This is a genomic window from Flavobacterium sp. IC2-16 (assembly GCF_055521455.1).
Genome location: NZ_CM145480.1, coordinates 2,571,969 through 2,629,639, shown reverse-complemented (window position 1 = coordinate 2,629,639; position 57,671 = coordinate 2,571,969). Strand labels below are relative to the sequence as shown.

Below are 57,671 nucleotides of genomic sequence, written 5' to 3'. Positions count from 1 at the left end.
AACTAAATACCACAAATGAAAAAGCTGTCAATTAAGACAGCTTTTTCTATTTTTTAACGTAGCTCATTAATTCTGTTGTACCTTCATAAAAATAAAGTTTGTTACTTATTACTTTAAATTTATTGGTTCGATTTAAAAACTTGTTATAATTCTCAAAGTTAGTATTCATGCAAGCCATTTTTGTTCCGGCTAAATTTCCAAAAAGAATTTTATCTGCTTGAATGGTATATGTTCCGGTAAATAAATTACAACCGTCGTTACCGGTAACTTTAGACCCCACCCAAAAACGAACTTCTGGAGTTTTAGTAAAAGTTGTACTGTCTATTTCTTTACCGTCGAATTTAACCAACCGCCAAGCTGTTGAAGTTAACTCATTAGTTGCTGTTTGAGTTCCTGTTGTTCCTGGTAAACTTGAACAAGAAAATCCAATACTTACAAGTGCAATGGAAATACCAATAATAAGATAGTTTTTCATAATCAATACTTTTAATTAGTAAATACTTTCACCATTTAAGTTAGTTCCTAAAACCTCACTCATATAGTCAAAAAAAGGTCGCATAGCTTTAAATGTTTGAACGACATTATCTTTAAAATCGTTACTCATTACTTCTTTATCTGTAAATTTTCTAGAAATAAGATATTGCTTTTTACGAATTAAATCAATAGCAGGGTGTTCCTTATTGAAGCCTTTAGGTGCTGTTTTCAATTCATCGCCTTGTAAGCTGCCAAACATATTTATAAAGTTTTTATCGGCTATAATTGCTCTAATTTCGGTATCATCCATTTCAAATTCTTTTCGAATTCGGTTTAAATCTTCGGCATTAGGTTCCCAAAAACCACCACCAACGAAGCTACCTCCTGGTTCAATATGAAGATAATATCCGCCACGTAACATCGGTTTTGTTCTACCTAAAGCAACTCCAAAATTAGTTTTATAAGGCGATTTGTCTTTTGAAAAACGAACATCACGATAAATTCTAAACTTTTGAACTTTATCGATACTGTCCGATTTAGATAATTCGGTTACAATTTCCTGAACATAGGCATTGAAATCTTTTTCAAGTTTTTGAAACTCTTTCTTATTTTCAGCGAACCACTCTCGATTATTATTCGATTTTAAATTGGTTAGAAAATCTAATGTTGCTTTAGAAATCATAATACAGAATTTATATGATTAATCATTTTCAACTCGTTCATGGTGTTCATCGTTTGTAGAGGTACCATTATTTTCACGAATTTCGGTATGACGGATTTCGCCACCAGAAGTACCTACAAATTTTGCAAGAGCCGCAGAACCTAAAGACAAAAACAACGTTACAAAAACGAACAACTTAGCCTTTGGATGATTTTTGATAGATGTTATTAATCCTAAAAGCGATATTGCTCCGGTTAAATATAAAAGAATCGCAAATTTTTCACCTAATTCTTCATGTTCATGAATTAAATGATGTGAAATACCTAATTCTTCCGCAATCTCCTCTGCTCCTTCTCCAGTTCTCATGGTTAGCATTCCGAAAATTGCTGAAATAATTAATAGTACATAAGCAGTGTGTTGAACCGATTTGTTTTTCAATAACGTTCCAGCCAATAAAATACCAAAGCCGAAAATACTTCCAATAATTGGAAAATGGTTAAACACCATATGTAAATGAGCGTCGTTCATATAAATTGTTTTTTATAAATGTACTATGTTTTTATTTGAATTCTAAAATAAATTTCGTTGAATTATTGTTTTCGCTTTGAATTGAAACAGTAATGTCTAAATATTCACAGAAGCGTTTAACAATAGAAAGTCCTAAACCAAAACCTTTGGTTGTGCTAGTATTTGTAGATGTTATTCGGTAAAATGGAGCAAAAATTTTCTCGAGTTCGTTTTGTGGAATCGTAGAACCCGAGTTTGATACAGAAAGAATAGTTGAACTGTTATGTTTTTCTAATTGAATTGAGATATTACCTTTTTCGTTTACGTATTTCAAGGCATTAGACATTAAATTGGAAAAAATTATACTGACCATGTGATGATCTGATGAAACATAAAAATCTTCGTTAAAATGAGTTTCGATTTTAATTTTTTTAGTTTCAATTTTATCAGAATAACGCGCCAATGTATCCAATACCATGGCATTTAAATAAACCGATTCGTTATGAATTTCCTTTTTATGATTTTCAAAACGAGCTAACATTAATAGTTCGTCAATCAATATATTTAACCGGTCAATTTCTGAAATACATAGTTTTATTTTATCTTCATATTCCTCTTTACTACGGTTTTTACGAACCAATACCTCAAGTGTTCCTTTAACTACAGCTAATGGCGTTCTAAGCTCATGTGAAGCATCTGAAGTAAAGTTTTTTTCACGCTCTATGGTATTTTCAATACGATCTAGGAGTCCGTTTATTGTAGAGGTTAGCTCGTACAATTCATCTTTATTCTTTGGAGAATCTATTCGGTACTTCAAATTATCTTTTGTAATCATATTTGAAGTTTGGATAATGGAATTGATTGGCCTTATACTTCTTCCGGCGATAATTCGGGCTATAAAGAATAATACTAATAGTATAATTGGAAATAAAATATAAAGAATCATTCTTAGATTTTGCAACAATTGCACTTGGTGCTCTATAGACATTGCTACTAACAGATAACCTTTCTTTTCTCCTTTAAATAGTATTGGGGTTTGATATAACTGAATAGTCTGGTTGTTTATTTTGGTTTCTGTAAAAAACGAATTATTACTACCAGTGTTAACCAACAAACCTTGATCTTTTAAGTTTGGTGACTTTTCAATTGTTTTACCAGCAACATCTTTAACTTCAATAAAAACAGGATTTATAGTAAAACCGTTGTGCTCCTGCTCTTCCCACTCGGTTTTATCAATCCAAATAATAGAGTCATTGCTAAAAATCATCTCAGTCATATGGAGATTAATCTCCTGTTTGATGTCGCTTTTAACATCTTTTATTACTGAGTATTTAACCGTAGAGTAAACGGCGAAAAATACAGCAAAAATTAATAATGCTGTAGAAAATATGTAATTGAATGCAATTCTATTTTTAAAGGAAAGTTGCAGCATGGGTTTAAGAATTATCTTCGGCTAAGTATCCAACACCGCGAATGGTTTTAATATAATCTTCGTCTTTATTTAATTGAAGTTTTTTACGAATAGCGTTGATAAATACATCTATTACACCTGTATCGTATTCGAAATGAATACCCCAAACATCTTCAATAATACTCGTGCGAGAGCATACTGTTCCTTTATTTTCAATTAAATATTTAAGTAATTCAAATTCTCTTTGAGTGAAACCAACTTCTTTACCATCAATAGAAACCGAATATTTTTGAAGATTCAACTGTATTCTTCCAAGCGATAACATTAAATCTTTATTGTCGTTTCGAAAATGAATCTTGATTCGTTCTAACAGTTCTTCAAAACTAAAAGGTTTTTTAATATAATCGTTTGCCCCAGACTTTAAACCTTCAATCGTATCTTGTATCGTATCTTTTGCAGTAAGAAATAAAATGGGCGTTTTTTTATCCTTTTCACGAATAGTTTTACAAACTTCGATACCCGATTTTTTAGGCAACATCCAGTCTAAAAGTATTAAACTTGGCTTTAGCTTTTCAAACATAATCAATCCTTCTTCACCAGATTGCGCAACGGTTACCTCATAATTTTCCTCTTCTAATCCTTGTTTTAAAAAGTTAGAAATACCTAATTCGTCTTCAATGATTAAAATATGCATTTGATCTTCGGTTATTATACAAAATAACAACTTTATGTAGTATAATAAAAAGTGCTTAAGCAAAACTTAAGGAAAATTCCAATAATTATTAATACGTTTGTTTTACCTATTATATCCAAAAATGAAAATATCAAAAAGTCTTTATCCGTTTTTATATTTAAGCGCCTTTTACTTGATTGTAAATATTGTTTTAAGAATAGTTCTTCTGTTTCATCCTATTACACAGTCTAGTTTTAGCTTTACAGAAATATTTAAGATATTTACTTTCGGACTTGCTTCAGATGTTTTTATTTTTCTTTCAGCCAGTATAATTCTATGGTTGTATTTGCTTTTTCTTTCCAATTCCAAATTTGAAAAACCTTGGGGTTATATAATTTTTGGACTATTAGCAGGTCTTTTACTTTACGTTTCCTTTTTCAATACAATATTAAATGAATATGGTGGTGTTGTTCCAACTATAGGAATGATTTTCATCGGACTCAAAACCTTGCTTTTCGGATTATTACTGTTTCTTCCGAATTACAGAAAACAGATTCGTTTTGCTTTGTTTTCAATTGCGATATTCATTTTTGTATTAGTAATTATTCAAAATGCTATTAGTGAATTTTTCTTTTGGAATGAATTTGGTGTTCGATACAATTTTATTGCTGTCGATTATTTAGTCTATACCAACACAGTAATTGGCAATATCATGGAATCTTATCCAGTAGTTCCTTTGTTTACTATTGTAGGTTTGGTTGCATTTTTCTCTACGAGATATATTGTTAAGAAGTCAAAAGTTTATTTAGACAATATTCCATCCTTTTTTGAAAAATTAAAACTAACTCTTGTTTTTGGAGGTTTAATCTGGTTATCGTTTGTTATGATACCATTTATGGCAAAATTTGAAAACGATAGAAATGTTTTTAGCAATGAACTACAGGCTAATGGAGTTTATAAGTTTTACCAAGCATTTAAAAGTAGTGAATTAGACTACTTTAAGTTTTTTGAAACGCTTCCGAATGAACAAGTTGCTTCAAATCTTACTAATATATTTCCGGCGTCAAAATCAAGCTCAACTATCAGAGAGATAAAATCGGATAGTACAGAAATCCATAAAAATGTAGTTTTAATAACTATTGAAAGTATGAGTGCTGATTTTATGAAAGCTTATGGTAATACCCAAAATATTACACCTTTCTTAGATTCTCTGACAAATCAAAGTTTATTTTTCACTAATTTATACGCTACAGGTGGACGAACCGTTAGAGGTTTAGAAGCAGTAACACTTTGCATTCCGCCCACTGCGGGCGAGAGTATTGTAAAAAGAGCCGATAATAAAGATAAATTTTCTACAGGACATGTGTTTGCTCAAAAAGGGTATGATGTAAAATACCTATATGGTGGTGATGCCTTCTTCGATAATATGAAAGATTTTTTTGGAGGTAACGGTTATGATATTGTAGACAAATCAAGCTTTAAACCCAATGAAATAACGTTTTCAAATATTTGGGGTGTTTGCGACGAAGATATGGGTGCAAAAGCCATTCAAGTTATGAATGAAGAAGCAAAATCTGGAAAGCCATTTTTTAACCACTGGATGACTGTAAGTAACCACAGGCCATACACCTATCCTGACCATAAAATTGACATTCCTCCTACTTCAAAATCAAGAGAAGGCGGTGTAAAATATACAGACTACGCGCTTCGTGAATTTTTTAAAACTGCCGAAAAACAACCTTGGTTTAAAAATACAGTTTTTGTAATTGTTGCAGATCATTGTGCTTCAAGTTCGGGGAAAACCGAATTGCCAATGGATAAATATCATATTCCTGCTATGGTATATTCTCCAGGATTTATTAAACCACAACGTAACGATATACTAATGTCGCAAATCGATTTGATGCCTACTGTTTTTGGTATCCTTAATTTTTCATATCAAAGTAAGTTTTTTGGGCAAGATGTTTTAAAAGCAAACTACCAACCCAGAGCGTTCATTGCAACGTATCAGGATTTAGGTTTTGTGAAAAACAACACCTTGACTATTCTGTCGCCAGTGAAACGTGTAAAACAATTTGAATTAATAAAACAAGCACCTGAAAATGCTTCTGTAATTCCGATTAAGTTTGAAGAAAAACCTAAAAAAGCTGTTGATAAAAACCTAAAAAACGAAACTATTAGTTATTATCAATTTGCTTCAGAAGTGCTTAAAAATAAGAGTTATAATGCTAATTAAAGTAAGCCGTTATATTTTCGAGTAAACCATTCGGCAGCAACAGCTAATACAAAAAACGCTAAGAGCCAACCCCAATCAATTAAAGGAGTTTGTTTTATAATTGCTTTTTCGACTGGTTTGTAGTTGTCGTTTTGTACTAGTTTTTCAATAAGTGAATCTACTTGATTAGGGAAATAAACATTGCCAGAAGTATTATCGGCAACTTGACGAAGACGGTTAACATCTGGGTTAACAAACTGTTTTTCAATTTCAAAATCTAATACTTCAAAACTACCAAAATATTTCGACTTGGAATTATTTTCCTGAACAGTAATATTGTATTTCCCTGGAGCTAATCCGTCTAAATCAACGGAATAATTGTTATCCCCTTTTAAAAAATCAAACGTTTTTACTTTGGTATTCTGATTGTTTTTAAGGCTTATAGATAAGCGAGCATTGTCATCAAATTCGTAGTTTTTATTGAAATATTGCGCTTCTATTTTAATGCTTTCTCCAGAATTGTAAAAGCTTTCGTGATTTACTATTAAGGATTTTTTAGTGCTGTTTGAAGCTAAGTACTGAATGGTTTTATCAATAAACACATCAAAAGAATCAAACGATTTATGGTTTAAATAGCTTTCCATTCGCCATTTCCAAATGTTTTCTCCAAATAGAAAGGCATTCCGATGCATGCCATTTTCGGTATACGTCAGTAACGGATTATCTGTACTTAAATTTCGCACTTTAGCTTTTAACAATGTGTTGTAATTTCCTTTTATCGAAATTGTTCCAAACGCGTTATCTAACGGAGGCAATTTTTCGAAACCAATATTATCAATAGCAAATGTGTTAAAATCCGAATTGAATTCAGCAGTATAATCTTCTTTGATTCCTGACATTTTGAACTGAATCAAATTCTGAAACTGATTTAAAAAATTATAATCGGTTGCAGTACCCGTAATCAACCATGCATTTGATTTTAGATTTGCATTTTGTTCGAAAACCGATTTGAATTCAATGTTTGGCTGATAAAAAATTAAAACATTATAATCTTCTAAACTTTTGATTTCATTAGGTTTAAGAATATTTACTTTACGCATTTGATTAGCTTCTATTGCGCGTTTTAAAACCCCTAAATCCGGATGATTAATTGATGAAATCAATGCAATTTCGGTACGCTGATCTATAACTTCAACAGCAAAATTCTTTGAATTATTATAACTGTTTTTCTCTTTCTCAGGTGAAGAAATTTCGGCTTTAAATTTTTGAACACCTACTCTATCAGCATTCAATAAAACCGATAGAACCTGAGCTTTTTGATGTGACGTAAAAGTAACAGTCTGTTTGTGAACAATGGAATTTTCCTGTTTAATATTGAACGAAGCTGTAATTGGCTTGTTTCCATTGTATTGAACAAAAACTTCCACTGGAAATTTATTTTTAAGGAAAGCGTACTTGTTTACATTTAACTGATTAATTTTTAAATCGAAAACAGCTGTAGTATCACCTAAAACCAAAGGGTAAACTGTAGTGTTTTCTTGAAAACTATAAACATAATCATTCCCAATTGTTTGATTTCCATCTGTTAGCAAAACAACCGGATAACTTTGATTTCTATAAAATTGCTTCAAATTTTGAGCTACTAAATCAATGTGTGTTTGCTTGCCTTTAAAATTAAAAGTGTCTGTCGCTTTAAAATCTTCATCAAAACCATATACCTGAACTTCAAACTTATCTTTCAGTTTGCTGTTTTCAGACAATTTCTGGCTCAATTGGGCTGCAACATTGTCTTGATTCAATTCGTGAATGGATAGCGAATTATCAACAACAATTGGTAAAGGTGTTTTTACAATTTCGAAAGTTTTTCTCGAAATAATTGGATTTATAAGTAAAACCAAAAGCGAAAACAAGGCTATAAAACGCAAAAAAGCCAAAAACAAATTCAGTTTTGAATTGATTTTGGCTTTATATAAATATTGGTAAAACGACAAGCCAGCAGCAAAAAATACAGATAAAACAAGAAGTAAAATTGTGCTTAGTGTCATTTTATTATTTTGATTTTTTAGTTATTCAGTATTTTTTAAAAAAGCTGATAACAAATCGTTTTAAACTTAATTAAGTCAACATTCCTCCATCTACGTTAAGAACCTGACCTGTTACATAGGCAGATAAATCGCATGATAAGAAAACACAAGCGTTGGCTACATCTTCTGGAGTACCACCTCTTTTCAAAGGAATATTTTCTCTCCATCCTTTAACTACATCTTCGTTTAATTTTGCAGTCATTTCTGTTTCAATAAAGCCAGGAGCAATTACATTACAACGAATATTTCTCGATCCTAACTCTAAAGCAACCGATTTCGAAAATCCAATAACACCAGCTTTAGATGCAGCATAATTGGTTTGGCCCGCATTCCCTTTAACACCAACTACAGAACTCATATTAATGATAGAACCCGCTCTGTTTTTCAACATGATTTTTTGAACGGCTTTAGTCATATTGAAAACCGACTTCAAATTCACATCGATTACGGTATCAAAATCTTCTTCAGAAATTCGCATTAACAAATTATCTTTTGTAATTCCTGCGTTATTGATAAGAATATCTACAGTTCCGAATTCTGCAATTACATCGTCAACCAATTTTTGAGCTTCGTTAAAATCGGCAGCATTTGATTGATATCCTTTAGCTTTTACACCTAAAGCAATTAATTCATTTTCTAATTCTTGAGCAGCTGCAGCTGAAGAACTATAAGTAAAAGCAACATTAGCTCCGTTTTTAGCAAAAACTTCAGCAATTCCTTTACCAATTCCTCTACTCGCTCCAGTTATGATAGCTGTTTTTCCTTCAAGTAATTTCATGTTTCTTTTTGTATGGTTTGTTAGTTTGTTTTTTTTTTACGAGTTACAAATATAGGAATTGTTTGCAGTTTGAAGAATAACCTTTTTTGTTTTTCATTCAACAGATTAAACCTTTTGTTTATTTTACTGTCCTATTGGAAACCAAACCCAAAACCTATGAAAAAACATATTGTATTTTTACCAGGTATTTTGTTGTTTCTTGTTTCCTGTAACAATGAAGACAACTACACCGCTATTGAGCCAAGCTATCCCAATGTTGAAGCTGCTTTTGGAGAATCTATCGATTTAAACAATTTAAGTAATTATGCCAATCAAACGATTCCTAATTACATTACCAAAGACAATTCGGTTCTCAATCCAATTACAGACAAAGGAGCTACTTTAGGAAGAGTTTTATTTTACGACAAAAATCTCTCATCAAACAACACCATTTCATGTGCAAGCTGTCATCAACAAGCTAATGCATTTAGTGACACTAATGTTGCTAGCACTGGAGTAAACGGAACAACAGGCAGACATGCAATGCGTTTAATTAATACACGATTTGCTTTAGAAACCAAATTCTTTTGGGATGAACGTGCATCTAGTCTTGAAGTACAAAGCACAATGCCTATTAAAAATCATGGAGAAATGGGCTTTAGCGGTGCCGATGGAGACGAAAGTTTTGATGCCTTAATTTCAAAATTAAACGGTATAGCCTATTATAAAGAACTTTTTAAGTTTGTTTACGGAAGTGAAGAAATTACCGAAGGAAAAATACAAACCGCTTTGGCTCAATTCATTAGAAGCATACAATCATTCGATTCTAAATACGATGCAGGTAGAGCTTTAGCAGCAAATGACGGACAGCCTTTTTCTAATTTCACAGCTCAAGAAAACAATGGTAAAAACTTGTTTTTAGCTCCACCGGTTTTTGATGCTAACGGTTCTCGAACTGGAGGTGGTATTGGTTGTGCTGGATGTCATGCTGCACCCGAATTTGATATTGCTCCTAATTCTGGAAATAACGGTATAATTGGTACCTTGGCAGGGACAGGTATAGATATTACGAATACTAGAGCTCCTTCGTTACGTGATTTAATGAAAACCAATGGTGTTCTAAACGGACCAATGATGCATACAGGAGTGTTTACCGATTTACAAACAGCTGTTTCTCATTACGGAACTATTACTATTGCGCCTGGAAATACTAATTTAGACCCTAAATTAACGCCAGGTGGAAATGGACAACAGTTAAATTTAACGCAACAGGAAGTCGCAGCAGTCATAGCTTTCTTGAAAACATTATCTGGAACGAATGTGTATACCGACCCAAAATGGTCTAATCCTTTTTAAAAAAAAACGCCCTGCAGTTAGCGGGGCTTTTTTTTACCAATAAACGATAATTACCTCATATACAACGATTAAAGCATAAATAAATACTTATAGAATTGTTCAATTTTTAGAATTGTAGTATTTTTGACCTATATAAAAGAATACGATATTTCTTAAATAAATACCACTGTGATTCATCACAAACTTCTTTAACCCAACAAACAGTTTCGGTACACTTTACCAGTTTGCATTCGACTTATTATTCATTTTACAAATGAAGATATTTTGGTTTAATTTAAAATTCATCACAATGAAAAGGTATTTATATGCTCTCATTTTAGCTATTGCATTCCTATTATCCTCCTGTAGCAAAGAAGAAGGTTATGGCGGATTAGCTTCTATTAGCGGAAAAGTTTATGCTAAGGACTATAATTCCAGCGGTACATTAGTTAGCGAAGGTTATCTGGCCGGAATTAAAGTTTATATCAGTTCACATGGTGATAATTCATTTTATGATCATGTTGACACCTATTATGATGGTTCGTTTAAGTTTGATTTTCTCCAAAAAGGAACTTATGATATATGGGTAATTGGCGACTGCGACTATTGTCCGTGGGATCAAACTTATGTACTAAGAACAGTTACTGTTGGTTCAAAAAAAGAAGATGTTAAAATGGAAGATTTTGTTATTTCAATCTAAAGCTATGCAATCAAATTTTACTACTACTATATCAACTTTAAAGCCTATCACCATTGATGAAATGGAAAGTGTTGCTTTATTGAATCGAATAGATAGTAAGTTTGTATTGAGCGAAAGTCAACTAGACAAAATAATGCCTTGTTTGCTAAGTAATTATGCAGTTTTAGAAATTAATGACAATCGCATTTTTTCCTATGAAAATAATTATTTCGACACTCCCGATTTGCAGTTTTTTAAAGACCATCACAACGGTTATGTAAATCGAATTAAAGTTAGAACTCGCAAATATCTTGAAACCGATTTATGTTTTTTTGAAATAAAGAAGAAAGAAAAAATCGAACGAACAAACAAATACCGAGAACTTGTTCCCGAAATGATTTCTGAAATTGACGAGGAACGAATGACTATGATTGAATATTTTGCCAAACGCAATATTGATGAAGTTAATTTAATTCTTAAAAATAATTTTCATCGGGTAACCCTTGTAAATCATACGCTTTCTGAAAGAGTTACCATAGACATGGACCTTCATTTTATTGATGAAAATAAAGATGTTGATTTCGGAAAAATTGTAATCTTGGAAGTCAAGCAAAATAGAAATAATCCTTCCTCTCCTATTATTAAGTTGTTACGTGAACATATTATTCGAAAACAAAGTATAAGCAAATATATATGTGGTGTAATTTGTTTAAATGAAAACGTCAAAAAAAATAATTTTAAACCACTACTACGAAAAATTAATCAATTACAAAAAGAATGGAAATAGATGATACTTTGCTAATAGCAACCATTAATTCGGCCGATTTAATCACTAGAGCCATTATCGATTTTTTATCGGTTATGCTTTTGGTTTGCATCTATTATCCTAAACATAAAAACAAAGATTTTATATTCACATTTATAGTTTTCAATGTTGTTAATTTTATGATTTGTAGTTTGTTAGCCGCTGCACAAATCAAAATTGGATTTGCCTTTGGACTTTTCGCCATGTTTTCGATTATTCGCTACAGAACCATTGCAATTTCCATAAAAGATATGGGCTATTTTTTCGTGTGTGTGGCTTTGGCAATGCTTAATTCTTTAGCTGCAATCGATAAAAGCTATAAAATTTTAATAGGCTGCAATATATTAGTTTTGTTTCTTACCTATTTTCTCGAACGCCTAGACTTCTTGAAAAATGAAAATGCCAAAGAGATTATCTACGACAGAATTGACTACATAAAACCAGATACTCGAGATCAATTACTTGAAGATTTAAGCGAAAGAACCGGACTGAAAATACACCGAGTTGAAATTATCTCGATAGACTATTTAAAAGACACTGCACATATTAAAGCTTTTTATTATGCAAAAGACAGTGAAAACAATGTTCCAAAACAATCGGATCATGATTAAGAAGTATTTTTCAATAGGGACATTGTTAGCGCCGGCACTTGTGTTTTGTCAGTCGAATACCGATTTACAATCGCGATTAATTTCGTCTATTGATTATCGCTTAAACAAACATTGGAAATTCGATACCGAATACCGTTACGCATTACAAAATGATTTACAGGAGTTTAGAAACAGTTATGTACAAGGAACAATTCAATACGATATAAATAAAAAGTTTAGCTTAGAAACGGGCTATCGATTCACTACATCTTACACAAAAGACAATCATAGAATATTTGGCGCTTTTCGATACAATCAAAAATTTTTAAATGATTTCACCTGGTCGTTTACAACAAAATATCAGTTTAATACCGGAAGTTTCGATAAAGACTATATGGCAGTATTTAATCCGCCCAACCATATTTTACGAGAAGAAATAAAACTAGATTATAATGTCCCAAATTCTAAAGCTTCATTTTTTATTGAGAGCGAAGTATTTCTGAAACTCAGAAACAGAGATTACGCCTTACGTTTTAACCGCTTGCGAACAACAGTTGGCGGAGCTTATAAATTTAAATATGGAAATACCATTAGCTTAGGAGCCTTTTATGACGAGCGCCTAAATACTCAAAAAGACAATCGTTTGGTGCTGGTAGCAAAGTATAATCTTTCGATAGATGATTTATTAAAAAAAATACGAAAAAATAAAACTAAGAAATCTAAAGCAGCAATTTAACTTCATTAAAAAAGCCCTGCTGTATGCAGGGCTTTTGTATTGTATGATAATCGAAAATTATCCGATAACTTCTTTAACTTTTTTACCAATTTCAGCAGGAGAATCTACAACGTGAATTCCGTTTTCTCTCATAATGCGTTTTTTAGCTTCAGCTGTATCATCAGCACCACCAACAATAGCACCAGCATGACCCATTGTACGTCCTTTTGGAGCTGTTTCACCAGCGATGAAACCTACAACTGGTTTTCTGTTACCGTCAGCTTTAACCCAACGTGCAGCATCTGCTTCTAATTGACCACCGATTTCACCAATCATAATGATTAGTTCTGTTTCTGGGTCATTCATTAATAATTCAACAGCTTCTTTTGTGGTTGTTCCGATGATTGGATCTCCACCAATTCCGATAGCTGTAGTAATACCAAAACCTTGACGAACTACTTGATCAGCAGCTTCGTATGTTAAAGTTCCTGATTTAGAAACGATACCTACTTTTCCTTTTTTGAAAACGAAACCTGGCATAATACCAACTTTTGCTTCTTCTGGAGTAATAACTCCTGGACAGTTTGGACCTACTAAACGACAATCTCTTGTTTTGATGTAATCGTATGCTTTTATCATGTCTGCAACAGGAATTCCTTCAGTAATACAGATAATTACTTTGATACCCGCGTCTGCAGCTTCCATAATAGCATCTGCAGCAAAAGCTGGTGGTACGAAAATAATTGAAGTGTCTGCTCCTGCTTTATCAACAGCATCTTTAACAGTATTAAACACAGGACGATCTAAGTGCATAGTTCCTCCTTTACCTGGAGTTACACCACCTACAACGTTTGTTCCGTATTCAATCATTTGAGAAGCGTGAAAAGTACCTTCACTACCTGTAAAACCTTGAACAATTATTTTAGAATTCTTATTTACTAAAACACTCATGATATTGTTTTTTATGTTGTTTGAAAATTTGCAATGCAAAAATAGACTTTTGATAGAAATATCTAAACTATTTTGACATAAACTTTTAAGATTTTTAAAAAGAATTAGCCTAATTGACTCATTTGAAATCCGCGATACAATTTATTGTCCTTTATTTCCCAAATCGTCATAAAATGAGCTAAAACTGCTTCTTCATTCGGACTCTCAATTGGTGTAACAAAATAGGTAAAACGAATAGAAACCGTGTTATTTTCTTCAATCACATGAGATATTTCAATACGAGACGATGTATACGAACGTTTCATTTCGACAGCTAATTCTTTAAAATCAGTTTTACCCATTTTAAGAAATCCTTTAGAGCTGTGCCAATCAAATTGCATATCCTCATGAAAAAAACGCTCTACAACATCTTTATCTCGTAAAGCATCCGATTGATAAAAAGAAGTAACAAGTTCTTTAGCCGTCATTTTTATTTAGTTTATTTAATATTTCTGGGATTTTCTTAACATTAGCCAATTGCTTAAGTTTTTCACGCGACTCCTCTATTGGGGTACCAAAATATGTTTTTCCACCTTCAACAGATTTAGTAACACCAGTTTGTCCTAAAATTACCGCTTTCTCACCAATAGTGATACCACTTGTAGTTCCAACTTGACCCCAAAGCGTTACTTCGTCTTCAATAACCACACAACCAGCAATTCCAGTTTGAGATGCAATCAAGCATTTTTTACCAATGATGGTATCGTGACCCACGTGCACCTGGTTGTCTATTTTTGTACCTGCTCCAATTGTAGTATCTCCAGTAACACCTTTATCGATGGTACATAATGCACCAATACCTACATTGTCTTCGATAACAACTCTACCACCCGATAATAATTGATCAAAACCTTCAGGACGTTTTTTATAATAAAAAGCATCGGCACCTAAAATACTTCCTGAATGAATAATAACATTATCGCCAATCACGCTATTGTCGTATATAACAACATTAGCATGAATTAAGCAATTCTTACCAATAGTGACATTATTGCCGATAAAACAATTTGGCTGAATTATTGTTCCTTCTCCGATAACTGCTGAATCTGAAACAGCAACAGAGGAGGATTGAAACGGCCTAAAATGTTTCGTCAACGTATTGAAATCACGAAATGGATCATCTGAAATTAAAAGTGCTTTTCCTTCAGGACAATCTACTTTTTTGTTAATCAATACTATGGTTGCAGCCGATTGCAAGGCTTTGTCGTAGTATTTGGGATGGTCTACAAAAACGATATCTCCAGGCTCAACAACATGAATTTCATTCATGCCTAATACCGGAAAATCAGAATTGCCAACATAGTCACATTGGATTATATTGGCAATTTCTTGTAAAGTATGTTTTTTAGAAAACTTCATATTATTTAGTGTTCAGTAAAGGCAGTCAGCGCTCAGCATTCAGATAAAACCAACTGAACACTAATTACTGAATACTGTAAAATATTACTCTTTTACACGCTCCATGTAAGATCCGGTAGCTGTATCAATTTTAACTTTATCACCTTCGTTAATGAATAAAGGAACGTTAATTTGAGCACCCGTTTCTACTGTAGCAGGTTTAGTTGCATTTGTTGCTGTATTACCTTTAACACCTGGCTCTGTATACGTGATTTCAAGAACAACCGATGCAGGCATATCTACAGCAAGCGGAGCTTCCGTTTCTGCATTGATTTGAACCATTACATTAGTTCCTTCTTTTAATAAATCTGGAGCATCAAGAATGTCTTTATTTAAAGAAATTTGCTCGAAAGTTTCAGTATTCATGAAGTGAAAATCTGCACCTTCTGCATATAAGTATTGGAATGTATGAGTTTCTACACGAACCACATCAATTTTATGTCCTGCAGAAAAAGTATTATCTAAAACTTTCCCGTTAGTTAAGCTTTTAAGTTTAGTTCTTACGAAAGCTGGTCCTTTACCAGGTTTTACATGTAAGAATTCAACGATTTTGTAAATATCGTGATTAAATTTAATGCATAATCCGTTTCTGATATCTGCTGTAGTTGCCATTATATTTATTATTGTATTTGTTACGTTACTAATTAAAAAGAACCTCCACTGTATCCTTTCATAATTCCACGAGAAGAATTACGAATGAACATGATGATATCATCACGTTCTGGAGTTGCTTCCATTTCTGCTTCAATGATGCTTAAAGCTTGGGTTGTGTTGTAATTTTTTTGATATAAAATTCGGTAAATATCTTGAATTTCTCTGATTTTTTCAGTTGTAAAACCTCTTCTACGCAAACCTACAGAGTTGATTCCAACATAAGAAAGCGGCTCTTTAGCAGCTTTTGTAAAAGGTGGTACATCTTTACGAACTAAAGAACCTCCGGAAACCATTGCATGATCACCAATATGAATAAACTGGTGAATAGCTGCTAATCCTCCAATAACTGCATAATCCCCCACTATAACATGTCCTGCAAGAGCAACACCATTAACGATAATGGCATTATCACCAATATGACAATCGTGAGCAATGTGAGCAGTTGCCATTACCAGACAGTTTTTTCCAATTTTGGTTTGACCAGATGCAATTGTACCTCTGTTAACCGTAACACACTCTCTAATAGTAGTGTTATCTCCAATTATTGCAAGTGATTCTTCACCACCAAATTTTAAATCTTGAGGCACTGCAGATATTACTGCTCCTGGAAAAATATTACAATTTTTACCAATTCTTGCACCTTCCATGATGGTTACATTAGAACCTATCCAAGTTCCTTCACCTATTTCAACATTATTATGAATGGTTGTAAAAGGTTCAATTACCACATTTTTGGCAATTTTTGCACCCGGATGAACATATGCTAAAGGTTGATTCATAAGTAATGTGTTAGTTCTTTTTTACAATTTGTGCCATTAATTCTGCTTCTGTTACTAATTTACCATTAGCATAAGCACTTGCTTGCATATGGCAAATTCCGCGACGAATTGGCGATAATAACTCCAATTTAAAAATTAAAGTATCTCCTGGTAGCACTTTATGTTTAAATTTAACATTATCAATTTTCATAAAATAGGTCAGATAATTTTCTGGATCAGGAACAGTACTTAAAATTAAAATACCACCAGTTTGCGCCATTGCTTCAATAATCAAAACTCCCGGCATTACTGGTGCTCCAGGAAAATGTCCTACGAAAAACTGCTCATTCATGGTTACATTTTTCAATCCAACCACATGTGTTTCAGACATTTCTAAAATTTTATCCACTAAAATAAACGGATAACGGTGAGGCAACATCGATTGGATTTTTGTAACATCCATCAAAGGCTCTTTGTGTAAATCAAAAACCGGAACATGATTTTTTTGTTCGTTTTTGATAATCTTATACATTTTTTTAGCAAACATAGTATTTACAAAATGCCCAGGTTTGTTAGCGATTACTTTTCCTTTGATACGAATACCAATTAAGGCCAAATCCCCTACTACATCTAATAATTTATGACGTGCCGCTTCATTTGGAAAATGCAAGGTTAAGTTATCCAGAATTCCGTTAGGCTTAACACTAATTTTATCTTTACCAAAAGCCACTTTTAAACGCTCCATAGTTTCTAGTGAGATGTCTTTATCAACATAAACAATTGCGTTGTTTAAATCTCCACCTTTAATTAAACCATGCTCTAAAAGACCTTCAAGTTCGTGTAAAAAGCTAAATGTTCTACAATTCGCGATTTCTTCTTTAAACTCAGAAATGGACTTCATAGTCGCATTTTGAGTACCTAAAACTTTAGTTCCAAAATCTACCATTGCAGTAACCTGATAATCATCGGCAGGAATAACTGTGATTTCACTTCCTGTTGCTTCATCAGTATACGAAATAACTTCTTTTACTACATAAACACAACGTTCAGCATCTTGCTCAACAACACCCGCTTTTTCAATTGCTTCAACAAAATATTTCGATGAACCATCCATGATTGGAGGCTCAGAAGCATTCAATTCAATTATAGCATTATCAATATCACACCCCACAAAAGCAGCAAGCACATGCTCTGAAGTTTGGATTTTTACTCCTAATTTCTCAAGATTTGTACCGCGTTGTGTAGTTACTACATAATTAGCGTCAGCTTCAATAACAGGTTGCCCTTCCAAATCAACACGAACAAATGTAAAGCCGTTGTTAACAGGTGCCGGTTTGAATGTCATTGTTACTTCTTGACCGGTATGTAAACCTACCCCTTTTAAAGTAATCTCGTTTTGAATGGTTTTTTGCTTAACCATGGTTTTTGTATTTAATTTTAGTTTGTTTCATTAATTTCTTTCTTCACTTGGTGAAGATCGTTTACAATTTTAGGAAGATTTTTAAAATGTACATACGATTTATTAAAATCTCCATATCCAAAAGCTGGACTTCCTTGAATTGTTTCGTTGTCTTTAACTGTTCTTCCTACACCAGACTGCGCTTGAATTTTTACATTATCACCAATGGTAATATGGCCTACTATTCCAACTTGCCCTCCAATCATGCAATTTTTTCCAATTTTGGTTGAACCCGCAACACCTGTTTGTGAGGCAATTACAGTATTCTCACCAATTTCAACATTGTGAGCAATTTGAATTTGATTATCAAGCTTCACACCTTTTCGAATAATTGTTGATCCTAAAGTTGCACGGTCTATAGTTGAGCATGCTCCAATTTCAACATTATCTTCAATGATTACATTTCCAATTTGTGGCACTTTAGCAAAAGTACCGTCTTCCTGAGGTGCAAAACCAAAACCATCTGAACCAACAATAGTTCCAGAATGTATAGTACAGTTTTTTCCTATTTCAGTTTCAGAATAAATTCTTGCGCCTGCAAATAAAACTGTTCCGTCTCCAATTACAACATTATCCCCAATAAAACTGTTTGGATAAATTTTAACATCGTTACCAATAGTTACATTTTTTCCAATATAACAAAAGCTTCCAAGGTATAGATTTTCACCATAAGTTACATTGTCTGAAATCACTGAAGGTTGTTCAATACCCGATTTCATTAATTTAACCTGATTGTAGTATTCTAAAAGTTTGGAAAACGATTTATAGGCATCTTCAACCTTAATAAGTGTGGTTGTAATTTCCTGTTCTGGAATGAATGAAGCGTTAACAATTGTAATTGACGCTTTGGTAGAATATATGTAATTTATGTATTTTGGATTGGCTAAAAATGTAAGCGACCCTTCAGTTCCTTCCTCTATTTTCGAGAGTTTAAAAACTTCTACATTCGGATTTCCTACAACTTCACCTTGCAAAATACCCGCTATTTGTTCTGCTGTAAATTTCATCTTATAAGATTTCGTTTATCATCGGTATAAGATGAAACTCGCAAGATATATTTTTTGTATATAGTAATGTCGCTCGTTTCATCCTTGCAAAAATATAAAATTTAATCAAATGTTAAGCTTCCAACAATACTTTTGGAAAGCATATAAAATATTTGGTTACTGGTTTCGATAAAGCTTTTAAATGCAATTGATCTGAAGCTTCTACCACATCCTCTACACTTCTGTCTTTTTTCAAAATATGAATAGGCTCTCCCGTTTTATTATAGGCCTGATTTTTTATTTTTCCTTTGAAAACAAAATAATCAACCTCTTTATCGTTCAAACCATATTTTTCTTTACACAATAGTTTTAGTTCGGCCAATCGCTCTTTTGAAACTTTTTCTTCGGTCATTTGAATTTTCAACAAATCCCGATTAATAATCATCGTGCTTAATGCCGACAAGACTTTATCATCGTTAAACTGCCAGTTTTTAATAGCACTAACAATATCGAAATCGTCTAACAGAGAAAATCTATTTAAAACATCAGCTTTAAATGACTCTAAATCGATTTTATGTTGCATGAAAAATAGTAACGGATCACTACAAGAAAGCGCTACACCATTTTGAGTTAACTCTTTAGCTCTTTTTAAAATTTTAGTAAGCGTTAATTCGGCAACAACACTAGTTTTGTGTAAATATGCCTGCCAGTACATTAGACGTCTTGCTACCAAGAATTTTTCTACTGAATAAATTCCTTTCTCTTCAATAACCAAAACATCGTTTTCTACATTCATCATTTGTATCAAACGTTCCGAATTGATGTTTCCTTCAGCAACACCGCTATAAAAACTATCGCGCTTTAAATAATCCATTCGATCCATATCCAACTGACTTGAAATTAGTTGTAACATAAAGCGCCTGTGATAATCTCCTTTAAATATTTTAATAGCTAAAGCTAATTTTCCATGAAATTCTTCATTCAGTTTATTCATGAACAACAAAGAAATTTCCTCGTGTTGCACATCTTCTACAATACTATGTTCCATAGCGTGTGAAAAAGGGCCATGACCAATATCGTGCAGTAAAATAGCAATGTAAAGAGCAGTCTCTTCTTCTTCCGAAATCACAACACCTTTAAAACGTAATGTTTGAACGGCTTTTTGCATTAAATGCATACAACCTAAAGCATGATGAAATCGGGTATGATGTGCACCCGGATAAACCAAATACGACATGCCCATTTGGGAAATCCTACGAAGTCTTTGAAAATAAGGATGTTGTATTAAATCGTAAATTAATGTATTGGGAATGGTTATAAAACCATAAATAGGGTCATTAAGAATTTTAAGCTTGTTAATCTGACTCACGTAATCTGTATTTTCACAAATATAAGAAAAACCTAATAAAGTTGGCACTTTTTAAATGCTGTATTATTTTTACTTTTAATAAGATTTTTACAATAATTTTAACCACAATCCGTTGATAAAAGTATAACTTGCAATCGAAATTCAATATAACTACAATGAGTCAAATAAAAATACTTTGGGTCGATGACGAAATCGATTTATTAAAGCCACATATATTATTTTTAGAAAAAAAAGGCTACCATGTAACTACGTGTAACAACGGTCAGGACGCCATTGATTTGTTTGATGATGAAAATTTCGACATCGTTTTTCTAGATGAAAATATGCCCGGATTGAGTGGTCTAGAAACGCTTTCTGAAATTAAAGAGAAGAAATCGGCGACACCAGTAATAATGATTACAAAAAGTGAAGAAGAATACATTATGGAAGAAGCAATTGGTTCTAAAATTGCCGATTACCTAATAAAACCAGTAAATCCCAACCAAATTCTTTTAAGTCTAAAAAAGAACCTAGATCATTCTCGTTTGGTGTCGGAAAAAACAACGTTAGACTATCAAAAAGAGTTTAGAAAAATAGCTATGGATATGGCTATGGTAAACACCTATGAAGATTGGGTTGATTTATACAAACGTTTAATTTTTTGGGAAATTGAACTTGAAAACATTGAAGATCAGAGTATGATTGAGATATTGGAAAGTCAGAAACTAGAAGCCAATTCGCAGTTTGGGAAATTTATCGAAAAAAATTACGAGAAATGGTTTACTTCTGAAGAAAACAGACCTATTTTATCGCATGAAATTTTTAGAAAGTTAGTTCTTCCTGAAATTAGAAAAAAAGACAAACCTATTCTTTTCGTTGTTATTGATAATTTAAGATACGATCAGTGGAAATCTTTCGAAAGTGTTGTAAACAATCATTACAAACTAGAAAAAGAAACCAGCTACTTCTCTATTCTTCCAACAGCAACACAATATGCTCGTAACGCCATATTTTCAGGCATGACGCCTTTGGAAATGGAGAAAAACTTTCCAAATTTCTGGAAAAATGACGTAGATGAAGGCGGTAAAAACCTTTATGAATCGGATTTCTTGACCGAACAAATTAAGCGATTACGCCTTGATATTAAGCAAGAATACTATAAGATTACCAGTTTTAAAGATGGTAAAAAATTAGTTGACAACTTTAAAGGACTACGTGGCAACGATTTAACTACAGTAGTTTATAATTTTGTTGATATGCTTTCGCACGCTAAAACCGAAATGGATGTAGTAAAAGAATTAGCATCAAACGATAAAGCCTATCGCTCTTTAACATTAAGTTGGTTTAAAAACTCACCGTTGTTTGAAATTATTCAGCAAGCGCAACAACAAGGTTTTAGATTGATTTTAACAACCGATCACGGTACAATAAATTGTAAAAATCCTTCTAAAGTTATTGGCGACAAACAAACAAGTTTGAATTTACGTTATAAAACTGGACGTAGTTTGACCTATGAAGATAAAGATGTGTATGCGGTGAAAGATCCTAAAAAAATTGGATTACCCGCTATCAACATGAGTAGCTCGTTTATTTTTGCTAAAAATGATTTGTTTTTGGCATATGTAAACAACTTTAATCATTACGTAAGTTATTACAGAAACACCTATCAACACGGCGGTATTTCACTGGAAGAAATGATTATTCCGTTTCTAGTTCTTGAACCAAAATAATCGTTCTTTTTAACTGATTTTTAGATTTGTAGGAATTAATCTTTGTAATTATGTAGTTTTTACTACATTTGAGTGCGAAGATTAATTCCTTTTTTTTATATGAATGAAGCCGTGGAGATTACATTCTCTTTAGATGAAATACAAGATGTAGCCAAACAAATCTTGTCGCAACCTATTAAAAAAGTTATTACGTTTCATGCCAATATGGGTGTTGGCAAAACAACTCTTATTAAAGCATTAGTTAAAGAATTGGGTGTAAACGATATGACTTCAAGCCCCACTTTTTCTTTAGTTAATGAATACAGAGCCGAAAACGGTGATATTGTTTATCATTTCGATTTATATCGTTTGAATTCGGAAGAAGAAGCATACGATATGGGTATAGATGAATATTTCTATTCCGGAAATTGGTGCTTTATCGAATGGCCTGAAAAAACACCTAATTTAATTCCGTTAGATCATGCTTCTATCCATATAAAACAGCTACCTAATGGGAATCGTATTTTAATACTCAAATAAATATTGTTTCTTATTTTTTTGTAACTTGGACCAAACATTCACAACATCATGCCTATAACACCTTTTACCACGCAACAACTTATTCCGCAGGAAGAGAAGTTGGAAGTAATGAAGCGAAAAAGTGAGCTTTTTATTGGAATTCCAAAGGAAACATGTTATCAGGAAAGAAGAATTTGTCTTACTCCAGATGCTGTAGCCTCTCTTACCTACCACGGGCATCGTGTGTTACTGGAATCAGGTGCAGGAACAAGTGCAAGTTATTCCGACAAAGAATATAGTGATGCCGGTGCAGAAATAACAAGCGATACTAAAAAAGTGTTTGGCTGTCCGATGCTTTTAAAAGTAGAACCCCCAACTCTGGAAGAAATCGAAATGATTAATCCTCAAACGATTGTGATTTCGGCTCTACAAATCAAAACGCAGAAAAAAAACTATTTTGAAGCCCTTGCTACGAAACGCATAACTTCATTGGCTTTCGAATTTATTAAAGATGAAGATGGTTCTTTTCCGGCTGTTCGTTCTCTTTCAGAAATTGCAGGTACTGCTTCGGTTTTAATCGCATCAGAATTAATGATCAATCAGAGCATTGGAAAAGGAATGCTTTTCGGAAATATTACAGGTGTTCGCCCTACTGAAATTGTAATTTTAGGATCGGGAACAGTTGCAGAATATGCTGCACGAACAGCACTTGGCCTTGGTGCTAGTGTAAAAGTATTCGATAATTCGATTACAAAATTACGTCGATTACAAAATGCTTTAAACAATAGAATTTTCACGTCAACAATTCAAGAAAAATCACTTCTAAAATCATTAATGCGCTGCGATGTAGCAATTGGCGCCTTAAGAGGAAACAACAGAACTCCAGTTGTTGTTACTGAAACTATGGTTGAACACATGAAAAAAGGAGCTGTTATTGTTGATGTTAGTATTGATACTGGAGGTTGTTTTGAAACCTCTGAAATAACCACTCACGAAAAACCTACTTTTATAAAGTACGATGTAATTCATTATTGTGTTCCTAATATTCCATCGAGATATTCTAAAACGGCATCTATGTCGATTAGTAATATCATAACTCCATTCTTACTTCAAATTGCAGAAGATGGTGGTATTGAAAGCGCTATACGATGCAATCGCGGACTTAAAAATGGTGTGTACATGTATCACGGCCTTCTTACCAACAAATCAATTGCAGATTGGTTTAATATTGAATACCGAGATATTAATTTGATTGTATTTTAGGCTACACTCATTTGTTTCCTTATTTTTGCTGAAAATAATTTAATATGAAATTTGTTCATCGTCTTGCCTATTACCTATTCGGACTTATGTTAGGCGGAATGTTTTTGGTTTTTTTCTTCCAAAAAAAGAAAACCGAATTTTGCTACTTACCCAATTGTAGAGTTTTAAAAGATTTACGAAATAAGCCTTTAACGATTTCTAAAGAAGCTCAATCTAAATTAAACGAAAAGTGGGTTACTATAGAAGATATTAAAGCTTGTTTACAAGATGGTGATGTAGATTTCTCAAAAAGCAACAAACCCGAGCTAAAAGGAAAATTATATATCATCGAAGGTAAAAACACTAAAAATGAAGAACTTACCATAGAGATGATTAACTATTCTGAAAAAGTTCTTTTAAAGGATGTGAAAAAAAATTAATTTTTATTTCAAAATCCTTGTAAAATCAAATATTGAGTGTATATTTGCACTCGCAATCAGTTACTGATTACGGGCGATTAGCTCAGCTGGTTCAGAGCACCTCGTTTACACCGAGGGGGTCGGGGGTTCGAACCCCTCATCGCCCACAAAAAAGCACTCATATTGAGTGCTTTTTTTATTTATACTAAAATCGACCAACAAACGTTAGTGTAAAAAATATTCAAAATGAAATCAAAACCATTTTTATTCTCGGCTGTAAACAGTTTTTTAGTAACACAATTTCTGTTTTTTATTGACGAAGGAAATTACAGCTTTAAATGGATGGACAACATAGGAAACTGGTTGATATTTGCAGCTTACTTCGTTATTTTACTTGCTTCACTTGTATTGATTAACCGAATTTTACGAAGAGCATCCGTTAATACCTATCTAATTCTTGCAATAAACTTAATCGTTTTACCCTTAATACTTTTACTCGTATTTTATGGGATATAAAAAAACTCTGAATTGCTTCAGAGTTCTTTACTTATAATTTTCTTCTTTTCTTTTCTGTTTCGAGAAGCATCAATTCCCTTCCCGTTTGTCCAGCAACTGAAGTATTTTCTTGAGCACGACGAATTAAATACGGCATAACATCACGAACAGGTCCGAAAGGCAAATATTTAGCCACATTATAACCGTTTTCTGCTAAATTATAACTGATGTTATCACTCATACCATAAAGTTGTCCGAACCAAATACGATTATCACTTTTAGCAATTCCTTTTTGCTGCATTAAATCCATCAGTTTATACGAGCTTAATTCATTATGGGTTCCAGCAAAAATGGCCATATTATCAATATGCTGCATCATGAATGCTATACAAGTATCATAATTATCATCTGTTGCTTGTTTCGATTCACAAATCGGATTTTTATATCCTTTTTCTGCTGCACGCTTAGCCTCTTTTTCCATATAGGCGCCACGAACTACTTTCATTCCAATATGAAAACCCTCTTCCTTGGCTTGTGCATATAACTTTTTAAGATACTCCATTCGATCCCAGCGATACATTTGCAATGTATTGAAAATCAAAGCTTTTTCTTTATTGTATTTAAGCATCATAGCTGCAACCAAATCATCAGCAGCATCCTGCATCCAACTTTCTTCTGCATCGATTAAAATCATTACATCTTTATCGAAAGCAGTTTTGCATATAATTTCAAATCGATTTACAATTCTAGTCCACTCTTCTTTTTCAGCTTCAGTTAAAGCAACCTTCTCTCCTACTTTTGCATATAAATCAAGACGTCCAACGCCCGTAGGTTTAAACACCGCAAAAGGAATAGCTTGTTTCGCTTTTGCAAATTCAATTGTTTTTAAAGTCATAGCTAAAGCAGCATCAAACTGAGCTTCTTCTTCTTTACCTTCAACCGAATAATCCAGAACCGAAGAAACTTTTTTGGTATACATTCCATCAACCACTTTCAAGCAATCTTCCTCACTAACACCACCACAAAAATGATCAAAAACGGTACTTCTTATTAATCCTTCAACTGGTAAATGAAGTTTTAATGCAATAGTAGTTAGTGAAGTTCCAACCTTTACAAATGAAGGATTACCAATCATTTTAAACAAAAAATGAGCGCGATTTAGCTCACGGTTATTCTTTAAAGCAAAGGCTATTTCGGTATTGTTGAATATTTTTTCCATTAATTATGTTGTAAATCGGTTTGCAAATATACACAGGGTTTAAAAAATATTTGGTAAAAAATACCTTATTTTGCGTTATGATTGACAACACCATAAAAATGCACACAATAGAAGCCAAAGGATATTCGATTTACTTTAACGAAACGATTTACGACTTTTTAAACAAAACGCTTACGCCTGAGGTTTATTCTAAAATTTTCCTATTAGCCGACACCAAGACCAGTGAATTTTGCTTGCCTAATTTTTTAGCCAATTTAGCTACTGAAATCGAAATTGAAATTATTGAATTTGAATCGGGTGAACAATTCAAAAACATAGAAACTTGCTATCAAATCTGGTCTGCCCTTACCGAACTAGGTGGCGACAGAAAAAGCATTCTATTGAATTTAGGTGGAGGTGTTGTAACCGATTTAGGTGGGTTTGTAGCCTCTACTTTTAAACGTGGTATCGAATACATTAATATCCCAACAACCTTATTAGCAATGGTAGACGCCTCTGTTGGCGGAAAAAACGGTGTTGATTTAGGAAACCTTAAAAATCAAATTGGAACCATTACAACACCAAAAGCGGTTTTAATTGATACCTCATTTTTAGAAACTTTACCTCAAAATGAAATGCGCTCTGGTTTAGCCGAAATGCTTAAACACGGATTAATATTTGATAAAGAATATTGGAATAAATTTAAAAATCTAAAAGATTTAAGTACAGAAGATTTAGACGCTTTAATTCATCAATCTGTTGAAATAAAAAACAACATAGTTTCACAAGATTTAACGGAAAACGGCATCCGAAAATCACTAAATTTCGGTCATACTTTAGGGCACGCCATCGAAAGTCATTTTTTAGAAGACGAGTCAAAAACAACACTATTACACGGTGAAGCAATCGCTGTAGGTATGATTTTGGAAGCACACATTTCTAAAGAAAAAGGGTTAATTTCTAACGAAGATTATCAAGAAATAAAATACATCATTTCAGATATTTTTGAGTCAATTACATTTTCAAATGAGGATATCGAAAAAATAATCGAATACCTTATTTACGATAAAAAAAATGAGTTCGGAAAAGTTCAATTTGCTCTATTAAAAGGAATTGGTACTATTGAAATCAATCAGTTTGTTTCAAACGAGCTTATTTTTAAGGCTTTTGCAGATTATAAATTATAATTTTTTTTGCATTTTTTTTAAAATAATTAGATGTAATATTTTTACATTTGTGGCAATGAAAAAAAATCAGCAAATACAACATGTATTTTGTACAAGTATAAAAGAAAACAGTGTGCTACAAAAGCATCAGCTGTCGGCTTTTTGCACTAATAACCGTTATAATTTCAACACTTCAGAATTAGCTAATCCAATACACGAAGAGTTAGAAATTGTCTATGCTAACTTAAGAGTTTGAAAATCAGTCGTTTTTAGGAAATATTTTATTAAATTTATAATCTTAACAACATAGTTTCTGATGAACACTAAATATTACGACTTAATCAATCAAACTTTTTACTTCCCTCAAGAAGAATTTACTTTAAACAAAGACAATCTTCAATTTCATAATATCGATTTAATGAAATTGGTAGAACAATATGGCACTCCATTAAAATTCACTTATTTACCTGCAATTTCCAATAACATCAACAAGGCAAAAGGTTGGTTTAGAAAAGCAATGGAAAAAAGCAAATACGAAGGTAAATACTACTATTGCTACTGTACTAAAAGTTCTCATTTCGAATTTGTAATGAATGAAGCTTTTAAAAACAATATTCACATTGAAACTTCTTCTGCTTTCGACATTAACATTGTTGAAAAATTAATGGAAGAAGGAAAAATCAACAAAAACACTTATGTTGTTTGTAACGGTTTTAAACGCGAGCAATACATCGACAACATTGCCCGATTAATAAACAATGGTCATAGTCGTACAATTCCGGTAATTGACAATTATGAAGAATTGGATTTATTACAGGAAAAAATTGATGGTAAAAATTTCAAAATCGGAATTCGTATTGCTGCGGAAGAAGAACCTAAATTTGAGTTTTATACATCGCGTTTAGGAATTGGATACAAAAACATAGTTCCTTTCTACAGAAAACAAATTCAAGAAAACAAGAACGTGGAACTAAAAATGTTACACTTCTTTATCAACACTGGTATTCGCGACACTGCCTATTACTGGAATGAGTTGTTGAAATGTATGAAAGTGTACATTGCTTTGAAAAAAGAATGCCCTACTCTAGACAGTTTAAATATTGGTGGTGGATTTCCAATCAAGAATTCATTAGCTTTTGAATACGATTATCAATATATGATTCAAGAGATTTTGAATCAGATTAAAATTGCGTGTGACGAAGCAGACATTCCAGTTCCTCATATTTTTACAGAATTTGGATCGTTTACTGTTGGTGAATCAGGTGGTGCCATCTATGAAGTTTTATATCAAAAACAACAAAACGACAGAGAAAAGTGGAATATGATTGACTCTTCTTTCATTACTACACTACCCGATACTTGGGCCATCAATAAGCGTTTTGTTATGTTGGCCGTTAATCGCTGGAATGACACTTACGAAAGAGTACTTCTAGGTGGTCTTACTTGTGATTCTGATGATTATTATAACTCAGAACAACACATGAATGCGGTTTATCTACCTAAATACAATAAAGAAAAACCACTATATATTGGATTTTTCAATACCGGTGCATACCAAGAAACCATTGGTGGTTTTGGCGGTCTTCACCACTGTTTAATTCCGCAGCCTAAACATATCTTAATTGATAGAGACGAAAACGGAATTCTTGCTACTGAAGTATTTTCAGAAATGCAAACGGCCGACGATGTACTAAATATATTAGGTTACAACAAAAAAGAAGAATAACAAATACACATACGAAAGTACCAACTTTCAACACTAATACATAAGGAAATGAGCAAAGGACCAATTAGTCAATTTATTGAAAAAAATTATCTTCATTTTAACGCTGCAGCTTTAGTTGATGCGGCTAAAGGATATGAAGAACATTTGTTGGATAACGGAAAAATGATGATTACACTTGCAGGAGCAATGAGTACTGCTGAGCTTGGAAAATCATTAGCTGAAATGATTCGTCAGGACAAAGTTCATATTATTTCATGTACAGGTGCAAACCTTGAGGAAGATATCATGAACCTTGTGGCTCATAATTCATATAAAAGAGTTCCAAATTACCGTGATTTAAGTCCGCAAGAAGAATGGGATCTATTAGAAAATCACTACAACCGTGTAACAGATACTTGTATTCCGGAGGAAGAGGCTTTCCGCCGTTTACAATCCCACTTATTTGACATTTGGAATAAAGCTGACAAATCTGGAGAGCGTTACTTTCCACATGAATTTATGTATCAAATGATCAATTCGGGTGTACTTAAACAATACTACGAAATTGACCCTAAAGATTCTTGGATGGTTGCAGCAGCAGAAAAAAACTTACCAATTGTAGTTCCAGGATGGGAAGACAGTACGATGGGTAATATTTTCGCTTCGTATTGTATTAAACAAGAATTTACAGCTACAACCATGAAAAGTGGTGTTGAATACATGATGTGGTTGGCTGACTGGTATAAAGACAATTGCGAAGGAAAAGGAATTGGTTTCTTCCAAATTGGTGGAGGTATCGCTGGAGACTTCCCTATTTGTGTTGTTCCTATGCTATATCAAGATATGGAAATGCATGATGTTCCTTTTTGGGCTTATTTCTGCCAAATCTCCGATTCAACAACCAGTTATGGTTCTTATTCGGGAGCAGTTCCAAATGAAAAAATCACTTGGGGTAAGCTTGATATCACAACTCCTAAATTCATTGTTGAGTCGGACGCAACTATAGTTGCACCACTGATTTTTGCTTATGTTTTAGGGTGGTAATTTTTTTTGAAAAAAAGTTTATTTTTCTTTGAAAAATACATTTTTGGATATTACATTTACCTAGTTAAAAGAATAAACAACATCGAATGAAAAGAGTAATTGTAGATTACGCTAAACTAACTAATGAAATTCTAACCTTATTGGTTGAGAAGTTTCCTGACGGATATGATGATTCGGACATAATCCGTTTTAAAAATGCTAAAAATGAAACAATTGAGGCTGTTGAAGTACGAACAGAGGACACAATTTACCTTGTAAAAGTAAGTACTAAACTAGCTGACCGAATTGAAAATTATGATGAAGACGATGATGACATCGAAACAGGTGAAGATTCATTAGACGCATTAAAAGAATTAGATATTGAGGATAATTCTGATGATGATGACGAAGATGACGCGAAAGATGAGGCGTCTGATGAAGAAGAAGAATCTGAAGAAGACTAAATAATAGACAAAAAAGGAACTGAAATAGTTCCTTTTTTTATTATCCTAGATAACGTTGTTTAAAAATTTTCATATGATGGTTTTGATGTCCTATAATTATAAACCCTATAGCCCTAACCGACATTTCTCGTTCAGATGCAATTCCTATTTTAATAAGATCATCAGGAGTAAAACTTTTAAATAACATAATCGTTGCATGACGTACAGCTGACAACTCTGTAAGCAAATCTTTTAAATGTCTTTTATTAGCAATGGGATTTACAGCATCGGCAAATAAATTTTCATCATAACCCGGAAGCTCAGTTTTATCATTTCTAGAAAAACGTAAAGCCCTATAGGTAAATACACGTTCAGCATCTATAATGTGCTGAATAATCTCTTTAATAGTCCACTTCCCTTCTGCGTAGCGAAAATCAAATTTATCCATTGGAATATCCTGAATAAACTGTATGGTTTTGTACAAGCTAATTTCTAATTCGTCAATGAGATTGCAATTTTCTTCAAGTGCATCAATATACGGTTGATAAAATGATGCGTATTCGTTGGTTGAAAGTACGGTTGGCTTCATGATTGAAATTTTACAGAATAAATATAAATAAAAAACCCGAAGCTTTCACTTCGGGTCTTACAGTATTACATATCCTTAAAGATTGTATGCATTAACCTTTTCTTGTCGTTAATACTTTCTTCAAGAGAAATCATGGTTTCTGTTCTGTACACACCATCGATGTCATCAACCATATAGATAACCTCTTTAGCGTGTTTTGTATCTCGAGCTCTAATTTTACAGAAAATATTGAATTTTCCAGTAGTTACATGAGCTACAGTTACAAACGGAATTTCATTAATACGCTCCAAAACAAATTTGGTTTGCGATGTATTGTGTAAAAACACCCCTACGTAAGCAATAAACGAATATCCTAGTTTTTCGTAATCTAACGTTAAAGAAGAACCTTGAATAATTCCCGCATCTTCCATTTTTTTTACTCGAACGTGCACTGTTCCTGCAGAAATAAGCAATTTTTTTGCAATATCTGTAAATGGAACCCTAGTGTTGTCTATCAACATATCTAAAATCTGATGATCAACTTCATCTAAACGAAACTTACTCATAAATATCTATTTATCTATACCTAATTATTAATGTGTCAAATTTAAAGATAATAAATTAAATTTTTATTAGCAAAATAATTAAAATTTTAATTTTTCATCAAACCATTAACGATTTTATTGTTTTTTCCTATAGAAAAAGTAGCTTCAGCTTCTATAACAGGCATTTTATCATTTTGATTTTCAAACAGTTCACCATTGAAATCATAAACAACATGCCCATATACATCTTCTAAACCACCAATTGCCTTAATCGTCGCTTTTAAAGCAATCCTTTCGTTTTCAAGGATTTCATTGTAATGGGCTGCAAAATTAATTATTTTTTCAGAACCTCCAATATTAATTTTTACATTTTTATAAATAAAATCATAAAAAACAACTTCATTTTGAGGAATTTTAAAATAATCTTCCGTTTTACTACCAATTACATCAAAATTCATCATACTTTTTAAAGCCGTTAAATACGACAAGAAAATATACTTTCTAGTAATATCCCTATCGTAATCGCCATTATAATGTCCAGCCTCAAATAAGATAGTAGAAACGCCTAACGATTGAAACATATCCCCTATACAGTTAATATTAAAGGAATCATCAAAACGTCCAATTTGATTCGGAATATGCTTTTGCAATTCAGTATTCATATCCGAAATAACCGAAATCGCTTTTTCACGTACAGTATTAATAGAGCGCTCTTCATCGAAAGATGGTGCCAAAAAAGATATCGTTGCTGGATATCCGGTATGATCTACTCCAAAAATAGTTCGCTGATCGTGAAGATTAAAACAAAAATCAGGTTGAAATTGATTAAACAATTCACGCAAAAGTCTGCTTTCCGGCTGCGATAAATCAACAGAATCACGATTTAAGTCAATTTCATTTGCATTTGCACGCGTATACAACTCAGCGCCGTCCGGATTAGCAATAGGAACACATAATAAGGTAAAATTCTCTTTAATACTTTTGGCAAGCGCTTCATTAGAATCTAAGAAAACAAAAAAATCAAACATTGCCTTAGTACACGTACTTTCATTACCATGCATTTGCGACCACATAAACACCTTTGTTTCTCCAGTACCGATTTCAACTGTATAGATGGAATTCTCTTTAACCGATGTGCCAGCTACAGTAACTTTAAAATTCGAATTTAGTTTATTAAGTATTGGCTCAATGTGCTTATTCGTGATATATCTCCCTAAGAGATTTTCATTTTTACATTTAGTAATAATAGCTGTTAAATCCATATGTTTATTTCTATTTACAAAAGTAAACAAGTTGTTAGTTACAATTGTAAACAATGAAATTCAATCATTCGTTTACTTTTGTAAACTTCTTTCGTAAGTCTGAGTATACCTGAAGACAAATCAAATTCTTTAAATACTCATTTAAATACAATTTATTTAAAATCAATATTTTATGTATATTTATTTTAAGTATTAGTTTATTATATTTGACTATTATTACAGGATTATTTGGTGGTTTGAACACTATAGTTTACATTTGTAAAGCATTAAATTAAAAAATATAATTTACAATGTTAAACACTGATGATTTTGTAAAAAGACTTGAGAAAATACTCGAATTTTATGATTTGAACGCTTCTGTTTTTGCTGATAAAATAGGCGTACAACGTTCTAGTTTGTCTCACCTACTCTCTGGTAGAAACAAACCAAGTCTGGATTTTATCATGAAAATTATCGAAACTTTTCCTGAAGTTGATCTGTATTGGATTTTAAATGGTGAGGGTAATTTCCCTAAAAATGAAAACACTGATGCCGTTGAAACTTTAAAATCGGAATCAACTCCTTCTACTCTTTTTTCAGATTTAGGTAAAAGTGTAAATCAAAATCAACAAACCGATTTATTTTCTACTGAACCAATAGTCGAAAAAAATCGCGTAAATGAATTTTTTGAAGAAAAAAAATCAAATACGCGAATTTTAGAAGATGATAATACTATTGAAAGAATTGTGGTGTTTTATAAAAACGGAACCTTTAAAAACTATATTCCCGAATAATTACACTTTAGGCACATAGCTATATTCTGGAACTTTACCTGTTACACCAATATAATAACTTTCTAAAAATTTAAAATCAGATTCTTTGTTATCGGTTGTCCAAAAAGGCTCATGCAGTGTAACTGTTTTTTTACCATAATCGAAAGCAACTGGAATAATCGGAACATTTGCTTTTTTTGCAATGAAATAGAAACCTGTCTTCCATTCAGTAACTTTTTTTCGAGTTCCTTCTGGCGCAATAGCTAATCTGAAAATTTCTCTAGATTCAAAAACTTTCGCAATAGCATCTACTTTATTTTCTGTTTGTTGACGATTTAAAGGTTCTCCTCCCATCCAACGGAAATAAGCGCCAAACGGAAATTTGAATAACTCTTTTTTGGCAACGAAATTCATGTCCAAACCTAAAATTCCACGTGTAAATAAACCTAAATAGAAATCATGCCAGCTAGTATGCGGCACTACTATCATAACGCATTTTTTTACATCCGGATTAATTGTGCCAACAATTTTCCAGCCCATCAATCGCAAGAAAATAAACTTGTATAAAATTTGTTTCATTGTAAAAACTTTGGCTCAAAAATAACATTATATTTACGAATAGAAAATGTGAAGTGAGATGGTTAAAAAGATTCTGAGTTATTTAATCCCAATTAACATACATCGAAAGCATTCCGATATTAACAAAAGCCTTGAAGTTACTTGGGCTAACGGACAATTAGTGCTCGATTCTAAAAATACAAATTATTCGTATGGGAGTTTACAAAGAATTCTTCGTAAAGGACTTCATTATATCGGATTTGAACGCATACGAGGTTTTCAAAACGTCTTGGTTTTAGGAGTTGCCGGAGGAAGTGTTATTAAAACTTTGGTTGATGAAATTAAATATACAGGCAAAATTACCGGTGTTGAATTAGACCCAAGAGTAATTGATATTGCCAATCAGTATTTTGGTTTGAATAAAATTCAGAATCTAGAAATTGTAATTGATGATGCGTTTGAATACGTTCTAAAAACAAAACAAAAATACGATTTAGTAATTATCGATATATTTCAAGACACAACAATGCCTAATTTTTTATTCGAAGATTTCTTTATTAATAGAATTAACTTTTTACTTAATGTAAATGGCTTTATTTTATTTAATACCATGACTTTAAGTAAAAAAGATAAAGATAGAAATATACGTTATCGTTCGCGATTTGATATGAATTATTCTGTTCGAATGTATCCGAAAATCGAAGATCACAACGAGTTATTTACTATTAAAAAATTAAGCTAATAGCGGGTTTAAAATATAAATCGGAATCCAAAAACCTCCAAACCTCCTTGCACAAAATCCAAATCTTCGGAACGTTTAAACCCAATTGTTTCATACATTTTCCAGGCGGGTTTCATAGCGTTGGTTGTATGAATTATCATTTGTTTTTGGTGTTGATTTTTAGCCTTTTCCAAACAAAAAAGAGTTAGCATTTTACCAATTCCTTTTCCTCTATAGGTATCATCCACAGCTAAAAGTCGAAATCCTGCAGCGTTTTTTTCCTGAGTAGCTGTCCCACCCGACCCGTAATATTGCATATCTGAAAAATATACCACAGCGCCAGCTATGTTTTCATCGGGTGTTATTGCAACAAATATTTCTGTACCGGGTTTGTTAATTAATTCACCCACATTAGCAAGCATTTCAAAATACTTTGGATGTTCATGTGGTTTAGGGAATCCGTCTAAGGCGCCATAAACATTAACCATCAATTTGCCAATATATTGGTATTCATCCGGATTAGCATTTCGGATTACAAATTCTGAAGCAATCATAATCTAAATTAATTTACGGGCTTTTTCTAAATCTTCGGGTGTATCAATTCCGATACTTCCATGATCGGTTTCTACCATTCGAATGCGTTTTCCGTATTCTAAATAACGAAGTTGCTCTAATTTTTCGGAAGCTTCTAACGACAGCATTGGTAAGGTATAAAAATCCATTAGCGCTTCTTTTCGGAAAGCATAAATTCCAATATGTTTCATGTAGCGCACCCCCGCATTTTCGTCTCTTGGATAAGGAATCACTGAGCGTGAAAAATAAAGTGCAAAACCTTGTTGATCAACAATTACTTTAACATTATTCGGATTATCAATTTCAGATTTATCTTTGATTTCAAACATCAAAGAAGCTAAATCAACCTTTTTATCAACATCCTTTTTAAAAATTTCAATTACCTGTTCTAGAGGTTTTTTGTTGATAAAAGGCTCATCACCTTGCACATTAATTACTACATCAACATTCATATTTTCAACAGCTTCGGCAATTCTATCGCTCCCCGATTCGTGTTCTTTAATACTCATGATGGCTTTGCCGTTGTTTGAGGTAATTTCATTGAAAATCAAATCGGAATCGGTTACTACAAAAACATCATCAAATAGTTTCGTAGCAACAGCTGCTTCATATGTTCTTAAGATAACTGTTTTTCCTCCCAAATCCTGCATTAGTTTGGCAGGAAATCGTGTTGATGCATAACGCGCAGGAATTACGGCGATTATTTTCATTATTTAAATTTCTTATTTAAAAATTCCAAACTTGGTGAAATATCAAAATACAATCCTTCTAAATCATATTCGTTCTGTGCTAATTTGAGGTAATCGTAGTGTTTAATAAGTCTTTGTTCACCGCCAAATTTAAAACCTAAAATACTAATTACATCGTATTCATGAGTAACATATATAACGTAAAAAGAAGTGTCTTCCGTCTTTCCATCACCAGACTGCAATATAGCATCTAAAATAGTTCTGAATTTGATTAAGTTTTTATTAAAACTATCGCTATCCTTAGTTACTTCTAAACAGTATAGTAACGAATTATAAAGTCTTAAATCGAAAGGTGTTTTTTTAAGTTGCTTATCACAAATTTCAATTGCTTTTTTATAATCAATTTTTGTAGAGTCTGGATTATTAAGAATTTCAATTACATCGTTATTAACTTTATTAGAGTCATACGGATTATAATCTTTGGTGAATGTATATCCAAAATACAAATGTTGTTTTTCATCTAATGTCATTGTTGAATCAGATTCAACAAAACGCTTCATTAGTTTTTCATAATAAAAATCAGATTTTTTGTCCTTGATATCGTTTTCAATTTTTTTGTAATTGGGTTTCGAATTAAATGATTGTGCCCCACAAATTTGAAAACTCAGAAGCCATAAAAGAATTAGTGTGTTTCTCATATTTTTATATTTAATCAAAATACTCATCTTGAAAACCAATCAAATATAGTTTATCTTTTGCTCTTGTAACTGCTGTGTATAACCATCGAACATAATCTCGATCAATACCTTCCGGTAAATAAGGTTGCTCAATAAAAACCGTATTCCATTGCCCCCCTTGTGATTTATGACAGGTTATTGCATAAGAAAACTTTACTTGCAATGCATTATAATATTCGTTGTTCTTTATCTTTTGTAAACGTCGAAACTGACTGGTTTCTTGCATATAATCTTGCATTACTTCCTGGTACAGCATATTTTGCTGTTCATACGTCAATGATGGCGCTTCGCTTGTTACGGTATCGAGCAACAAAATGGTTTCAATCGGAATCTGATTTGGATAATCAACCATTCTAATTTTTACTTTAACAAACTTAAATCCGTATAACTCAACAAATCTAAAAATTTCCAGTATTTCAATGATATCGCCATTGGCTATAAAACCCGCTTCATCACTGTCTTTCAACCAAAAATAATTATTTTTTACAACCATCATAAAATCCCCAACAGAAAGTTCACTCTCTTTATCTAAAATCTTCAGCCGAATTTGTTGATTGTATTGATTTGCCCTTTTGTTAGAACGAACTATAAATGCTGTATCTTCAATAGAATAATTAGAATATGCAGCGTGAATCGCGTCTTGAATATCATATCCATCGGTTAAGCGAACGATATCTTTAAAACCACGCAAATGAAATTGAAAGGTATCTATAAAATGTGATTTTAAAATTTCACGCAATTCGGTAGCGTTATATAAAATCCCCGATTTTTCGGCTTGGCGCATTACTTCATCCAGTTCAATATGAATAACTTCCATATTGTAATTGATAGCCAATTTATCGGTTTCCAAAGCAGGACTTACATCCATACCAACCGGTGGCAATTGTGCTGTATCGCCAACCAAAATCATTTTACAATTATGCCCCGAATAAATGTACATTATCAAATCATCCAACAATGACCCATTTTCATACATAGACGAATCGGTTGGTGCATCTGAAATCATTGAAGCTTCATCGACAATAAAAATGGTGTTTTTAAATTTGTTGGTTTGCATCGTAAAACTAACACCACCACTAGCTTTTTTGGGAAAATAAATCCGTTTATGAATGGTATGCGCTGGTTTTTCGGAATAGTTTGCAATTACTTTTGCTGCACGACCTGTTGGCGCCAAAAGCACATATTTTTTATGAATTTCCTGTAAATTGTTTACAATAGTCGAAATCAATGTGGTTTTTCCAGTTCCGGCATATCCTTTTAAAACAAAAATTTCATCTTGATTTTCATTGGTAACAAACTCCGATACTTTTTGAAAAAAAATATCCTGTCCTAATGTCGTTTGAAAAGGAAAATTTTGTCGTAAAACAGTATAGAACTTAGATGAAACCATTTAGTTTTGATTTAGAAGCAACTACTTCTGGATTTATTCGAAACCTTATGCCTGCTGTTGTTTCAATCTGTAATTCTTGAAATCAACAATTACAGGATTTTCACGTCCATCAGGGCTACATAAAAGCACTAGGCTTCTTTTTTAGGTATTGAGTTTGCCAAAGATAACAATCAATTTAAACACAATGTCCGATTTCGTAGGAAAAAAAATGTAAATTTGCTCGCAATAATTAACACGAATGACTCAAGGCTTAACAGGATTGAAAAATTACAGAAAACTGACTGTCCAAATTGCATTAAACGGACTCTCGTTTTGTATTTTTGATACACTTACACAAAGTGTCCTGGAATTGCATTCGGAAGATTTTAATTACACCTTACCTCTTGAGGAACAGCTTTCCAGAAGCATTGCAAAGTTTCCGCAACTGACAAAAGCGTTTGATGAAATAACTGTTTTGCACGAAAATAATCTGAATACATTTGTTCCAAAGCCTTTTTTCGATGAAAATTATTTAGCCAGTTACCTACAATATAATACCAAAGTATTTGAAACCGATTTCTTTGCTTTTGATGAAATTGGTGTTTACGATATGAATAACGTTTATGTTCCGTTTGTGAATATCAACAACTTTCTATTGGATGGTTTTGGTAGTTTTGACTATAAAAATTCGAATTCCATTTTAGTTGAAAAACTATTGGATTTATCTCGAAACAAAGTAGACAAACAAGTATTTGTTCATTTACAGGAAACTCATTTTGAAATTATAGTAACTAACAATCAGAGATTGGTATTGTTCAACTCTTTTGAATACAAAACCCCAGAAGATTTCGCCTATTATTTGCTTTTCACTTTTGAACAGCTACAACTAAATCCGGAAACTGTTTCTGTACTATTTTTAGGAAAAGTAAACAAAGAACATCCTTGCTTTGAAATTGCGTATCGTTATGTTCGCAATGTTGATTTATTGGATACTACTTTTTTAGAAAACAGACTTTCGTTATCACAAAGCGCTATTTTAGAACACTTTATAGTATTACATTCATGAGAATAATTTCTGGAAAATACAAAGGCAGACGTATCAATGCACCAAAGAACCTTCCAGTTCGTCCAACAACCGATATGTCTAAAGAAGCGCTATTCAATATTCTGAATAATTATTTCAATTTTAGCGAACTACGAGTTTTAGATCTTTTCTCAGGAACCGGAAATATAAGCTATGAATTTGCTTCAAGAGGCGCTGCACCTATTACAAGTGTTGATGGGGATTTTGGCTGTGTATCATTTATCAAAAAAACTGCGGTAGAATTTGAATTTGACATTACTCCTATAAAAAGTGATGTTTTTAAATTTCTAGAAAAAACTAAAGCAAGTTTCGATATTATTTTTGCCGATCCGCCTTACGGAATGGACCAAAAAGACTTTGAAAAAATCATCGAGTTAATTCTTCAAAATGAAATTTTAGAAACGGACGGAATGATGATTATAGAACACTCCAAGCATACAAAGCTTAATCATATGGAGAATTTTTCATTCGAAAAAAACTATGGTGGTTCGGTGTTTTCGTTTTTTGAATACGAACCCAATGAGGAAGAAATGGACGATGAAGAAGATGAATTTGATAGTTAATAAAAATCTATCTCGGTAATTTTATAGTCTTTAAAACTAACCGAAACCATTTCTGCATCACACATATATTCTAATTCAAAATCTATTTCTATATCCGAATAAACACTAATATCTTGTAGAAAATAGTTTTTGTTTAGGTCAATTTTCTTTTCAGGATATTTATTAGTTATTTCTTCTTGAACTTGGTTAGTGATTTCGTTTATAGTATCAATAACTTTATGCGCTAAACTTACTGAAGTTAAAAACGGACTGTTTACATCTCCATCTATATAAATAGAGGTTTCGTTACCATCTTTATTTAATCCTTTTAGCTCTCCAACCCAGAAATAATAAAAATCGCCTTTTTCATACTCACAAGTTACTTTACCAATTTTAGAATCGTAAAATGATTTTATTTCCTTTTTTGAAGGACTATTGCCTAGAAAACGTTTAAGTAAATTTAAAAACATGAATAACTTTTAAAGTTAAAAAAATGCAGACCTATAAGCCGGATTCTGTACTAACCGAAATTAGTCCTTATCATTTATCTAGTCGCGATATTACTATCGGGATCAAGCTGCCTACCCTTCAACAACGGGCGAGTAACCCTTAAATGCTGATATACTTGGCATTTCACCGCATAGAGTTTACCTGGTTTCACTACAGCATTACCTGTACATACTTTCTGTTGCACTTGTCCTCGCCTTTCAACGGACGGGTGTTACCCGCTATGCTACTCTGTGGTGTCCGGACTTTCCTCTTTATGTTAACACAAAGCGATAAGGCGGTCTGCGGTGCAAACTTACAACAAATAACAATTTAAAAAGCACATTATACTCAAGTCTTAACATTTGGTTTGGCATATTATGGTACTATTTTTCGTAAATTTATATTTTTCAAATACTTAATTCTACTATCATGGCACATACCTATAATTACGCGAGTGTTTCTAATGCATTGGATGAATTAAAGGAACTTGGATTCGATTTCGATTTCAATATCCATGACAAAGAAATAACCAATAATCCACATAATTTTGAGATAATACACATTTATCGTTATGAAGGCGACTCAAGCCCAGATGATGAAGCAACGGTTTATGGAATTAAATCTAAATCCGGAAAAAAAGGTGTATTTGTTTCGGGTTATACCGCTAATTCAGAAAGTGCAGCAGCCAGAATATTAATTGGAATTTCCATAAAAGGAAAAAGAGGGCTTTAGTTAGGAATTTGTTATTAGTTAATAGTTCTTAGTATCTTTCCCTTTTCCCTTTTCCCTTTTCCCTTTTCCCTTTTCCCTTTTCCCTTATCCCTTTTTTCTAACTTCTAACTTATTTTGTGAATAACTTTTGTCTAAAATAGCCGAATAACCAAATAACCAAATCAACAAAACCGCTATATTTGTATTCGAAGTTAGCACTATGGAACAGTTTATCGTATCAGCCCGTAAATACAGACCACAAACATTTAAAGATGTAGTTGGGCAACAGGCTATTACGAATACGTTACTTAATGCTATTGACAACAATCATCTAGCACAAGCCTTGCTATTTACGGGTCCGCGTGGCGTAGGAAAAACAACCTGTGCGCGAATCTTAGCTCGTAAAATCAACCAAGAAGGATACGATGATCCGTATGAAGATTTTGCCTTCAATGTTTTTGAGTTGGATGCTGCTTCAAATAACTCGGTTGATGATATTCGAAATCTAATCGATCAGGTTCGAATCCCCCCTCAAACAGGAAAATACAAAGTATATATTATAGACGAGGTTCACATGTTGTCTACATCTGCATTCAATGCTTTTTTAAAGACATTAGAAGAACCGCCTCGTCATGCTATTTTTATTTTAGCTACAACAGAAAAACATAAAATCATACCAACGATTTTATCTCGTTGTCAAATATTCGATTTTAAACGAATTACGGTTAAAGACGCAAAAGAACATTTAGCCGAAATTGCCAAAGAACAAGGCGTTAGTTTTGAAGATGATGCTTTGCACATTATTGCTCAAAAGGCAGATGGAGCCATGCGTGATGCGCTTTCAATTTTCGATAGAGTTGTTTCGTATTGTGGAAATAATTTAACCCGACAAGCGGTAACCGAAAATCTTAATGTTCTTGATTTTGAGTATTATGTAAAAGTAACCGACTTAATTCTGGAGAATAAAATTCCAGAATTATTGCTAGCCTATAACGACATCATTTCTAAAGGTTTTGACGGACACCATTTTGTTGCAGGACTTGCTTCTCACTTTAGAGATTTGTTGGTTTGCAAAAACCCTTCTACATTAATATTGTTAGAAGCTGGTGAACATGCACAAAAGTTATATGGTGAACAAGCACAAAAGGCATCACAAGAGTTTTTACTTCAAGGAATTGACATTGCTAATGAATGTGATTTAAAATACAAAAACTCACAAAATCAGCGACTACTAGTTGAACTATGCTTAATGCAACTTGCCTCTATCACTTTTGATGGAGAAAAAAAAAAGCTGACAAATTTATAATTCCCCCAACGTATTACCGAAATTCGGGATATTCCATAGTAGAAGTTTCTTCAACTAAAACATCTACTTCTATACCCGCTGAAAGTGTTACTATAGAAACCAAAGCTGAACCCATTAATGAAACAGTTTCTCAAGTAGAAAACCCTGCGTCTCTTGAAGTTCAAAAAACGGAACCTAGCGTTACACCAAAAGTAATTGAAAATACCGCTTCAGCTAATACAATGCCTAACACTACAAAAGTATCGGCATTATCGCTAGCTAGTATTAAAGCAAAACGTGAATTAGAAGCTACACAGAAAGCAAACGTAAAACATCATGATGATTTACCTAAAGAGCCTTTTACTGAAACGGATATGCTTTTGCATTGGACACATTATGCTGAGAAATTAAGTAATAACGGCCAAAAAATTATGGCAACTTATATGCTTATGGATGATCCTATTTTAGACGGAACAACCATAAAATTACAGTTACCTAACGAAAGTTCTAAAGTTGATTTTGATACAAACAAATTGGATTTACTAGGCTATTTAAGGGGGCATTTACACAACCACGATGTTTCTATTGAAGTGACTGTAAATGAGGTTGTTAAAACCAAATATGCTTTTACTCCGATGGAAAAATATGAAAAATTAAAAGCTATCAACCCCGCATTGGAACTACTAAAAAAAGCTTTTGATTTGGATGTTTAATCCTGATGAATCAAACGAGAAATAAACTCAGCTGATTTTTTCAATACTATATCTGGTACTTCCTTGTGAGGCGTATGTTTTACATTGGGAATTAAAAACTTTTCAGCTTTAACTGCGCTATTCACAATTTTATCAACCTGAGAAATTGAACCATATTCATCATCCTCACCTTGAATGATTAATGCAGGACAACCAATTGCAGGCATAAAGTGTTTTATGTTCCAATCTTTAAAAGTGTCTCTGGTCCAAGTAGCTGTCCACGCCCAAAACATCGCATCGGTTTTATCTCCGTGATATTTTTCCAATTTCAATTTTAAATCGGTTGACTTATATAATTCAATAGCTTCTTTAATTCCTTTTAAGGTTATATCCTCAACAAATACGTGAGCGCCTTCTGTAATGACACCCAGTATTCTATCCGGATATTTTGCTGCTGTAATTAGAGAAATTGAGCCTCCATCGCTATGACCAAATAGTATAGCTTCCTTAATATCCCAAAAAATGAGCAATTCGTTTAACAAATCCGCTTCCAATTCAACATAATAGTTATCCCTTTCCGAATAGAAAAACGGACATGATTTTCCATAACCTTGACGATCATAAATTAAAACATTGCACTGTGTTAATTCCCCGAGTTGTTTAGGAAAATCTTTCCAAAGCTCTATACACCCAAGAGAATCATGTAAAAAAACCAACGTTGGTTTATCAGGAAAATTAGTATAGCGTTGAATTGCGATTCTATCTGGTGAAAAATTGGAAATTTGCATTGACATTCCTTAAATCTTTCCGTTATACATGGCTTTTACAATACCATCCGAAAGTCCAATTTTAGGAACATAAATATTTCTTGCCCCGCTCCATTTCATAGCGTTCAAATAAATTCGCATTGCAGGAATAATAACATCGGCGCGGTCTGTATTTAAAGCTAATTCTGCAATTCTCTGTTCGTAGGTTAACGAATTCAAATACTGGTATTGAGAGTTCAAGTACATGTATGAAAGTGGCTTGTCTTGCAATTTTCCTGAAAGCTTGAAAATTTTATTAATGTTTCCACCTGAACCAATAAGTGTAATGTTCTCATAAGGTTCGGTGTTTATTTTAATCCATTTTTCAATTTCCTGCCATACAATATCGTTAACCATATTGTTTAACAAACGTACTGTACCATTTTTAAAGGATTTAGAAGTAATCATTTTACCTTCAGAAAACAACGAAAACTCTGTACTTCCACCGCCTACATCAACATATAAATAAGTACCTTCGGTTTTAATGAAATGGTGTAAATCGGAAGAAGCAATGATGGCCGCTTCTTTTTTTCCATCGATAATATCAATTTTAATATCAGCTTTTTTCTTAATGATTTCTGTAACTTCTTTTCCGTTATAAGCCTCACGCATAGCAGAAGTAGCGCAAGCCATATAACGTTCTACTTTATATACTTTCATCAATAACTTAAAGGCTTTCATAGCATCTATCATCCTGTCTATATTTTCAGGAGTAATTTCGCCAACGGTAAAAGCATCTTGCCCCAAGCGAATTGGAACGCGAATAAGAGCACTTTTATTGAATTGCGTTTCTTTGCCTTTTTGTTCTACAACGTTACTGATTAACAAACGCATGGCGTTGGAACCAATATCTATTGCAGCATATTTTTTAATTGAAATCATTTTTGAAAATTTAATTTACTTTTTCTTCGATTACCTCTAACTTATCGCGGTAATAGTTGTAAAGTTCGTGTTGTGCTCTGAATATTTTCTGATCAGGTTGTTTGCGATACTTATTGTCTAATTTTTCAGAATGAAGGCGTGCTTTTACATTTCCGCTCCAACCAATATCGAATGTTTCCAGCATTTCTGCTTTGATATCGGCATCGTAAATTGGGCATGTAACTTCTACCCTTGCATCTAAATTTCTAGTCATAAAATCGGCTGAAGAAATAAATACTTCAGGATCTCCATTATTACCAAAAATATAAACTCTGGAATGTTCAAGATAATTATCGACAATGCTAATAGCTTCAATGTTTTCACTCATTCCGGGAACACCTGGTATAAGCGAACAAATACCACGAATAATCAACTGAACTTTCACTCCTGCTCTACTGGCTTCATATAATTTATCAATCATTCTATAATCCGATAAACTATTCATTTTCAATTTAATGTAAGCTTCACGACCAAGATGCGCGTTCATAATCTCTTTATCAATCAACCGAACAAATTTAGGTCGGGTATAATGTGGCGAAACCACTAAATGTTTATAACGATGCACTCGGTAATTCACATCGAAGAAATCGAATATTTTTGCAGCATCTTTTAAAATTTGTTGATGTGATGTTAGTAGAGTAACATCTGTATAAATTTTTGCGGTACTTTCATTGAAATTTCCGGTAGAGATAAACCCGTATCGGAATACTTTGCCTTCTTCAATACGTTCAATAACACAAATTTTGCTGTGAACTTTTAATCCTTTTACTCCGAAAATTAGTTCAATACCTTCTGTTTGCATCATTTCGGCATAGGAAATATTACTGGCTTCATCAAAACGAGCTTGCAATTCAATTTGAACCACAACTTTCTTTCCATTTTTAGCAGCATTGATAAGCGAGCTAATAATTTGAGAATTTTTGGCTAAACGATACAACGTAATTTTAATTGAAACCACTTTAGGATCTAGAGCTGCTTCACGCAAAAACTTAATTATATACGCGAACGATTGATAAGGCGCATTAATTAGATAATCTTTGTCCTTTATCTTTTCGAGCATACTCCCCTCTAGACTTAATCCGGGAACAGGTAACGCAGTATTCTTTTTACTTAACAAATCGTAACGCCCTAAATTAGGAAAATCCATATAGTCACGACGGTTATGATAACGACCACCCGGAATTAAACTATCGGTAGAATCGATTTTCATTTTGGTAAGGAAAAAAGCCAGTGTATCTTTTTCAATCGATTGATCATACACAAATCGAACCGGCTCTCCTACGCGTCTTTCTTTAACACTCGAAGATATTTTTTCGATAAAACTCTTACTTAAATCACTATCAAATTCCAATTCGGCATCACGCGTAATTTTAATCATATGAGCCGAAATGCTTTCATAATCAAAAATATTGAAGATACTATGAAGGTTATAACGAATTACATCATCCAATAATATAATGTATTGTTTATCACTACTTGCCGGTAAAACCACAAAGCGGTTAATGGTTTTAGGGATTTCTATAACCGCATAACGAACTTCTTTCTTTTGAAGGATTTTAGAGATAATGGTATTTTGTTCCTTAGGATTCATGACCAATTTAATGGCCAAATAGCCCGAAGTATCTTTCAATAGCGGGAATTCTTCCAAATCATTAAGGATAATAGTAACCAGTTCTGGAAAAACCTTTTGAATGAAATAATCCTTGATGAAATCCTGTTGTTCTTTATTGATTTGATTTTCGTTAATGATGAAAATATTTTCTTTTTCAAGTTGTTTTTCAATCACACTTAAAATGCGCAAACTTTCGGATTGTTGCTCAATAACAATTTCGGTAATTTCTTTCAGCAATTGTTCTGCAGAAATTCCGCCCAATACTTTTTCACCCGTAATACCTTCTGCATTCATACGACGAATGGCAGCATAACGGACTCTGAAAAACTCATCTAAATTATTGGAAAAAATTCCTAAAAATCGAAGTCTATCTAATAAAGGAACGCTTTCATCGGCGGCTTCCTGAAGTACTCTTGCATTAAATGTTAACCAACTTTTCTCTCTGTCTATATATCGGTTTCCGTGAGTTGTATTCATACTTTTAAATGACTGGGAAATACGGCTTGTTGTATCTTCCCTTTATTTATATCTTTCCAATCGTTTTCATCAAATGTTATAGAAACCATACCCGAAGTAGGCACATTGTCTATATAACGGTCTCCAAATTTATTAACAAAATCTGTTATAGCACCATTATGACCGAAAAGAATTAAGCTATCGTAACGGTTTTCACAATTTTTAATGATGCTTTCCAAACTTTTTTCATCGAAAGTGTACAAATCATCTTTATAAACTATGGTTTCCAATGGAATGGCTAAATTTTGTGCATAAATCATAGCGGTTTCTTTAGCCCGTTTTGCAGGGCTACTCCAAACTATGAATGTTTTAGGAAGAAATTGATCTATATGATTTGAAGTTATATGGGCATCACCTATACCTCTTTTCGACAAAGGTCTGTCTATATCTTTTAATGGAGTATCCCAATTTGATTTTGCATGACGAATTAAAACTAAATTTTTCATAACAACACATTTTATATATATAAAGTAAATCAAAAAAAATTACAAAAACCAGTTATTTATTACCAAATAATTGTTAATTCAAAGATAAAATGCTTGTTTTCATCGAAAATAACGCAATGTATAGCCCGCTTAATAATTTTATTAGATAATTTAGACCATACAAATAAGCGAAATACCACTATTACTGTAATTAAAAAAGTAGATACAATCTAAATACCACAACAGGATTTTATGTACTTACACTCTAGTGACTTCCTTAAATTTCATTGATTAGCTCTTTGAGTTAAATCTCTCAAAAACATTTTTTCGAAGTGTAAATTTTAGACTGATATGACTTGGTTACAATATTTATTGTTTACCAACCGAATTTTTCAGCTTCTAAAATTAGGTTTTCATTATATGACTTTTTAAAGATTTAATTAAAAAAGTAAAGTCCATGAAATCAAAAAATACCTTACTATTGTTATTTTTAATACTTGGAATTAACAATGCTTTTTCGCAGTTCACGGCTCAAAAACCAGATTTGAGATTATGTGGTAGCCCTCCTAATTATTATGAGAGCTACTTTAACTGTACATCAAACAACTACACATTAGATCAGGTATTCCTTAGCTTAACCAATGTTAATGGAGTACCATTATCCAACACGACTTGTGTGCCTGGTACATCACAACAGATGTATGTAATGCTTAATTACACATCTAATTCGAACAGTAATATTACTCAAACGAGAATATTTGCTGATTTGTCTATTGATGGCAACATAATTCCTTTAAATATTTATTTAGGGAATGTTGCACCAGGAGCAGGTCAGAGACAAATTTACGGTCCGTTTACCTGGACTTGTGGTCAAGAATTGGCATTATGCAGAATTTTAGCCGTATGGAAAACATCTGGTAATGCTGGTGATCCAGAGCTTAGCACTTATGATTGTGGTACATACAGCAAATCGCAATGTGAATTTGGAACCTGTATGGTAGTTGCAGCTCCGTTAGCTGTCGAGTATACGTATACTGTTTGTACCTCAGGAAATCAATCTACTGTAACATTCCACGATGAGACAAGTGGCGGAATTTCACCGTATTCCTATTCTTGGAATTTTGGTGATGGATCTCCTTTGTCTACTCAGCAAAACCCGGTTCACAACTTTCCTTTTCCGGGAGGACCTTATACCGTAACTTTAACGGTAACCGACTCTAACTTACCTACTCATTTGGTAAGTACTTACACACAAATAATCAATCCGCCAGCTCCTTTAAACATTACAGGTCAGGTAAATTCTGCCAACTGTAGTAACAATAACAATGGCGCAATTGATATAACTGTTACAGGTGGTACAACAGCTTACACCTATTCTTGGAGTAATGGCGCTACAACAGAAGATATTTCTGGATTAGCACCTGGTACCTATACTGTTACTGTAACCGATGCTTTTGGCTGTACTAAAACTCAAAGTTTTGTGATTGGCGTAGGTGATACTTCTAATCCAATTGTTACTGCTCCAAACGATTTAACTATCGAAGGATGCGGAACCGCTGCAATTGGCACTTCAGGATATTTGCCATTTTCATCTACTCCAGTGATTATAACACTACAACAATTTAACAACGCAGGTGGTTTATATACCGATGTATCTCCACTATCATCTATTACCTATCAAGATGTAGCCTCTGGAAGCTGTCCTATGACGGTAACCAGAACCTTTACTTTAACAGATGCTTGTGGTAATGCTGGAAGTGATGTACAAATTTTCACAATTAGAGATACAACAAAACCTGTTTTTCAAAGTTTACCAGCACCATCAACAATCGTTTGTCCTGCAACGCCTCAATTTGCACAAGCAGTTGCAACCGATAATTGTGGCTTAAGTGTAACTCTTTCATTTAATGATGTTACAACTCTTGGAAGCTGCGGCGGATCGTATTCTGTAACACGTAATTGGCTAGCTACTGATAGTTGTGGAAATACTGAAACAGCATCGCAAACAATAAACGTTATTGACAATGTTGCCCCAGTAGTTCCTGCTGCTCCAGCCAATGTAACTGTAGCGTGTTTGTCGGATGTACCGGCTATGATTTCACTTACTGCTACCGATTCTTGTCAAGGTAACATTACTGTACAAGGTGTAGATACTACAACCCCAGGAAACTGTGCTAACTCGTATAATATTGTTAGAACTTGGACTTTTGTTGATGCTTGTGGAAATACTTCTTCGGTATCACAAAACATTGCAGTGATTGATAATGTAGCTCCAGTAGTGCCTGCTGCTCCAGCCAATGTAACTGTGGCATGTTTATCGGATATTCCTGCGATGATTTCATTAACGGCTTCCGATTACTGTCAAGGTAACATTACTGTTCAAGGTGTAGATACTACAACCCCAGGAAACTGTGCTAACTCGTATAATATTGTTAGAACTTGGACTTTCGTAGATGCTTGTGGAAATACTTCTTCGGTATCACAAAACATTGCAGTGATTGATAATGTAGCTCCAGTAGTGCCTGCTGCTCCAGCCAATGTAACTGTTGCATGTTTATCGGATATTCCTGCGATGATTTCATTAACGGCTTCCGATTACTGTCAAGGTAACATTACCGTACAAGGTGTAGATACTACAACCCCAGGAAACTGTGCTAACTCGTATAATATTGTTAGAACTTGGACTTTCGTTGATGCTTGTGGAAATACTTCTTCGGTATCACAAAACATTGCAGTAATTGATAATGTAGCTCCAGTGGCTCCTGCTGCTCCAGCTAACGTAACAGTAGCATGTTTATCGGATATTCCAGCGATGATTTCATTAACGGCTTCCGATTACTGTCAAGGTAACATTACCGTACAAGGTGTAGATACTACAACCCCAGGAAACTGTGCAAACTCGTATAATATTGTTAGAACTTGGACTTTCGCAGATGCTTGTGGAAATACTTCTTCGGTATCACAAAATATTGCGGTGATTGATAATGTAGCTCCAGTGGCTCCTGCTGCTCCAGCTAACGTAACAGTAGCATGTTTATCGGATATTCCAGCGATGATTTCATTAACGGCTTCCGATTACTGTCAAGGTAACATTACCGTACAAGGTGTAGATACTACAACCCCAGGAAACTGTGCAAACTCGTATAATATTGTTAGAACTTGGACTTTCGTAGATGCTTGTGGAAATACTTCTTCGGTATCACAAAATATTGCGGTGATTGATAATGTAGCTCCAGTGGCTCCTGCTGCTCCAGCTAACATAACAGTGGCATGTTTATCGGATATTCCTGCAATGATTTCATTAACGGCTTCCGACTACTGTCAAGGTAACATTACTGTTCAAGGTGTAGATACTGTAACTTCAGGAAACTGTGCTAACTCGTACAACATTGTTAGAACTTGGACTTTCGTAGATGCTTGTGGAAATACATCTTCGGTATCACAAAATATTGTGGTAAACGATACTGTAGCTCCAGTAGCCCCTGCAGCTCCAGCTAACATAACTGTTGCATGTAGTGGCGAAGTTCCTGCTATGATTACATTAACTGCACAAGATAATTGTAATGGCCCTATAAGCGTATTGGGAGTTGATGCTATAACTGCAGGAAATTGTGCTAGTTCATATACTATCACTAGAACTTGGACTTTTGTAGATGCTTGTGGAAATACTTCATCTGTAAATCAAACTATAAACGTTTCAGATACTTCGGCGCCAGTTTTACCTCAAGCTCCAGCTGATATTACTGTAGCTTGTTTATCTGATGTACCACCAATGGTTTCATTAACAGCTACAGATACTTGTTCTGGAGAAATTACTTCCAACGGATCAAGTGTTATTACCCCTGGAAACTGTGCTAATTCTTATAATATTGTAAGAGTTTGGACCTTTGGTGACTTGTGTGGTAATACTGCCTCTGTTTCACAAAATATTACTGTAATTGACAATGTTGCTCCTGTAGCTCCAACTGCTCCTGCAGATATTACAATTGGATGTTTATCAGATATTCCTCCAATGGTTTCATTAACAGCTAACGACTACTGTCAAGGTAACATTACAGCTGAAGGTGTAGATGTTGTAACACCAGGCAATTGTCCAAATTCATACAACATTGTGAGAACTTGGACTTTCGTTGACGCTTGTGGAAATACATCATCAGTATCACAAAATATTATCGTAAACGACAACGTTCCTCCTGTAGCGCCTCAAGCACCGGCCGATGTAACCATTGCGTGTTCTTCTGATATTCCGGCTATGATTTCGTTAACAGCCAGTGATTACTGTCAAGGTAACATTACTGCTGAAGGTGTAGATGTTGTTACTCCTGGGAACTGTCCTAATTCATACAACATTGTTAGAACTTGGACCTTCATAGATGCTTGTGGAAACACATCATCAGTATCACAAAATATTGTGGTAAACGACAATGTTCCACCTGTAGCGCCTCAAGCTCCTGCAGATGTAACCATTGCATGTTCTTCAGATATTCCGGCTATGATTTCGTTAACTGCTAACGACTACTGCCAAGGTAACATTACTGCTGAAGGTGTAGATGCTGTTACTCCTGGTAATTGTCCAAATTCATACAACATTGTGAGAACTTGGACCTTCGTAGATGCTTGTGGAAATACATCATCAGTATCACAAAATATCGTGGTAAACGACAATGTTCCACCTGTAGCACCTCAAGCACCGGCTGATGTAACCATCACTTGTTCTTATGAGGTTCCGGATATGATTTCACTAACTGCAAACGACTACTGTCAAGGTAACATCACTGTTGAAGGTGTAGATACTTTTACTAGAGGAAACTGCCCGAATTCATATAATATTGTAAGAACTTGGACTTTTGTTGACGCATGTGGAAACACATCATCAGTATCACAAAACATTGTGGTAAACGATAATGTTCCTCCTTTAGCTCCTGAAGCTCCAGCTGATGTAACTGTAGCATGTTCTTCAGATGTTCCGGCCATGATTTCACTAACTGCAAACGATTACTGCCAAGGTAGCATTACTGTTGAAGGTGTAGATGCTGTTACCCCAGGTAATTGTCCTAATTCATACAACATTGTGAGAACTTGGACTTTTGTAGACGCTTGTGGAAACAGCTCTTCAATATCACAAATTATTGTGGTAAACGATAATGTTCCGCCTGTAGTACCTCAAGCTCCGGCTGATGTAACTGTAGCATGTTCGTCTGATGTTCCGGCTATGATTTCACTAACTGCAAACGACTACTGCCAAGGTAACATTACTGTTGAAGGTGTAGATGCTATTACTCCGGGTAACTGTCCTAATTCATACAACATTGTGAGAACTTGGACTTTCGTAGATGCTTGTGGAAACAGCTCTTCAATCTCACAAAATATTGTGGTAAACGACAATGTTCCACCTGTAGCACCTGAAGCTCCTGCTGATATTAATGTAACATGTTCATCAGATGTGCCAGCTATGATTTCTTTAACGGCTAACGATTACTGTCAAGGTAACATTACTGTTGAAGGTGTAGATGCTATTACTCCAGGTAATTGCCCTAGCTCATTTAATATTGTGAGAACTTGGACTTTCGTAGATGCCTGTGGTAATACTTCATCTGTATCACAAAACATTAATGTACATGATGATATAGCTCCTACACCACCTGCTGCTCCTATTGATATTACTGTTGCTTGTAGTGGTGATGTTCCTGCAAACATTTGGTTAACCGCTGTTGATAATTGTGGTGGAGAAATAACTGTAGAAGGTGTTGATTCTTCAACAAGTGCAACTGAAGGTACTTGTACAAATTCATATGTAATTACAAGAACATGGACTTTTACAGATGCTTGTGGAAATACATCATCTATATCACAAATAATTACCGTTCATGATGATATTGCGCCTATTCTCAATAACGAAGATTTTGTTGCTGAAATGACTGTTCCTTGTACAGAAATTCCGGGAGCACCTGAACTATCTTTTAGTGATAACTGTAACGGTCAAGTTTCGGTAGTCTTTGAAGAGCATATTGAAAATGAAGTTCTAGATGAAAACGGATTGATTATTTCGTACGATATAATAAGAACTTGGAATGCTACAGATACTTGTAACAACACAACCACAATTACACAAATTATACATGTTACGGTTGGCGACACGTTTGATGCCGGAACTAAAAGTTTATGTAATGAAGTTGCTGCAAATGCAAACTATAACTTAAATCAATTCCTTGTTGATTTAGTGAGTGAAAACGAATACGGTGGAACTTGGACAATTGAAAACGTAGGATTTGAATCTGCTTTAAACGGTTCGATTTTAAATGTTACACAACTACCAGAAGGATACTATACTTTAGTGTATAGTTTAGGAACTAATGATAGTGCCTGTCCAAGAAAATATGAATTCTACATTCATGTAACCAATTGTGAAGGAGAAGTATTAGCAGCTTGTGCTATTGAAATTTACAATGCTGTTTCTCCAAACAACGATGGCTTGAATGAAGTTTTCTACATTGACGGTATAACATGTTACCCAGACAATAATGTAAAAATTTACAACAGATGGGGTATTTTAGTTTATGATGAAGACGGCTATAACAATACAACGGTTTCTTTTAACGGTGTATCGGAAGGTCGATCAACATTGAACAAAGGCGAGGAACTACCAGACGGAACTTATTTTTATATTCTAAAATATAAAGATAATGAGACAAACGCTTGGCACGATAAATCAGGATACTTATATTTAAACAGATAATTCTCATAAACTGTTAGGTACTAAAATTAATTTAAATTAGTGATCATGAAAACAAAAATTATAACACTCGTTTTAGGATTAATAGGTATGATGAGTTATTCACAACAAGACTCACAGTATACACAGTATATGTATAATACTGTAAATATAAATCCTGCCTATGCCGGTTCAAGAGAAGTGTTAAGTATATTTGGGTTGCACAGAAGCCAATGGGTTGGTTTAGATGGCGCCCCTACAACTAATACTTTTTCCGTAAATACTCCAATAGGAGATTCAAGTTTTGGTGTTGGACTTTCTGTAGTTAACGACCGCATTGGCCCTGCAGAAGAAAACGCAATATCTATAGATCTTTCCTATTATATTCCAATGTCTGAAGACTATAAACTAGCTTTCGGATTAAAAGGAACCGCAAATTTATTTAGTATTGATGTGAATAAATTAAATATTCAGCATCAAAATGACCCTCAATTTCAAAACTTGAATAATGATTTCAGTCCGAATGTTGGTGCAGGAATTTATTTGTATTCCGATAAATTTTATACCGGTTTATCAATTCCAAATTTCTTTGAAACCAATCACTATAAAGACAATTCTGTTTCTATAACACAAGAAAGACTACATTATTATTTCATTACTGGTTATGTTTTTGAAGCCAATCAAAATTTAAAAATCAAACCTTCTGTACTTGTAAAAGCTGTAGAAGGAGCACCTTTACAAATTGATGGCTCGTTAAACTTTTTGATTTACGACAAATTAACTCTTGGGGGCGCCTATAGATGGGATGCTGCTTGGAGTGCGATGGCTGGATTTCAGATCTCAAATTCCATTTTTATTGGATATGCATACGATGCTGAAACTACTCAACTACAGAATTACAACTCCGGATCACATGAGGTATTCCTTAGATTCGAATTGTTTGACAATTCTAAAATGTTAACTCCACGTTTCTTCTAAATCGAATTATCATGAAAATCAGAGCAATACTTTTAATAGCCATTTTCAGCACCGCAAGTCTTTATGCCCAATTAGGCCGACTTGCCAATGGTGACCGAAAATACGATAAATATGCCTATATCGATGCCATTGAAATTTATGAAAAAGTTGCAGAGAAAGGACATAAATCGGCCGATTTATTCGAAAAACTTGGTAACTCATACTATTTCAATGCCGAGTATGATAAAGCAGAACGTTGGTACGGAGAACTTTTTGCAATGACAAACGATGTCGATCCGGTATATTATTTTAGATATGCACAGTCGCTTAAAGCGGTTGGAAATTATGACAAAGCCGATGAATATCTAATTAAATTCTTTCAGTTGACTAACAATCCTACTGGTGAAGAATTAAAAAACAATAAAGATTATTTGGCACAATTGCGTAAAGATTCCGATAGATATGTTGTAGAAAATGCAGGTATCAATAGTGAATCTTCAGATTATGGTTCATTTTTTAAAGACGGGCAGCTTATTTTCACATCGGCTCGTTCATCAGGTAAAGTATTTCAGAAAAAACACAGTTGGACAGGTGAATACTTCACAAAATTGTATTCGGCCCAAGTAGCTGAAGACGGTAAACTGAGTGATGCAAAAGAATTTGCTAAGGAGTTAGACTCTAAATTTCACGAATCTACTCCAGTATTCACAAAAGATGGCAACACGGTATATTTTACCAGAAATAATTATATGGATGGTAAAAAAGGAAAAAGCGATGATAAAGTAAATAAATTAAAAATTTACAAAGCCACACTAAAAGATGGTAAATGGGAAGACATAACCGAATTACCTTTTAATAGTGATAATTACAGTGTAGCACATCCAGCTTTAAGTGCCGATGAAAAAACACTTTATTTCTCATCAGATATGCCTGGAACCTATGGTGAATCCGATATTTTTAAAGTGGCCATAAATGATAACGGAACTTTTGGAACTCCCGAAAATTTAGGCAGTAGTGTAAACTCACCTATGCGAGAAACATTCCCGTACATCACAGATAAAAATGTATTGTATTTTTCTTCTGATGATCACTTAGGAATTGGAGGTTTAGATGTTTTCGAAGCTAAAATGAACAAAGACGGCAGCTTCACTTCAGTAAAAAACGTGGGAGCGCCTATCAACAGTTCTAAAGACGATTTTGGTTATATTGTTAATACTAAAACCCACATTGGGTATGTAACATCAAACAGAGATGGTGGTGTTGGATCTGACGATATTTATAAATTCACAGAAAATGTTTGCGAACAACTTTTAAAAGGAACAATTACCGATTTAGCAACTTCTGAAGTACTTCCTGGTTCTAAAGTTTCGCTTTTTAATGCAGATATGGAACTTATAAATACCGTAGAAGCCGACGCTGATGGTAAATATGCTTTCGAAGAAAGTATAGAGTGTGATAAAAAATATTATGTAAGAGCCGAAAAAGAAGAATATGAAACCAAAGAAATTAGCGTTTCAATTCCTTTAAAATCGGGTGAAACAACTGGAGATATTGCATTAGATAAACGCATTAAACCTATTGAAGTAGGAACCGATTTAGCGAAAATATTCGATATCAGTATTATTTATTTCGATTTAGACAAATGGAATATTCGTCCGGATGCAGCAGTGGATTTAGAAAAAATTGTTGCCGTAATGAAACAATATCCAAATATGAAAGTAGATATTCGTTCTCACACAGACAGCCGACAAACTCATAAATACAACGAAAAATTGTCTGACAGAAGAGCAAAATCTACTTTGGAATATATGGTTAAAAACGGAATCGAAAGAGATCGTTTAACAGCCAAAGGATATGGTGAAACACAATTGGTTAACGGATGTTCTGATGGTGTACCTTGTAGTGAGGCCGATCATCAAAAAAACAGACGTAGTGAGTTTATTATCATCAGTATGTAGTTTAATTTTAATAACTTAATATAAAGGCATTCACCAAAAGTGAGTGCCTTTTTTTGCACTAACTGATTATGCATTTTTTTTTATTTCAATCGCAGTAAAAGAAATAATCTATATTTTCAATATGAACATATTTATCTATAATATATTAAACTGTAATAAAACCAATTGAATACGTTTATTTAATTCGTTTATTAAACAAAAAAAGCATTCACTTTTGGTGAATGCTTTTTGTTTTTTCGGATTATTAAACCCGCAAAACTAAACACATATTCAATCAATCAAATTATTTTCTAATAAACATATTGGTGAAGTATAATTTACCATTACTGTCTTCTCTAACCGAGATTCCGAAGTGGGTATAATTACCTTCAATGTTAGCTTTGTGAGGAGCACTATTCAACCAAGCATTCACTACTGATTCTGCGGTTGAAAAGTTATAGGCTACGTTCTCTCCTACTGATAGAGCTCCTAAGGTTTTCTTTAAATTATCCTCTCTTTGGGCAAAAAGGGCGTGTGTTAACGTATTTATCGAAATCATATACTCATCATGTCCTTCTGAAACATTAGAAATATGATTTATTTTTTCTAACGGATTTAAACCTTGGCTAACACGATATTCGTTAATTCTGTTAGCAACAGCTTGTTCAATATCCGAATAGCTATAATCGTTGTTAATTACGTAGCTCGAAGCATCGGTGTTTGGAGTAGAGTCCGCAACACTTTCTTTAGAGCAAGAAGCAAAAGTGATAAGTAGGACAATGATCGATAA

Annotated in this window: 55 protein-coding genes, 1 tRNA gene and 1 other RNA gene (1 of these 57 only partly in view); 26 read left to right on the top strand and 31 right to left on the bottom strand. The window is 33.5% G+C overall.

The window, feature by feature from the left end; translation table 11 throughout:
* Nucleotides 1–46 precede the first annotated feature (46 nt).
* Genes ACZ1JT_RS12230 through ACZ1JT_RS12210 form a run of 5 tightly spaced genes read right to left on the bottom strand, consistent with a single transcriptional unit; the run spans nt 47 to nt 3,747 of the window.
* A complete protein-coding gene (locus ACZ1JT_RS12230) occupies nt 47–475 on the bottom strand; it encodes an META domain-containing protein (protein ID WP_465094106.1) in 429 nt (142 codons plus the stop codon).
* Between the two features lie 15 nt (nt 476–490).
* The gene (locus ACZ1JT_RS12225; protein WP_465094105.1) at nt 491–1,156 is read right to left on the bottom strand and encodes a DUF2461 domain-containing protein; all 666 of its coding nucleotides are present in this window, start codon (nt 1,154–1,156) and stop codon (nt 491–493) included.
* An 18-nt stretch (nt 1,157–1,174) separates the two neighbouring features.
* Nucleotides 1,175–1,663 carry a hypothetical protein gene (locus ACZ1JT_RS12220; protein ID WP_465094104.1) on the bottom strand — a complete coding sequence of 163 codons (489 nt, stop codon included), beginning with the start codon at nt 1,661–1,663 and terminating at the stop codon, nt 1,175–1,177.
* 31 nt (nt 1,664–1,694) lie between these two features.
* Entirely contained in the window at nt 1,695–3,074 is a 1,380-nt protein-coding gene (locus ACZ1JT_RS12215) for a sensor histidine kinase (RefSeq protein ID WP_465094103.1), read from the bottom strand.
* Nucleotides 3,075–3,078: 4 nt separating this feature from the next.
* Nucleotides 3,079–3,747, bottom strand: coding sequence for a response regulator transcription factor (locus ACZ1JT_RS12210; RefSeq protein WP_465094102.1), 669 nt, complete (start codon nt 3,745–3,747; stop codon nt 3,079–3,081).
* A gap of 121 nt (nt 3,748–3,868) precedes the next feature.
* Here ACZ1JT_RS12210 and ACZ1JT_RS12205 point away from each other — a divergent pair, with 121 nt between their 5' ends.
* Nucleotides 3,869–5,962, top strand: a complete 2,094-nt coding sequence (locus tag ACZ1JT_RS12205; protein ID WP_465094101.1) for an LTA synthase family protein — start codon at nt 3,869–3,871, stop codon at nt 5,960–5,962.
* On the opposite strand, the gene ACZ1JT_RS12200 is transcribed toward ACZ1JT_RS12205, so the two are convergent.
* Together ACZ1JT_RS12200 and fabG are read right to left on the bottom strand one after the other, a co-directional pair.
* Nucleotides 5,959–7,986 carry a hypothetical protein gene (locus tag ACZ1JT_RS12200; protein WP_465094100.1) on the bottom strand — a complete coding sequence of 676 codons (2,028 nt, stop codon included), beginning with the start codon at nt 7,984–7,986 and terminating at the stop codon, nt 5,959–5,961. The two genes, ACZ1JT_RS12205 and ACZ1JT_RS12200, sit on opposite strands and share 4 nt — an antisense overlap.
* 70 nt (nt 7,987–8,056) lie before the next feature.
* A complete protein-coding gene (fabG, locus tag ACZ1JT_RS12195) occupies nt 8,057–8,803 on the bottom strand; it encodes a 3-oxoacyl-[acyl-carrier-protein] reductase (protein ID WP_465094099.1) in 747 nt (248 codons plus the stop codon).
* A gap of 156 nt (nt 8,804–8,959) precedes the next feature.
* Between fabG and ACZ1JT_RS12190 the strand changes: the two genes are divergently transcribed.
* The 5 genes from ACZ1JT_RS12190 (at nt 8,960) to ACZ1JT_RS12170 (ending at nt 12,927) form a co-directional block, all read left to right on the top strand.
* Nucleotides 8,960–10,138, top strand: a complete 1,179-nt coding sequence (locus tag ACZ1JT_RS12190; RefSeq protein WP_465094098.1) for a cytochrome-c peroxidase — start codon at nt 8,960–8,962, stop codon at nt 10,136–10,138.
* Between the two features lie 289 nt (nt 10,139–10,427).
* Nucleotides 10,428–10,817: a hypothetical protein gene (locus tag ACZ1JT_RS12185; protein ID WP_465094097.1), complete on the top strand. Its 390-nt coding sequence runs from the start codon at nt 10,428–10,430 to the stop codon at nt 10,815–10,817.
* Nucleotides 10,818–10,821: 4 nt separating this feature from the next.
* Nucleotides 10,822–11,583: a polyphosphate polymerase domain-containing protein gene (locus ACZ1JT_RS12180; RefSeq protein ID WP_465094096.1), complete on the top strand. Its 762-nt coding sequence runs from the start codon at nt 10,822–10,824 to the stop codon at nt 11,581–11,583.
* Nucleotides 11,574–12,212: a DUF4956 domain-containing protein gene (locus ACZ1JT_RS12175; protein ID WP_465094095.1), complete on the top strand. Its 639-nt coding sequence runs from the start codon at nt 11,574–11,576 to the stop codon at nt 12,210–12,212. Before ACZ1JT_RS12180 ends, ACZ1JT_RS12175 begins: the two co-directional genes overlap by 10 nt.
* The gene (locus ACZ1JT_RS12170; protein WP_465094094.1) at nt 12,205–12,927 is read left to right on the top strand and encodes a DUF2490 domain-containing protein; all 723 of its coding nucleotides are present in this window, start codon (nt 12,205–12,207) and stop codon (nt 12,925–12,927) included. Before ACZ1JT_RS12175 ends, ACZ1JT_RS12170 begins: the two co-directional genes overlap by 8 nt.
* A gap of 57 nt (nt 12,928–12,984) precedes the next feature.
* On the opposite strand, the gene sucD is transcribed toward ACZ1JT_RS12170, so the two are convergent.
* The 8 genes from sucD to ACZ1JT_RS12130 form a co-directional block, all read right to left on the bottom strand.
* Nucleotides 12,985–13,857 (bottom strand): succinate--CoA ligase subunit alpha, encoded by an 873-nt coding sequence (gene sucD, locus ACZ1JT_RS12165; protein WP_465094093.1) that lies wholly within the window; start codon nt 13,855–13,857, stop codon nt 12,985–12,987.
* Nucleotides 13,858–13,961: 104 nt separating this feature from the next.
* Entirely contained in the window at nt 13,962–14,324 is a 363-nt protein-coding gene (locus tag ACZ1JT_RS12160; RefSeq protein ID WP_465094092.1) for a nuclear transport factor 2 family protein, read from the bottom strand.
* Complete coding sequence (locus tag ACZ1JT_RS12155) at nt 14,314–15,255, bottom strand: UDP-3-O-(3-hydroxymyristoyl)glucosamine N-acyltransferase (RefSeq protein WP_465094091.1); 942 nt, start codon at nt 15,253–15,255, stop codon at nt 14,314–14,316. The genes ACZ1JT_RS12160 and ACZ1JT_RS12155 overlap by 11 nt, the downstream gene beginning before the upstream one ends.
* Before the next feature lie 84 nt (nt 15,256–15,339).
* Nucleotides 15,340–15,906 (bottom strand): elongation factor P, encoded by a 567-nt coding sequence (efp, locus tag ACZ1JT_RS12150; protein ID WP_465094090.1) that lies wholly within the window; start codon nt 15,904–15,906, stop codon nt 15,340–15,342.
* 32 nt (nt 15,907–15,938) lie between these two features.
* Nucleotides 15,939–16,727, bottom strand: a complete 789-nt coding sequence (gene lpxA, locus ACZ1JT_RS12145) for an acyl-ACP--UDP-N-acetylglucosamine O-acyltransferase (RefSeq protein ID WP_465094089.1) — start codon at nt 16,725–16,727, stop codon at nt 15,939–15,941.
* Nucleotides 16,728–16,737: 10 nt separating this feature from the next.
* Nucleotides 16,738–18,126: a bifunctional UDP-3-O-[3-hydroxymyristoyl] N-acetylglucosamine deacetylase/3-hydroxyacyl-ACP dehydratase gene (locus ACZ1JT_RS12140; RefSeq protein WP_465094088.1), complete on the bottom strand. Its 1,389-nt coding sequence runs from the start codon at nt 18,124–18,126 to the stop codon at nt 16,738–16,740.
* 17 nt (nt 18,127–18,143) lie between these two features.
* Complete coding sequence (lpxD, locus tag ACZ1JT_RS12135) at nt 18,144–19,172, bottom strand: UDP-3-O-(3-hydroxymyristoyl)glucosamine N-acyltransferase (RefSeq protein WP_465094087.1); 1,029 nt, start codon at nt 19,170–19,172, stop codon at nt 18,144–18,146.
* A 112-nt stretch (nt 19,173–19,284) separates the two neighbouring features.
* The gene (locus tag ACZ1JT_RS12130; protein WP_465095296.1) at nt 19,285–20,520 is read right to left on the bottom strand and encodes an HD domain-containing protein; all 1,236 of its coding nucleotides are present in this window, start codon (nt 20,518–20,520) and stop codon (nt 19,285–19,287) included.
* A gap of 155 nt (nt 20,521–20,675) precedes the next feature.
* Here ACZ1JT_RS12130 and porX point away from each other — a divergent pair, with 155 nt between their 5' ends.
* From porX to ACZ1JT_RS12100, 6 genes are all read left to right on the top strand, one after another.
* Nucleotides 20,676–22,229, top strand: a complete 1,554-nt coding sequence (gene porX, locus ACZ1JT_RS12125; RefSeq protein WP_465094086.1) for a T9SS response regulator signal transducer PorX — start codon at nt 20,676–20,678, stop codon at nt 22,227–22,229.
* 99 nt (nt 22,230–22,328) lie between these two features.
* Nucleotides 22,329–22,748: a tRNA (adenosine(37)-N6)-threonylcarbamoyltransferase complex ATPase subunit type 1 TsaE gene (gene tsaE / locus ACZ1JT_RS12120; RefSeq protein ID WP_465094085.1), complete on the top strand. Its 420-nt coding sequence runs from the start codon at nt 22,329–22,331 to the stop codon at nt 22,746–22,748.
* 48 nt (nt 22,749–22,796) lie between these two features.
* A complete protein-coding gene (locus tag ACZ1JT_RS12115) occupies nt 22,797–23,990 on the top strand; it encodes an alanine dehydrogenase (RefSeq protein WP_465094084.1) in 1,194 nt (397 codons plus the stop codon).
* 44 nt (nt 23,991–24,034) lie between these two features.
* Nucleotides 24,035–24,409 (top strand): DUF4258 domain-containing protein, encoded by a 375-nt coding sequence (locus tag ACZ1JT_RS12110; RefSeq protein ID WP_465094083.1) that lies wholly within the window; start codon nt 24,035–24,037, stop codon nt 24,407–24,409.
* A gap of 71 nt (nt 24,410–24,480) precedes the next feature.
* Nucleotides 24,481–24,555 (top strand) — tRNA-Val (locus ACZ1JT_RS12105).
* Nucleotides 24,556–24,634: 79 nt separating this feature from the next.
* Nucleotides 24,635–24,904 (top strand): hypothetical protein, encoded by a 270-nt coding sequence (locus ACZ1JT_RS12100; protein ID WP_465094082.1) that lies wholly within the window; start codon nt 24,635–24,637, stop codon nt 24,902–24,904.
* Nucleotides 24,905–24,935: 31 nt separating this feature from the next.
* On the opposite strand, the gene ACZ1JT_RS12095 is transcribed toward ACZ1JT_RS12100, so the two are convergent.
* Nucleotides 24,936–26,102 (bottom strand): proline dehydrogenase family protein, encoded by a 1,167-nt coding sequence (locus tag ACZ1JT_RS12095; RefSeq protein WP_465094081.1) that lies wholly within the window; start codon nt 26,100–26,102, stop codon nt 24,936–24,938.
* A 98-nt stretch (nt 26,103–26,200) separates the two neighbouring features.
* Between ACZ1JT_RS12095 and aroB the strand changes: the two genes are divergently transcribed.
* The 4 genes from aroB to ACZ1JT_RS12075 all read left to right on the top strand — a co-directional run bounded on the left by aroB (nt 26,201) and on the right by ACZ1JT_RS12075 (nt 30,439).
* Nucleotides 26,201–27,268 (top strand): 3-dehydroquinate synthase, encoded by a 1,068-nt coding sequence (aroB, locus tag ACZ1JT_RS12090; protein WP_465094080.1) that lies wholly within the window; start codon nt 26,201–26,203, stop codon nt 27,266–27,268.
* Between the two features lie 295 nt (nt 27,269–27,563).
* Nucleotides 27,564–28,973 (top strand): arginine decarboxylase, encoded by a 1,410-nt coding sequence (locus ACZ1JT_RS12085; protein ID WP_465094079.1) that lies wholly within the window; start codon nt 27,564–27,566, stop codon nt 28,971–28,973.
* 48 nt (nt 28,974–29,021) lie between these two features.
* Nucleotides 29,022–29,996 (top strand): deoxyhypusine synthase family protein, encoded by a 975-nt coding sequence (locus ACZ1JT_RS12080; RefSeq protein ID WP_465094078.1) that lies wholly within the window; start codon nt 29,022–29,024, stop codon nt 29,994–29,996.
* 86 nt (nt 29,997–30,082) lie between these two features.
* Nucleotides 30,083–30,439 carry a DNA primase gene (locus tag ACZ1JT_RS12075; protein WP_465094077.1) on the top strand — a complete coding sequence of 119 codons (357 nt, stop codon included), beginning with the start codon at nt 30,083–30,085 and terminating at the stop codon, nt 30,437–30,439.
* A gap of 40 nt (nt 30,440–30,479) precedes the next feature.
* Here the strand turns inward: ACZ1JT_RS12075 and ACZ1JT_RS12070 are convergent, their stop codons facing one another.
* The 3 genes from ACZ1JT_RS12070 to ACZ1JT_RS12060 form a co-directional block, all read right to left on the bottom strand.
* Complete coding sequence (locus ACZ1JT_RS12070) at nt 30,480–31,007, bottom strand: DinB family protein (RefSeq protein WP_465094076.1); 528 nt, start codon at nt 31,005–31,007, stop codon at nt 30,480–30,482.
* A 65-nt stretch (nt 31,008–31,072) separates the two neighbouring features.
* On the bottom strand, nt 31,073–31,552 hold the full coding sequence (locus ACZ1JT_RS12065; RefSeq protein ID WP_465094075.1) for an Lrp/AsnC family transcriptional regulator: 480 nt from the start codon (nt 31,550–31,552) through the stop codon (nt 31,073–31,075).
* 86 nt (nt 31,553–31,638) lie between these two features.
* Nucleotides 31,639–32,793: a M14 family metallopeptidase gene (locus ACZ1JT_RS12060; RefSeq protein WP_465094074.1), complete on the bottom strand. Its 1,155-nt coding sequence runs from the start codon at nt 32,791–32,793 to the stop codon at nt 31,639–31,641.
* A gap of 290 nt (nt 32,794–33,083) precedes the next feature.
* Between ACZ1JT_RS12060 and ACZ1JT_RS12055 the strand changes: the two genes are divergently transcribed.
* The gene (locus tag ACZ1JT_RS12055) at nt 33,084–33,566 is read left to right on the top strand and encodes a helix-turn-helix domain-containing protein (RefSeq protein WP_465094073.1); all 483 of its coding nucleotides are present in this window, start codon (nt 33,084–33,086) and stop codon (nt 33,564–33,566) included.
* On the opposite strand, the gene ACZ1JT_RS12050 is transcribed toward ACZ1JT_RS12055, so the two are convergent.
* Nucleotides 33,567–34,124 carry a 1-acyl-sn-glycerol-3-phosphate acyltransferase gene (locus ACZ1JT_RS12050; protein WP_465094072.1) on the bottom strand — a complete coding sequence of 186 codons (558 nt, stop codon included), beginning with the start codon at nt 34,122–34,124 and terminating at the stop codon, nt 33,567–33,569.
* Between the two features lie 58 nt (nt 34,125–34,182).
* On the opposite strand from ACZ1JT_RS12050, the gene ACZ1JT_RS12045 reads away from it, so the two are divergent.
* The gene (locus tag ACZ1JT_RS12045) at nt 34,183–34,845 is read left to right on the top strand and encodes a spermidine synthase (RefSeq protein ID WP_465094071.1); all 663 of its coding nucleotides are present in this window, start codon (nt 34,183–34,185) and stop codon (nt 34,843–34,845) included.
* 8 nt (nt 34,846–34,853) lie between these two features.
* On the opposite strand, the gene ACZ1JT_RS12040 is transcribed toward ACZ1JT_RS12045, so the two are convergent.
* The 4 genes from ACZ1JT_RS12040 to ACZ1JT_RS12025 are packed head-to-tail and all read right to left on the bottom strand — an operon-like array spanning nt 34,854 to nt 38,213.
* The gene (locus tag ACZ1JT_RS12040; RefSeq protein WP_465094070.1) at nt 34,854–35,378 is read right to left on the bottom strand and encodes a GNAT family N-acetyltransferase; all 525 of its coding nucleotides are present in this window, start codon (nt 35,376–35,378) and stop codon (nt 34,854–34,856) included.
* Between the two features lie 3 nt (nt 35,379–35,381).
* Entirely contained in the window at nt 35,382–36,107 is a 726-nt protein-coding gene (kdsB, locus tag ACZ1JT_RS12035) for a 3-deoxy-manno-octulosonate cytidylyltransferase (RefSeq protein WP_465094069.1), read from the bottom strand.
* Entirely contained in the window at nt 36,107–36,784 is a 678-nt protein-coding gene (locus ACZ1JT_RS12030) for a DUF4919 domain-containing protein (RefSeq protein ID WP_465094068.1), read from the bottom strand. Before ACZ1JT_RS12030 ends, kdsB begins: the two co-directional genes overlap by 1 nt.
* A gap of 10 nt (nt 36,785–36,794) precedes the next feature.
* On the bottom strand, nt 36,795–38,213 hold the full coding sequence (locus ACZ1JT_RS12025; RefSeq protein ID WP_465094067.1) for an ATP-dependent DNA helicase: 1,419 nt from the start codon (nt 38,211–38,213) through the stop codon (nt 36,795–36,797).
* Nucleotides 38,214–38,451: 238 nt separating this feature from the next.
* Between ACZ1JT_RS12025 and ACZ1JT_RS12020 the strand changes: the two genes are divergently transcribed.
* Together ACZ1JT_RS12020 and rsmD are read left to right on the top strand one after the other, a co-directional pair.
* Complete coding sequence (locus ACZ1JT_RS12020) at nt 38,452–39,258, top strand: DUF3822 family protein (RefSeq protein ID WP_465094066.1); 807 nt, start codon at nt 38,452–38,454, stop codon at nt 39,256–39,258.
* A complete protein-coding gene (gene rsmD, locus ACZ1JT_RS12015; RefSeq protein ID WP_465094065.1) occupies nt 39,255–39,839 on the top strand; it encodes a 16S rRNA (guanine(966)-N(2))-methyltransferase RsmD in 585 nt (194 codons plus the stop codon). Before ACZ1JT_RS12020 ends, rsmD begins: the two co-directional genes overlap by 4 nt.
* Here rsmD and ACZ1JT_RS12010 read toward each other — a convergent pair.
* A complete protein-coding gene (locus ACZ1JT_RS12010) occupies nt 39,836–40,288 on the bottom strand; it encodes a hypothetical protein (protein ID WP_465094064.1) in 453 nt (150 codons plus the stop codon). The two genes, rsmD and ACZ1JT_RS12010, sit on opposite strands and share 4 nt — an antisense overlap.
* A gap of 18 nt (nt 40,289–40,306) precedes the next feature.
* Nucleotides 40,307–40,614: RNase P RNA component class A (gene rnpB / locus ACZ1JT_RS12005), an RNA gene on the bottom strand.
* Nucleotides 40,615–40,736: 122 nt separating this feature from the next.
* Here rnpB and ACZ1JT_RS12000 point away from each other — a divergent pair.
* The 3 genes from ACZ1JT_RS12000 (at nt 40,737) to ACZ1JT_RS11990 (ending at nt 43,016) form a co-directional block, all read left to right on the top strand.
* Entirely contained in the window at nt 40,737–41,039 is a 303-nt protein-coding gene (locus ACZ1JT_RS12000) for a hypothetical protein (RefSeq protein WP_465094063.1), read from the top strand.
* A 199-nt stretch (nt 41,040–41,238) separates the two neighbouring features.
* Nucleotides 41,239–42,324, top strand: coding sequence for a DNA polymerase III subunit gamma/tau (dnaX, locus tag ACZ1JT_RS11995; RefSeq protein ID WP_465094062.1), 1,086 nt, complete (start codon nt 41,239–41,241; stop codon nt 42,322–42,324).
* 221 nt (nt 42,325–42,545) lie between these two features.
* Nucleotides 42,546–43,016, top strand: a complete 471-nt coding sequence (locus tag ACZ1JT_RS11990; RefSeq protein WP_465094061.1) for a hypothetical protein — start codon at nt 42,546–42,548, stop codon at nt 43,014–43,016.
* Here ACZ1JT_RS11990 and ACZ1JT_RS11985 read toward each other — a convergent pair.
* Genes ACZ1JT_RS11985 through ACZ1JT_RS11970 form a run of 4 tightly spaced genes read right to left on the bottom strand, consistent with a single transcriptional unit; the run spans nt 43,013 to nt 47,296 of the window.
* Nucleotides 43,013–43,789 carry an alpha/beta fold hydrolase gene (locus tag ACZ1JT_RS11985; RefSeq protein WP_465094060.1) on the bottom strand — a complete coding sequence of 259 codons (777 nt, stop codon included), beginning with the start codon at nt 43,787–43,789 and terminating at the stop codon, nt 43,013–43,015. The genes ACZ1JT_RS11990 and ACZ1JT_RS11985 overlap by 4 nt on opposite strands.
* A gap of 3 nt (nt 43,790–43,792) precedes the next feature.
* Nucleotides 43,793–44,683 carry a Ppx/GppA phosphatase family protein gene (locus tag ACZ1JT_RS11980; RefSeq protein ID WP_465094059.1) on the bottom strand — a complete coding sequence of 297 codons (891 nt, stop codon included), beginning with the start codon at nt 44,681–44,683 and terminating at the stop codon, nt 43,793–43,795.
* 10 nt (nt 44,684–44,693) lie between these two features.
* Nucleotides 44,694–46,811: a polyphosphate kinase 1 gene (gene ppk1, locus ACZ1JT_RS11975; RefSeq protein ID WP_465094058.1), complete on the bottom strand. Its 2,118-nt coding sequence runs from the start codon at nt 46,809–46,811 to the stop codon at nt 44,694–44,696.
* Nucleotides 46,808–47,296 carry a SixA phosphatase family protein gene (locus ACZ1JT_RS11970; RefSeq protein ID WP_465094057.1) on the bottom strand — a complete coding sequence of 163 codons (489 nt, stop codon included), beginning with the start codon at nt 47,294–47,296 and terminating at the stop codon, nt 46,808–46,810. Before ACZ1JT_RS11970 ends, ppk1 begins: the two co-directional genes overlap by 4 nt.
* Nucleotides 47,297–47,732: 436 nt before the next feature.
* On the opposite strand from ACZ1JT_RS11970, the gene ACZ1JT_RS11965 reads away from it, so the two are divergent.
* The 3 genes from ACZ1JT_RS11965 to ACZ1JT_RS11955 are packed head-to-tail and all read left to right on the top strand — an operon-like array spanning nt 47,733 to nt 56,902.
* On the top strand, nt 47,733–54,011 hold the full coding sequence (locus ACZ1JT_RS11965; RefSeq protein ID WP_465094056.1) for an HYR-like domain-containing protein: 6,279 nt from the start codon (nt 47,733–47,735) through the stop codon (nt 54,009–54,011).
* 45 nt (nt 54,012–54,056) lie between these two features.
* Complete coding sequence (locus tag ACZ1JT_RS11960; RefSeq protein ID WP_465094055.1) at nt 54,057–54,965, top strand: PorP/SprF family type IX secretion system membrane protein; 909 nt, start codon at nt 54,057–54,059, stop codon at nt 54,963–54,965.
* 11 nt (nt 54,966–54,976) lie between these two features.
* On the top strand, nt 54,977–56,902 hold the full coding sequence (locus tag ACZ1JT_RS11955; protein ID WP_465094054.1) for an OmpA family protein: 1,926 nt from the start codon (nt 54,977–54,979) through the stop codon (nt 56,900–56,902).
* A 283-nt stretch (nt 56,903–57,185) separates the two neighbouring features.
* Here ACZ1JT_RS11955 and ACZ1JT_RS11950 read toward each other — a convergent pair whose 3' ends face one another.
* Nucleotides 57,186–57,671, bottom strand: partial view of a CAP domain-containing protein gene (locus ACZ1JT_RS11950; RefSeq protein WP_465094053.1) — the 3' portion only. Its footprint extends 24 nt past the window's final position; only the last 486 of its 510 coding nucleotides appear in the window; its start codon lies beyond the right edge, outside the window; its stop codon occupies nt 57,186–57,188.

Excerpts from the sequence above, each read along its gene's own strand:
- ACZ1JT_RS12230 (WP_465094106.1), bottom strand. The coding sequence starts at position 475 with ATGAAAAACTATCTTATTATTGGTATTTCCATTGCACTTGTAAGTATT.
- ACZ1JT_RS12225 (WP_465094105.1), bottom strand. The coding sequence starts at position 1,156 with ATGATTTCTAAAGCAACATTAGATTTTCTAACCAATTTAAAATCGAAT.
- ACZ1JT_RS12220 (WP_465094104.1), bottom strand. The coding sequence starts at position 1,663 with ATGAACGACGCTCATTTACATATGGTGTTTAACCATTTTCCAATTATT.
- ACZ1JT_RS12215 (WP_465094103.1), bottom strand. The coding sequence starts at position 3,074 with ATGCTGCAACTTTCCTTTAAAAATAGAATTGCATTCAATTACATATTT.
- ACZ1JT_RS12210 (WP_465094102.1), bottom strand. The coding sequence starts at position 3,747 with ATGCATATTTTAATCATTGAAGACGAATTAGGTATTTCTAACTTTTTA.
- ACZ1JT_RS12205 (WP_465094101.1), top strand. The coding sequence starts at position 3,869 with ATGAAAATATCAAAAAGTCTTTATCCGTTTTTATATTTAAGCGCCTTT.
- ACZ1JT_RS12200 (WP_465094100.1), bottom strand. The coding sequence starts at position 7,986 with ATGACACTAAGCACAATTTTACTTCTTGTTTTATCTGTATTTTTTGCT.
- fabG (WP_465094099.1), bottom strand. The coding sequence starts at position 8,803 with ATGAAATTACTTGAAGGAAAAACAGCTATCATAACTGGAGCGAGTAGA.
- ACZ1JT_RS12190 (WP_465094098.1), top strand. The coding sequence starts at position 8,960 with ATGAAAAAACATATTGTATTTTTACCAGGTATTTTGTTGTTTCTTGTT.
- ACZ1JT_RS12185 (WP_465094097.1), top strand. The coding sequence starts at position 10,428 with ATGAAAAGGTATTTATATGCTCTCATTTTAGCTATTGCATTCCTATTA.
- ACZ1JT_RS12180 (WP_465094096.1), top strand. The coding sequence starts at position 10,822 with ATGCAATCAAATTTTACTACTACTATATCAACTTTAAAGCCTATCACC.
- ACZ1JT_RS12175 (WP_465094095.1), top strand. The coding sequence starts at position 11,574 with ATGGAAATAGATGATACTTTGCTAATAGCAACCATTAATTCGGCCGAT.
- ACZ1JT_RS12170 (WP_465094094.1), top strand. The coding sequence starts at position 12,205 with ATGATTAAGAAGTATTTTTCAATAGGGACATTGTTAGCGCCGGCACTT.
- sucD (WP_465094093.1), bottom strand. The coding sequence starts at position 13,857 with ATGAGTGTTTTAGTAAATAAGAATTCTAAAATAATTGTTCAAGGTTTT.
- ACZ1JT_RS12160 (WP_465094092.1), bottom strand. The coding sequence starts at position 14,324 with ATGACGGCTAAAGAACTTGTTACTTCTTTTTATCAATCGGATGCTTTA.
- ACZ1JT_RS12155 (WP_465094091.1), bottom strand. The coding sequence starts at position 15,255 with ATGAAGTTTTCTAAAAAACATACTTTACAAGAAATTGCCAATATAATC.
- efp (WP_465094090.1), bottom strand. The coding sequence starts at position 15,906 with ATGGCAACTACAGCAGATATCAGAAACGGATTATGCATTAAATTTAAT.
- lpxA (WP_465094089.1), bottom strand. The coding sequence starts at position 16,727 with ATGAATCAACCTTTAGCATATGTTCATCCGGGTGCAAAAATTGCCAAA.
- ACZ1JT_RS12140 (WP_465094088.1), bottom strand. The coding sequence starts at position 18,126 with ATGGTTAAGCAAAAAACCATTCAAAACGAGATTACTTTAAAAGGGGTA.
- lpxD (WP_465094087.1), bottom strand. The coding sequence starts at position 19,172 with ATGAAATTTACAGCAGAACAAATAGCGGGTATTTTGCAAGGTGAAGTT.
- porX (WP_465094086.1), top strand. The coding sequence starts at position 20,676 with ATGAGTCAAATAAAAATACTTTGGGTCGATGACGAAATCGATTTATTA.
- tsaE (WP_465094085.1), top strand. The coding sequence starts at position 22,329 with ATGAATGAAGCCGTGGAGATTACATTCTCTTTAGATGAAATACAAGAT.
- ACZ1JT_RS12115 (WP_465094084.1), top strand. The coding sequence starts at position 22,797 with ATGCCTATAACACCTTTTACCACGCAACAACTTATTCCGCAGGAAGAG.
- ACZ1JT_RS12110 (WP_465094083.1), top strand. The coding sequence starts at position 24,035 with ATGAAATTTGTTCATCGTCTTGCCTATTACCTATTCGGACTTATGTTA.
- ACZ1JT_RS12100 (WP_465094082.1), top strand. The coding sequence starts at position 24,635 with ATGAAATCAAAACCATTTTTATTCTCGGCTGTAAACAGTTTTTTAGTA.
- ACZ1JT_RS12095 (WP_465094081.1), bottom strand. The coding sequence starts at position 26,102 with ATGGAAAAAATATTCAACAATACCGAAATAGCCTTTGCTTTAAAGAAT.
- aroB (WP_465094080.1), top strand. The coding sequence starts at position 26,201 with ATGCACACAATAGAAGCCAAAGGATATTCGATTTACTTTAACGAAACG.
- ACZ1JT_RS12085 (WP_465094079.1), top strand. The coding sequence starts at position 27,564 with ATGAACACTAAATATTACGACTTAATCAATCAAACTTTTTACTTCCCT.
- ACZ1JT_RS12080 (WP_465094078.1), top strand. The coding sequence starts at position 29,022 with ATGAGCAAAGGACCAATTAGTCAATTTATTGAAAAAAATTATCTTCAT.
- ACZ1JT_RS12075 (WP_465094077.1), top strand. The coding sequence starts at position 30,083 with ATGAAAAGAGTAATTGTAGATTACGCTAAACTAACTAATGAAATTCTA.
- ACZ1JT_RS12070 (WP_465094076.1), bottom strand. The coding sequence starts at position 31,007 with ATGAAGCCAACCGTACTTTCAACCAACGAATACGCATCATTTTATCAA.
- ACZ1JT_RS12065 (WP_465094075.1), bottom strand. The coding sequence starts at position 31,552 with ATGAGTAAGTTTCGTTTAGATGAAGTTGATCATCAGATTTTAGATATG.
- ACZ1JT_RS12060 (WP_465094074.1), bottom strand. The coding sequence starts at position 32,793 with ATGGATTTAACAGCTATTATTACTAAATGTAAAAATGAAAATCTCTTA.
- ACZ1JT_RS12055 (WP_465094073.1), top strand. The coding sequence starts at position 33,084 with ATGTTAAACACTGATGATTTTGTAAAAAGACTTGAGAAAATACTCGAA.
- ACZ1JT_RS12050 (WP_465094072.1), bottom strand. The coding sequence starts at position 34,124 with ATGAAACAAATTTTATACAAGTTTATTTTCTTGCGATTGATGGGCTGG.
- ACZ1JT_RS12045 (WP_465094071.1), top strand. The coding sequence starts at position 34,183 with ATGGTTAAAAAGATTCTGAGTTATTTAATCCCAATTAACATACATCGA.
- ACZ1JT_RS12040 (WP_465094070.1), bottom strand. The coding sequence starts at position 35,378 with ATGATTGCTTCAGAATTTGTAATCCGAAATGCTAATCCGGATGAATAC.
- kdsB (WP_465094069.1), bottom strand. The coding sequence starts at position 36,107 with ATGAAAATAATCGCCGTAATTCCTGCGCGTTATGCATCAACACGATTT.
- ACZ1JT_RS12030 (WP_465094068.1), bottom strand. The coding sequence starts at position 36,784 with ATGAGAAACACACTAATTCTTTTATGGCTTCTGAGTTTTCAAATTTGT.
- ACZ1JT_RS12025 (WP_465094067.1), bottom strand. The coding sequence starts at position 38,213 with ATGGTTTCATCTAAGTTCTATACTGTTTTACGACAAAATTTTCCTTTT.
- ACZ1JT_RS12020 (WP_465094066.1), top strand. The coding sequence starts at position 38,452 with ATGACTCAAGGCTTAACAGGATTGAAAAATTACAGAAAACTGACTGTC.
- rsmD (WP_465094065.1), top strand. The coding sequence starts at position 39,255 with ATGAGAATAATTTCTGGAAAATACAAAGGCAGACGTATCAATGCACCA.
- ACZ1JT_RS12010 (WP_465094064.1), bottom strand. The coding sequence starts at position 40,288 with ATGTTTTTAAATTTACTTAAACGTTTTCTAGGCAATAGTCCTTCAAAA.
- ACZ1JT_RS12000 (WP_465094063.1), top strand. The coding sequence starts at position 40,737 with ATGGCACATACCTATAATTACGCGAGTGTTTCTAATGCATTGGATGAA.
- dnaX (WP_465094062.1), top strand. The coding sequence starts at position 41,239 with ATGGAACAGTTTATCGTATCAGCCCGTAAATACAGACCACAAACATTT.
- ACZ1JT_RS11990 (WP_465094061.1), top strand. The coding sequence starts at position 42,546 with ATGCCTAACACTACAAAAGTATCGGCATTATCGCTAGCTAGTATTAAA.
- ACZ1JT_RS11985 (WP_465094060.1), bottom strand. The coding sequence starts at position 43,789 with ATGTCAATGCAAATTTCCAATTTTTCACCAGATAGAATCGCAATTCAA.
- ACZ1JT_RS11980 (WP_465094059.1), bottom strand. The coding sequence starts at position 44,683 with ATGATTTCAATTAAAAAATATGCTGCAATAGATATTGGTTCCAACGCC.
- ppk1 (WP_465094058.1), bottom strand. The coding sequence starts at position 46,811 with ATGAATACAACTCACGGAAACCGATATATAGACAGAGAGAAAAGTTGG.
- ACZ1JT_RS11970 (WP_465094057.1), bottom strand. The coding sequence starts at position 47,296 with ATGAAAAATTTAGTTTTAATTCGTCATGCAAAATCAAATTGGGATACT.
- ACZ1JT_RS11965 (WP_465094056.1), top strand. The coding sequence starts at position 47,733 with ATGAAATCAAAAAATACCTTACTATTGTTATTTTTAATACTTGGAATT.
- ACZ1JT_RS11960 (WP_465094055.1), top strand. The coding sequence starts at position 54,057 with ATGAAAACAAAAATTATAACACTCGTTTTAGGATTAATAGGTATGATG.
- ACZ1JT_RS11955 (WP_465094054.1), top strand. The coding sequence starts at position 54,977 with ATGAAAATCAGAGCAATACTTTTAATAGCCATTTTCAGCACCGCAAGT.